Annotated in this window: 53 protein-coding genes and 2 tRNA genes (2 of these 55 running past the window's edge); 24 read left to right on the top strand and 31 right to left on the bottom strand. The window is 71.7% G+C overall.

The window, feature by feature from the left end; translation table 11 throughout:
• Positions 1-1044, top strand: the 3' portion of a protein-coding gene (locus EUA06_RS06590) for an elongation factor G (protein ID WP_129474211.1). The gene continues 921 nt to the left of window position 1, outside the view; only the last 1044 of its 1965 coding nucleotides appear in the window; its start codon lies off the left edge, out of view; it ends in the stop codon at positions 1042-1044.
• Positions 1045-1048: 4 nt separating this feature from the next.
• Here EUA06_RS06590 and EUA06_RS06585 read toward each other — a convergent pair.
• The 6 genes from EUA06_RS06585 to eno all read right to left on the bottom strand — a co-directional run bounded on the left by EUA06_RS06585 (position 1049) and on the right by eno (position 5436).
• Positions 1049-1122, bottom strand: a tRNA-Leu gene (locus tag EUA06_RS06585).
• A 7-nt stretch (positions 1123-1129) separates the two neighbouring features.
• The gene (locus EUA06_RS06580; protein ID WP_207208228.1) at positions 1130-1945 is read right to left on the bottom strand and encodes a uracil-DNA glycosylase; all 816 of its coding nucleotides are present in this window, start codon (positions 1943-1945) and stop codon (positions 1130-1132) included.
• Positions 1942-2871 (bottom strand): Ppx/GppA phosphatase family protein, encoded by a 930-nt coding sequence (locus tag EUA06_RS06575; RefSeq protein WP_129474210.1) that lies wholly within the window; start codon positions 2869-2871, stop codon positions 1942-1944. The genes EUA06_RS06580 and EUA06_RS06575 overlap by 4 nt, the downstream gene beginning before the upstream one ends.
• Before the next feature lie 129 nt (positions 2872-3000).
• Positions 3001-3513 carry a DUF501 domain-containing protein gene (locus EUA06_RS06570; RefSeq protein WP_129474209.1) on the bottom strand — a complete coding sequence of 171 codons (513 nt, stop codon included), beginning with the start codon at positions 3511-3513 and terminating at the stop codon, positions 3001-3003.
• Positions 3510-4139, bottom strand: coding sequence for an FtsB family cell division protein (locus EUA06_RS06565; protein ID WP_129474208.1), 630 nt, complete (start codon positions 4137-4139; stop codon positions 3510-3512). Before EUA06_RS06565 ends, EUA06_RS06570 begins: the two co-directional genes overlap by 4 nt.
• Before the next feature lie 19 nt (positions 4140-4158).
• Positions 4159-5436, bottom strand: coding sequence for a phosphopyruvate hydratase (eno, locus tag EUA06_RS06560; RefSeq protein ID WP_129474207.1), 1278 nt, complete (start codon positions 5434-5436; stop codon positions 4159-4161).
• A 139-nt stretch (positions 5437-5575) separates the two neighbouring features.
• On the opposite strand from eno, the gene EUA06_RS06555 reads away from it, so the two are divergent.
• Both EUA06_RS06555 and EUA06_RS06550 read left to right on the top strand, forming a co-directional pair.
• Positions 5576-6982, top strand: a complete 1407-nt coding sequence (locus tag EUA06_RS06555) for a hypothetical protein (protein ID WP_129474206.1) — start codon at positions 5576-5578, stop codon at positions 6980-6982.
• Between the two features lie 11 nt (positions 6983-6993).
• Positions 6994-7419, top strand: coding sequence for a helix-turn-helix domain-containing protein (locus EUA06_RS06550; protein WP_129474205.1), 426 nt, complete (start codon positions 6994-6996; stop codon positions 7417-7419).
• Positions 7420-7481: 62 nt separating this feature from the next.
• Here EUA06_RS06550 and EUA06_RS06545 read toward each other — a convergent pair whose 3' ends face one another.
• From EUA06_RS06545 to mfd, 3 genes are read right to left on the bottom strand one after another with little or no spacing between them, the layout of a single operon-like run.
• Positions 7482-7868 (bottom strand): MazG nucleotide pyrophosphohydrolase domain-containing protein, encoded by a 387-nt coding sequence (locus EUA06_RS06545; RefSeq protein WP_129474204.1) that lies wholly within the window; start codon positions 7866-7868, stop codon positions 7482-7484.
• A 9-nt stretch (positions 7869-7877) separates the two neighbouring features.
• Positions 7878-8561, bottom strand: a complete 684-nt coding sequence (locus EUA06_RS06540; RefSeq protein ID WP_129474203.1) for a hypothetical protein — start codon at positions 8559-8561, stop codon at positions 7878-7880.
• A complete protein-coding gene (gene mfd, locus EUA06_RS06535; RefSeq protein WP_129474202.1) occupies positions 8558-12157 on the bottom strand; it encodes a transcription-repair coupling factor in 3600 nt (1199 codons plus the stop codon). Before mfd ends, EUA06_RS06540 begins: the two co-directional genes overlap by 4 nt.
• A gap of 143 nt (positions 12158-12300) precedes the next feature.
• On the opposite strand from mfd, the gene EUA06_RS06530 reads away from it, so the two are divergent.
• Positions 12301-12966: a hypothetical protein gene (locus tag EUA06_RS06530; RefSeq protein ID WP_129474201.1), complete on the top strand. Its 666-nt coding sequence runs from the start codon at positions 12301-12303 to the stop codon at positions 12964-12966.
• Positions 12967-13072: 106 nt separating this feature from the next.
• Positions 13073-14044, top strand: a complete 972-nt coding sequence (locus EUA06_RS06525) for a lytic transglycosylase domain-containing protein (protein ID WP_129474200.1) — start codon at positions 13073-13075, stop codon at positions 14042-14044.
• Here the strand turns inward: EUA06_RS06525 and EUA06_RS06520 are convergent.
• The 3 genes from EUA06_RS06520 to EUA06_RS06510 are packed head-to-tail and all read right to left on the bottom strand — an operon-like array spanning position 14041 to position 16013.
• A complete protein-coding gene (locus tag EUA06_RS06520) occupies positions 14041-14460 on the bottom strand; it encodes a VOC family protein (protein WP_129474199.1) in 420 nt (139 codons plus the stop codon). The genes EUA06_RS06525 and EUA06_RS06520 overlap by 4 nt on opposite strands.
• Before the next feature lie 49 nt (positions 14461-14509).
• Positions 14510-15280: a 3'(2'),5'-bisphosphate nucleotidase CysQ gene (locus EUA06_RS06515; RefSeq protein ID WP_129474198.1), complete on the bottom strand. Its 771-nt coding sequence runs from the start codon at positions 15278-15280 to the stop codon at positions 14510-14512.
• Positions 15281-15290: 10 nt separating this feature from the next.
• Positions 15291-16013, bottom strand: a complete 723-nt coding sequence (locus tag EUA06_RS06510) for a helix-turn-helix transcriptional regulator (protein ID WP_129474197.1) — start codon at positions 16011-16013, stop codon at positions 15291-15293.
• Positions 16014-16389: 376 nt separating this feature from the next.
• Between EUA06_RS06510 and EUA06_RS06505 the strand changes: the two genes are divergently transcribed.
• The 5 genes from EUA06_RS06505 (at position 16390) to EUA06_RS06485 (ending at position 24182) form a co-directional block, all read left to right on the top strand.
• Positions 16390-17817, top strand: a complete 1428-nt coding sequence (locus EUA06_RS06505) for a sensor histidine kinase (RefSeq protein WP_165354282.1) — start codon at positions 16390-16392, stop codon at positions 17815-17817.
• Positions 17792-18478 carry a response regulator transcription factor gene (locus EUA06_RS06500; protein WP_129474195.1) on the top strand — a complete coding sequence of 229 codons (687 nt, stop codon included), beginning with the start codon at positions 17792-17794 and terminating at the stop codon, positions 18476-18478. The genes EUA06_RS06505 and EUA06_RS06500 overlap by 26 nt, the downstream gene beginning before the upstream one ends.
• Before the next feature lie 13 nt (positions 18479-18491).
• On the top strand, positions 18492-20303 hold the full coding sequence (locus tag EUA06_RS06495; RefSeq protein WP_129474194.1) for an asparagine synthetase B family protein: 1812 nt from the start codon (positions 18492-18494) through the stop codon (positions 20301-20303).
• Between the two features lie 371 nt (positions 20304-20674).
• On the top strand, positions 20675-22168 hold the full coding sequence (locus EUA06_RS06490; protein WP_129474193.1) for an exopolysaccharide biosynthesis polyprenyl glycosylphosphotransferase: 1494 nt from the start codon (positions 20675-20677) through the stop codon (positions 22166-22168).
• 82 nt (positions 22169-22250) lie between these two features.
• The gene (locus EUA06_RS06485; RefSeq protein ID WP_129474192.1) at positions 22251-24182 is read left to right on the top strand and encodes an ABC transporter ATP-binding protein; all 1932 of its coding nucleotides are present in this window, start codon (positions 22251-22253) and stop codon (positions 24180-24182) included.
• Here EUA06_RS06485 and EUA06_RS06480 read toward each other — a convergent pair.
• The 6 genes from EUA06_RS06480 to EUA06_RS06455 form a co-directional block, all read right to left on the bottom strand.
• Entirely contained in the window at positions 24131-25153 is a 1023-nt protein-coding gene (locus EUA06_RS06480) for a phosphoenolpyruvate carboxykinase (ATP) (protein ID WP_129474191.1), read from the bottom strand. The genes EUA06_RS06485 and EUA06_RS06480 overlap by 52 nt on opposite strands.
• On the bottom strand, positions 25150-25587 hold the full coding sequence (locus EUA06_RS06475) for a lasso peptide biosynthesis B2 protein (protein WP_129474190.1): 438 nt from the start codon (positions 25585-25587) through the stop codon (positions 25150-25152). The genes EUA06_RS06480 and EUA06_RS06475 overlap by 4 nt, the downstream gene beginning before the upstream one ends.
• Entirely contained in the window at positions 25584-26654 is a 1071-nt protein-coding gene (locus EUA06_RS06470; protein ID WP_129474189.1) for an asparagine synthase-related protein, read from the bottom strand. The genes EUA06_RS06475 and EUA06_RS06470 overlap by 4 nt, the downstream gene beginning before the upstream one ends.
• 154 nt (positions 26655-26808) lie before the next feature.
• Positions 26809-26973, bottom strand: coding sequence for a lasso RiPP family leader peptide-containing protein (locus EUA06_RS06465; RefSeq protein WP_129474188.1), 165 nt, complete (start codon positions 26971-26973; stop codon positions 26809-26811).
• Between the two features lie 112 nt (positions 26974-27085).
• A complete protein-coding gene (locus tag EUA06_RS06460) occupies positions 27086-27337 on the bottom strand; it encodes a PqqD family protein (RefSeq protein WP_129474187.1) in 252 nt (83 codons plus the stop codon).
• Positions 27334-28929 carry a class I adenylate-forming enzyme family protein gene (locus EUA06_RS06455; protein WP_129474186.1) on the bottom strand — a complete coding sequence of 532 codons (1596 nt, stop codon included), beginning with the start codon at positions 28927-28929 and terminating at the stop codon, positions 27334-27336. Before EUA06_RS06455 ends, EUA06_RS06460 begins: the two co-directional genes overlap by 4 nt.
• 200 nt (positions 28930-29129) lie before the next feature.
• Here EUA06_RS06455 and EUA06_RS06450 point away from each other — a divergent pair, with 200 nt between their 5' ends.
• A complete protein-coding gene (locus EUA06_RS06450; protein WP_129474185.1) occupies positions 29130-29975 on the top strand; it encodes a glycosyltransferase in 846 nt (281 codons plus the stop codon).
• Here EUA06_RS06450 and EUA06_RS06445 read toward each other — a convergent pair.
• The 5 genes from EUA06_RS06445 to EUA06_RS06425 form a co-directional block, all read right to left on the bottom strand.
• Complete coding sequence (locus EUA06_RS06445; RefSeq protein ID WP_129474184.1) at positions 29897-31174, bottom strand: nucleotidyltransferase domain-containing protein; 1278 nt, start codon at positions 31172-31174, stop codon at positions 29897-29899. The genes EUA06_RS06450 and EUA06_RS06445 overlap by 79 nt on opposite strands.
• An 11-nt stretch (positions 31175-31185) precedes the next feature.
• Complete coding sequence (locus tag EUA06_RS06440; RefSeq protein WP_129474183.1) at positions 31186-32154, bottom strand: glycosyltransferase; 969 nt, start codon at positions 32152-32154, stop codon at positions 31186-31188.
• Positions 32155-32315: 161 nt separating this feature from the next.
• The gene (locus EUA06_RS06435) at positions 32316-33023 is read right to left on the bottom strand and encodes a hypothetical protein (protein ID WP_129474182.1); all 708 of its coding nucleotides are present in this window, start codon (positions 33021-33023) and stop codon (positions 32316-32318) included.
• Between the two features lie 72 nt (positions 33024-33095).
• Positions 33096-33686: an aminoacyl-tRNA hydrolase gene (gene pth, locus EUA06_RS06430; RefSeq protein ID WP_129474181.1), complete on the bottom strand. Its 591-nt coding sequence runs from the start codon at positions 33684-33686 to the stop codon at positions 33096-33098.
• Positions 33687-33824: 138 nt separating this feature from the next.
• Complete coding sequence (locus tag EUA06_RS06425; RefSeq protein WP_129474180.1) at positions 33825-34529, bottom strand: 50S ribosomal protein L25/general stress protein Ctc; 705 nt, start codon at positions 34527-34529, stop codon at positions 33825-33827.
• A gap of 237 nt (positions 34530-34766) precedes the next feature.
• Between EUA06_RS06425 and pepN the strand changes: the two genes are divergently transcribed.
• A complete protein-coding gene (gene pepN, locus EUA06_RS06420; RefSeq protein WP_242498024.1) occupies positions 34767-37178 on the top strand; it encodes an aminopeptidase N in 2412 nt (803 codons plus the stop codon).
• A gap of 166 nt (positions 37179-37344) precedes the next feature.
• On the opposite strand, the gene EUA06_RS06415 is transcribed toward pepN, so the two are convergent.
• Together EUA06_RS06415 and glmU are read right to left on the bottom strand one after the other, a co-directional pair.
• Positions 37345-38316, bottom strand: coding sequence for a ribose-phosphate diphosphokinase (locus tag EUA06_RS06415; protein WP_129474409.1), 972 nt, complete (start codon positions 38314-38316; stop codon positions 37345-37347).
• Between the two features lie 109 nt (positions 38317-38425).
• Complete coding sequence (gene glmU, locus EUA06_RS06410; protein ID WP_129474178.1) at positions 38426-39862, bottom strand: bifunctional UDP-N-acetylglucosamine diphosphorylase/glucosamine-1-phosphate N-acetyltransferase GlmU; 1437 nt, start codon at positions 39860-39862, stop codon at positions 38426-38428.
• A gap of 64 nt (positions 39863-39926) precedes the next feature.
• Here glmU and EUA06_RS06405 point away from each other — a divergent pair, with 64 nt between their 5' ends.
• From EUA06_RS06405 to EUA06_RS06390, 4 genes are all read left to right on the top strand, one after another.
• Positions 39927-40565 (top strand): TetR/AcrR family transcriptional regulator, encoded by a 639-nt coding sequence (locus tag EUA06_RS06405; RefSeq protein WP_165354281.1) that lies wholly within the window; start codon positions 39927-39929, stop codon positions 40563-40565.
• A gap of 76 nt (positions 40566-40641) precedes the next feature.
• Positions 40642-42135, top strand: a complete 1494-nt coding sequence (locus EUA06_RS06400; protein WP_129474176.1) for a flavin-containing monooxygenase — start codon at positions 40642-40644, stop codon at positions 42133-42135.
• A complete protein-coding gene (locus tag EUA06_RS06395) occupies positions 42132-42971 on the top strand; it encodes an SDR family NAD(P)-dependent oxidoreductase (protein WP_129474175.1) in 840 nt (279 codons plus the stop codon). The genes EUA06_RS06400 and EUA06_RS06395 overlap by 4 nt, the downstream gene beginning before the upstream one ends.
• Complete coding sequence (locus EUA06_RS06390) at positions 42968-43870, top strand: alpha/beta fold hydrolase (protein WP_129474174.1); 903 nt, start codon at positions 42968-42970, stop codon at positions 43868-43870. Before EUA06_RS06395 ends, EUA06_RS06390 begins: the two co-directional genes overlap by 4 nt.
• Here the strand turns inward: EUA06_RS06390 and EUA06_RS06385 are convergent.
• Both EUA06_RS06385 and EUA06_RS06380 read right to left on the bottom strand, forming a co-directional pair.
• On the bottom strand, positions 43854-44447 hold the full coding sequence (locus tag EUA06_RS06385; protein ID WP_129474173.1) for a uridine kinase family protein: 594 nt from the start codon (positions 44445-44447) through the stop codon (positions 43854-43856). The two genes, EUA06_RS06390 and EUA06_RS06385, sit on opposite strands and share 17 nt — an antisense overlap.
• Before the next feature lie 47 nt (positions 44448-44494).
• Positions 44495-44573 (bottom strand) — tRNA-Gln (locus EUA06_RS06380).
• A gap of 233 nt (positions 44574-44806) precedes the next feature.
• Between EUA06_RS06380 and EUA06_RS06375 the strand changes: the two genes are divergently transcribed.
• Genes EUA06_RS06375 through EUA06_RS06350 form a run of 6 tightly spaced genes read left to right on the top strand, consistent with a single transcriptional unit; the run spans position 44807 to position 49986 of the window.
• The gene (locus tag EUA06_RS06375; protein ID WP_129474172.1) at positions 44807-45766 is read left to right on the top strand and encodes an ABC transporter ATP-binding protein; all 960 of its coding nucleotides are present in this window, start codon (positions 44807-44809) and stop codon (positions 45764-45766) included.
• On the top strand, positions 45759-46652 hold the full coding sequence (locus tag EUA06_RS06370; RefSeq protein WP_129474171.1) for an ABC transporter permease: 894 nt from the start codon (positions 45759-45761) through the stop codon (positions 46650-46652). Before EUA06_RS06375 ends, EUA06_RS06370 begins: the two co-directional genes overlap by 8 nt.
• Complete coding sequence (locus EUA06_RS06365; RefSeq protein WP_129474170.1) at positions 46649-47560, top strand: ABC transporter ATP-binding protein; 912 nt, start codon at positions 46649-46651, stop codon at positions 47558-47560. Before EUA06_RS06370 ends, EUA06_RS06365 begins: the two co-directional genes overlap by 4 nt.
• Positions 47561-47565: 5 nt before the next feature.
• Positions 47566-48258, top strand: coding sequence for an ABC transporter permease (locus EUA06_RS06360; RefSeq protein ID WP_165354280.1), 693 nt, complete (start codon positions 47566-47568; stop codon positions 48256-48258).
• Positions 48259-48283: 25 nt separating this feature from the next.
• Positions 48284-49405: an ATP-dependent DNA ligase gene (locus tag EUA06_RS06355; RefSeq protein ID WP_129474168.1), complete on the top strand. Its 1122-nt coding sequence runs from the start codon at positions 48284-48286 to the stop codon at positions 49403-49405.
• The gene (locus EUA06_RS06350) at positions 49402-49986 is read left to right on the top strand and encodes a hypothetical protein (protein ID WP_129474167.1); all 585 of its coding nucleotides are present in this window, start codon (positions 49402-49404) and stop codon (positions 49984-49986) included. Before EUA06_RS06355 ends, EUA06_RS06350 begins: the two co-directional genes overlap by 4 nt.
• A gap of 159 nt (positions 49987-50145) precedes the next feature.
• Here EUA06_RS06350 and EUA06_RS06345 read toward each other — a convergent pair whose 3' ends face one another.
• On the bottom strand, positions 50146-51231 hold the full coding sequence (locus tag EUA06_RS06345; RefSeq protein ID WP_129474166.1) for a sulfotransferase family protein: 1086 nt from the start codon (positions 51229-51231) through the stop codon (positions 50146-50148).
• Positions 51232-51336: 105 nt separating this feature from the next.
• On the opposite strand from EUA06_RS06345, the gene EUA06_RS06340 reads away from it, so the two are divergent.
• Positions 51337-54069: a stealth conserved region 3 domain-containing protein gene (locus EUA06_RS06340; protein ID WP_129474165.1), complete on the top strand. Its 2733-nt coding sequence runs from the start codon at positions 51337-51339 to the stop codon at positions 54067-54069.
• A gap of 8 nt (positions 54070-54077) precedes the next feature.
• Here EUA06_RS06340 and EUA06_RS06335 read toward each other — a convergent pair whose 3' ends face one another.
• Both EUA06_RS06335 and EUA06_RS06330 read right to left on the bottom strand, forming a co-directional pair.
• Positions 54078-55160 (bottom strand): DNA polymerase domain-containing protein, encoded by a 1083-nt coding sequence (locus EUA06_RS06335; protein ID WP_129474164.1) that lies wholly within the window; start codon positions 55158-55160, stop codon positions 54078-54080.
• Complete coding sequence (locus tag EUA06_RS06330) at positions 55160-55558, bottom strand: DUF6855 family protein (RefSeq protein WP_129474163.1); 399 nt, start codon at positions 55556-55558, stop codon at positions 55160-55162. The genes EUA06_RS06335 and EUA06_RS06330 overlap by 1 nt, the downstream gene beginning before the upstream one ends.
• Before the next feature lie 53 nt (positions 55559-55611).
• Here EUA06_RS06330 and msrB point away from each other — a divergent pair, with 53 nt between their 5' ends.
• Positions 55612-56007: a peptide-methionine (R)-S-oxide reductase MsrB gene (gene msrB / locus EUA06_RS06325; RefSeq protein WP_129474162.1), complete on the top strand. Its 396-nt coding sequence runs from the start codon at positions 55612-55614 to the stop codon at positions 56005-56007.
• A gap of 3 nt (positions 56008-56010) precedes the next feature.
• Here msrB and EUA06_RS06320 read toward each other — a convergent pair whose 3' ends face one another.
• Positions 56011-56284, bottom strand: the final stretch of a protein-coding gene (locus EUA06_RS06320) for a hypothetical protein (protein ID WP_129474161.1). Its footprint extends 575 nt past the window's final position; 274 of the gene's 849 nt are visible here — the last part of the coding sequence; the start codon falls outside the window, past its right edge; the stop codon is at positions 56011-56013.

Raw genomic sequence — 56284 nt, 5'->3', positions numbered from 1 at the left:
GGGAAGGTCTCCGGGATCGAGGTGTTCCGCGACGGGCGCTGGGTGCGCGCCACGGAGGCGCGCTCGGGCCAGGTAGCGCGGCTGCTCGGGCTCGGTGCGGTGCGCGTCGGCGACGGGTTCGGTGCGTCGGCCCGGGCGGAGGCGCACCACTTCCCGCCGCCGACGCTGGAGGCGTCGGTCGAGGCGTGCGACCCGGCGCAGCGACCGGCACTGCGGGTCGCGCTGGCCCAGCTCGCCGACCAGGACCCGCTGATCGCTGCCCGCACCGACGAGGACGGCCGGCCGACGGTGTCGCTCTACGGGCGGGTGCAGCAGGAGGTGATCGCCTCGACGCTGGCCGAGGAGCACGGCATCGAGGTCGAGTTCAGCGAGGCGAGCGTGCTGCACGTCGAGCGGCTGCGCCGGGTCGGCACGTCCGTGGAGCGGTTCAACACCCCGACCAATCCCTACTGGGCGACCATCGGGCTCCGGCTCAGCCCGGCCGCCCCCGGCAGCGGAGTGGTCTTCGACCTCGACGTGTCCCTGCGAGACCTGCCGCTCTTCCTCTTCAAGACCGTCGAGCACTTCACCTCGGTCATGGGCCAGCACGTCACGCGTGCCCTGTCGCGCGGGCCGTCGGGCTGGGAGGTCACCGACTGCCGGGTCACCCTCGTCGAGGCCGGCTACGCCTCGTGGGACGGCCCGCCCTCGCAGCGCGGGCCCCTGCCGACCGCCCTCGACTACCGCAAGCTCACGCCCGTCGTCGTACGCCAGGCGGTGGCGGCCGCTGCGACCCAGGTCTGCGAGCCGGTGCTCCGCGTGAGCCTCGAGGTGCCGACCCGCGACGCCCCGCATCTGCTGACGCTGCTCGGCCGCTGGGGCACGGAGCTCACCGGCCAGTCCTCGACCGGGGACCTGACCCGCATCGACGCACGGCTCGTGGCTTCCCGGCTCCACGACCTCCAGCACCAGCTGCCCGACCTCACCGGCGGCGAGGGCGTGCTGGAGTCGTCGTTCGACGGCTACCAGCCGGTGCGCGGGAGGGGGCCGACGAGGCGGGGCTGAGGCGTGCCCCGGCTGGGGTTCGAACCCAGACTGTGCGGTTTTTAAGACCGCTTCCTCTACCGGTTGGGATACCGGGGCGTGCCGCTCAGTCTGTCAGCGCGCGGGCCCGCTCGAAGACCGCGTCGGTCATCTCGCGGGTCAACCGGCCGGTGTAGGTGTTGTGCGGCGACGGGTGGTAGCAGCCGATGAGGGTGACGTCGCCGAGCCGCAGCTCGACACCGTGGCCGAACTTCGGCCGCGTCGCCGGGGCGGGCGCTCCGGCCGCGACCAGCGAACGGACGGCGCCGTCCCAGCCGAAGGCGCCGAGCGCGACGACGGCGCGGACGGTCGGCAGGAGCGCGAGCTCGGCGGCGATCCAGGGCGCGCAGGTGTCGCGCTCGGTGGGGGTCGGCTTGTTCCCCGGCGGTGCGCAGCGCACGGTCGCGACCATCCGGGCGTCGAGCAGCCGCTGGCCGTCGCCGGCGTGCTCGCTCGTCGGCTGGCTCGCCCACCCGGTGCGGTGCAGGCTCGCGAAGAGCCAGTCGGCGCTCGGGTCGCCCGTGAAGATGCGCCCCGTCCGGTTGCCGCCGTTGGCGGCCGGTGCGAGACCGACGATGAGCAGTGACGGCTCTGGGTCGCCCCAGCCGTTGATCGGCCGGCCCCAGTAGGGCTGGTCGGCGAACGACGCCCGCTTCACGGTCGCCACGTCCTCGCGCCAGGTCACCAGCCGCGGGCACGCCGAGCAGACGCTCACCCGGGCGTCGAGCTCGGCGAGCGCGTCGGTGCCTGCGAGACGGCGTACGTCGTCGGCGTCCCGCGCGACGGGCGTGTCCGGGGCGGCCGGGTCGTCCGGCCAGCCGGTGCCGGGCGCGACCGGGCTGGTGAAGGCGCCGCCGACGATCGGGTGCGGGAGCTCGGTCACGAGATGGCGGCGGCGATGCCGTGGAGGATGTCGGCCTCGGAGACCACGTGGTCGGGCACCGGCACGCGCGCCAGGATCCCGCTCCAGATCAGGGCTCCGGCACCGATCACGTCGGCGCGGCCGGGGTGCATGTAGGGCAGCGCCCGTCGCTCCTCGACCGTCATCGCGACCAGCCGGTCCACGAAGGCGGAGGTGTCCGCGTTGGAGAGGACCGCGCGGTCGAAGGAATCCCGGTCGTAGGTGGCCAGGTGGAGAACGCCGCAGGCGAGCGTCTTGATCGTGCCCGAGGTGCCGACGGCGGTCCGCGCCCGGTCGAGCGGGACGCCGCACGAGTCGAGGTGCTCGTCGATGTCGGCGACGCAGGCCGCGACCTCCTCGGCCGTCGGCGGGTCGCTGTGGAGGTGGCGCTCGTGGAGCCGGACCGACCCGATGTCCATCGAGATCGAGTGTCGGTCCTCGCCTTCGCCGAGCACCACCTCCGTCGAGCCGCCGCCGATGTCGACGACCAGGACCGGCTCGGGCGGCATCGGCGACTGGGCCGCGATCGCGCCGGCGAAGACGAGCGCGGCCTCCTCGTCGCCGGACAGCACCTCGGGCTCGACGCCGAGGCGACGGCGTACGCCCTCGGCGAAGACCGCGGCGTTGCTGGCGTCGCGGGTGGCGGAGGTGGCGCAGAAGCGGGTGCGCGCGGGGTCGACGCCGTGGTCGCGGATCGTCGCGCCGAGCTCGTCGATCGCGGCGAAGGTGCGCTCCAGCGCCTCGTCGGCGAGCCGCCCGGTCCGGTCGACGCCCTGGCCGAGCCGGACGACGCGCGAGTCGCGGAGCACCACGTCGAGGGTGCCGTCGTCGCGGCGGCGGCCGACCAGCACCTTGATGGAGTTGGTGCCGCAGTCGATCGCGGCGACGAGAGGTGCGTGGTCGGTCACAGAGCCATTGTGCCGACCGGGCACTTCCTCGCGCTCACGGGCGCCGACCGGGCACTTCCTCGCGGTGCCGCCGGCGCACAGCGCGAGGAATCGCCCGGTCAGCGGCGTCCAGCGCGAGGAACCGCCCGGTCAGCGCTCGACGGTGACGCAGGGGCCGGACTCCCACCACTCGCCGAGGGCGTCGAGCACCTCGTCGCCGAGCGGGTTCACGCCGCGGCCCATCGCGAGCGACTGGGCGGCGAGGACGTGGAGGCACTTGACGCGGCCGGGCATGCCGCCGGCGGAGATGCCGTCGATCTCGGGCACCTCGAGCCCGGCGCGCTCCCCCACCTCGGCACGGAAGGCGAGGTAGCGCTCGTGGGCGGCACGGTAGGCCGCGGCGAGCTCCTCGTCGGTGCCGAGCCGTGCCTCCATCTCCTTCATCACGTGCGAGCCCTCGAGCGTGCCGATGCGCGAGGCCGCGCGCGGGCAGGTGAGGTAGAAGGTCGTCGGGAACGGCGAGCCGTCGGGCAGCCGCGGCTCCGTCGTGACCACGTCGGGGTTGCCGCACGGGCAGCGGTGGCCGATCGAGTCGATGCCGCGGGGCTTGCGCTCGAGCTGGGCACGGATCGCCTCGACGTCGGTGGGATCGATGTCGCTCACTGCTTGCTGCCGTCGATCAGGTCGGCCGGCTCCTCGCCGGGCGGCGGCGGGTTGCCGGCGAGCTCCATCGACTCCCAGGCGGCGGTCCACCACGCCTTGGGCACGGTCTTGATCACGTCGGACGGGTCGTTGAGGGAGGCCTGCGCCTCCAGCGGCTTGCCGTCGACGCCGATCACCTCGAAGCCGGCCTCGCCGGGCATCAGGTAGCCGAACCGGGCGCGCGCCTGCGCCTTGACGTAGGCCGGGTCGTCCCACCGCTGCTTCTCGCGCTCGAGGTCGTTGATGCTGGCCTCGCGCTCCGCGATCTGCGACTTCAGGTCACCGATGTGGGCGCGCTGCTGGAGGTACGCGCGCAGCGACGACGCGTAGGACACCGTCAGCACGGCGAGCACCAGGACCAGCACGGCCGCGCGGCCGGTGAAGCGGGGTCGGCGTGCGGTCTGCCGCGCCGCGGGTCGCACCGGACGCTGGCTGCCGATGTCCGCGGCCGTCGCGACGGGCGTGCGCGTCGCCGTGGTGCGCGGCCGCGTCGAACGGTCGCCGGGGCGCGTGGTGCTGCCCTGCCTCGGTCCGCGTGATCCGTTGCCGCCGGGCCCACCGCGTGACGTACGACGCTGGGAAGGCATGCGGGACAGTCTGCCCCGATCAGCCGCCGAATCGCGGGAAGGCACCCCGACCGGCGTAGCGAGCCGCGTCACCGAGCTCGTCCTCGATGCGGAGGAGCTGGTTGTACTTCGCGACGCGGTCCGAGCGGGCCGGCGCGCCGGTCTTGATCTGGCCGCAGTTGGTGGCCACGGCGAGGTCGGCGATCGTGGTGTCCTCGGTCTCGCCGGAGCGGTGGCTCATCATGTTGCGGAAGCCGGCGCGGTGGGCGAGCTCGACGGCGTCGAGGGTCTCGGTGAGCGACCCGATCTGGTTGACCTTGACCAGCATGGCGTTGGCCTGGCCGCCGTCGATGCCGCGCTGGAGCCGCTCGACGTTGGTCACGAAGAGGTCGTCGCCGACGAGCTGGGTCTTGGTGCCGAGCGCGTCGGTCATCGCCTTCCAGCCGTCCCAGTCCTCCTCGTCGAGCGGGTCCTCGATGGACACGATCGGGTAGGAGTCGACGAGGTCGGCGTAGTAGGCGACCATCTGGTCGGTCGACTGCTTGGTGCCCTCGAAGACGTACTTCTTCTTGTCGAAGAACTCGCTCGCCGCGACGTCCATCGCGAGCGCGATGTCCTTGCCCAGCGCGAAGCCGGCGGACTTGACCGCCTCCGCGATGAGGTCGAGGGCGGCACGGTTGCTGTCGAGGTTCGGCGCGAAGCCGCCCTCGTCGCCGAGGCCGGTCGAGAGGCCCTTCTTCTTCAGCACCGACTTGAGCGCGTGGTAGACCTCGGCGCCGTGCTGCAGCGCCTCGCGGAAGGTGGCGGCGCCGATCGGCGCGATCATGAACTCCTGGACGTCGACGTTGGAGTCGGCATGGGACCCGCCGTTGACGATGTTCATCATCGGCACGGGCAGCAGGTGGGCGTTGGGGCCGCCGACGTAGCGGAAGAGCGGCAGGCCGGACGACTCGGCCGCGGCCTTGGCGGTGGCGAGCGAGACGCCGAGGATCGCGTTGGCGCCGAGCTTGGCCTTGTTGTGGGTGCCGTCGAGATCGAGCATCGCCTGGTCGACGAGGCGCTGGTCGTCGGCGTCGAGGCCGACGACGACACCGGAGATCTTGTCGACCACACCGGAGACCGCCTTCTGCACGCCCTTGCCGAGGTAGCGCTTCCCGCCGTCACGGAGCTCGACGGCCTCGAAGGCGCCGGTGGACGCGCCACTGGGCACGGCCGCGCGACCGAACGCGCCGTCCTCGAGGAGGACCTCCACCTCGACGGTGGGGTTGCCGCGCGAATCGAGGATCTCGCGGGCGCCGACTGCGGCGATGATCGACATGGAGTGCTCCTGTGGGATGCGTCTGGGGGACGCCCGCCAGCCTAGTCACGTCGCGGCCGCACGTCGCCGGGGTGTCCGCGAGGGGGTGGTGGCCCGCGCGCACGGTCCCTAGGGTGCACGGACCGGCGAAGGGGGATCCATGCAGTCTCGGTACGTCGCACGGTGGTGCGCAGCGCTCCTGCTGGTCGGGCCGGGAGTGGTGGCCGCCGCTCCCACGTCGGCGCAGCGAGACGACGGCTGGTCCCGGCCACGGGTGGTCGACCCGCGCGAGGGCACGACCTCCCAGCCGCCGTCGTATGCCAGCAACGGCAGGGGCCGGACGGTGCTCGCGTGGGTGTCCCACACCGTGGTGCAGCCGGCCGCGCAGCCCTACGAGGACCCGGTGGTCCGCGCCGACATCCGGGTGCGCCGCATCCGCGGCGACGGACGGCTGGGGCCGATCCGTACGGTCTACTCCTCCCTCGACGACGTGTCGACCGTCAAGATCGCGGTGGACGCGAAGGGCGACATGGTCGTCGGCTGGACCGAGTACCGCGTGGAGACCGCGGGCTACCGACCGTGGGTGCGGCGCGTGCCGCGACGCGGTGCGCTGCCGCCCGCCCAGCTGGTCTGGGGCGAGGGCTCCGAGACGGGGCTCAACAGCGTCGCGATGACCCCCGACGGCACCGCGGTCGCCGTGTGGCTGCAGCCGCGGCTCTACCCGGACAACGCCACCGCGCCCCAGCAGATGCTCCTGCGCCGGGTGCTCGATGACGGGACGCTCTCGGGCGCCACCGACCTCGGCCTGACCGGGATCGCAGCCGACGTGGTCGCCGGCGAGAAGTCGTTCTGGGTGTCCGGGAACGACGATCCGCTGCACGAGGGCGGCACGGAGGGCGACATCAGCGCCGTCCGGATCGACCGGCGCGGTCGGGTCACGGATCGCACGATCCTCGACACCGCGCAGCCCGGACTCGAGAGCTACTCCCCCACGCTGACCCTCGACGGCCGGCAGGACGCGCGCGTGCTGTGGGTCCGCTACGACAGCGTCAACGGTGGCAACGAGCTCGTCGCACGGGTCTGGAGGTCCGACGGGTCCGCCAGCCGCGAGACCGTGATCCGGGACGGCCACTACGGCTACACCTCGATCGCGACCAGCGCGCAGGGCGACTCCTTCGTCACCTGGATCTCGATGGACGACTACGAGTACGAGAGCTACGGACGTGCGTGGGACCGGCGCGGGCGCCTCGGCCGGGTGGAGGACTTCGGGCTCGTCGCCTGGGACAACGACTACGTGAAGTGGATCCACGGCCCCACCGCCTGGGTCGACGACGAGGGGCGCGGGATCGTGGCCTGGGGCCACCGGCCGGTCGACACCGGCACACCGGGCGACCCCGAGGGCCCGATCGTCACTCGCGTGCGCCGGATCCGGCCCGACGGCCGGACGACGCGGCTCCCCACCGTCGACCTCGGTCCACAGATCACCGGGTTCGTGACGCCGGAAGGGCTCACCATGCTCGGCTTCCAGCCGACCGACAACCGCGCGCGCCTCGTCGTACGCCGCTGACGGAGGCCGACGTGTCCACCGCCGCCGACCACTTCACCGCCTTCGTCGACCGCGCGAGCGCCGACGACGAGGCAGGCGCGCGGATCCGCCGGGCGATGGCGGGCGAGTCGGCGTCCCGGTTCCGGGACCGCCTCCTGCTCGAACGCGCGGCCTGGCTGGCGAAGGAGACCGACCTGCGGTTGCAGGACATCGCCGCCGACTGCGGCTTCCGGGGCTACGACGTCTTCGTCCGCGCCTTCCGCCGCGAGCTCGGCGCATCACCGTCCGAGTGGCGGGCCGAGCCGGGGACGTGGGAGATCGACGCACCGGGCGACGTCCACTTCCACCCGCCCGACGGGATCCTGCTGCCGGCCTGGGCGTCGTACGACGACCGGCCCTCTGTCGCGGCGGCGTACGTCAGTGCGTTCTCACCGGATCCCGAGTCGCTGATGCGGTAGTCCGCTGCGAAAAGCCGCTGGTCCGGGCCTCGGCAGCGGCTTTCTGCAGCGGACTATTCGGGCTAGGGGTGAGCCTTCTCGGCCGCCTTCGCGGCGTTGTAGAGCGCCATCACCTCGTCGACCGTGGTGGCGACGGCGTCGCCGAAGACGTGCGGGTTGCGACGCTCCATCTTGGCCCGTACGCCGCGCGCGACGTCGTCGAGCGTGAACTCGCCGGCCTCCTCGGCGATCACGGCGTGGATCACCACCTGGAGCAGCAGGTCGCCGAGCTCGTCGCACAGCGCGGCCGGGTCGCCCGACTCGATCGCCTCGACGACCTCCTCGGCCTCCTCGCGCACGTAGGGGATCAGCGAGGTGTGGGTCTGCTCGCGCTTCCACGCGCACTCACGCTGGAGCACTCGCATCTGGTCGGCGAAGGCCTCCAGCTGCGAGCCGTCCGAGCCCGTCATCGCCACGCGTCAGCCGCAGCGCTGGGTCGACGGCAGCGTCTCGGCGTAGGCGGGGTCCGGCTGCTCGGCCAGTCCCGACTTCGCGATCTCGCTGACGGCGACGGAGGTGTTGGTGTCGATGGGCGACAGCACGCCGTCCACGCTGGCCGCACCGAAGCGCGGGTCGATGTCGATGCCGTTGGCGTCGGGCCACTGGTTGAAGACGTCGAGCCCGGCTTGCGTGACCTGGTCGCTGGTCGGGTCGGCGATGCCCTGGTCCTCGAGGGTGATCGCGCCGATCTGGTCGACGATGTCCTGGGCGTAGGCGGGCGTCGAGGTGAGCTGGATGTAGTCGTCGCGCACCTCCTCGGGCAGCGTGGCGGCGGTGCCCTGACGCTGCGCGACGTCGTTCTGATAGCTCGAGCCCGCCGTCACGCCGTAGTCGTCGGCGACCTGGTCGGCCTGCGAGCGCAGCGTGAGGAGCTGGACGACGTACTGCCGCACGAAGCTCATCGGGACCGGCGACTCGAGCTGCTCCTCGACGGAGGTGCAGTAGTGCGCGGTGGCCGAGTCGATGTCGCGGACGGTGAGCTCCTCGTCGCCGACCTGGGCGGCGACCCCCGGCGCGGCGCTGCCGCACCCGGTGAGCAGCAGCCCGGCGACCCCCACGGTCAACCAGGTGGGCGCGGCCGTCATCAGGCGGGTCTTGCTCACGAGTCGCTCCTCGAGGTCTCTGCAGGGGTCGTTGCCGGTGGTGCGGGTTGCGCGACGATGTCGTCGATCACACCGCGGGCCCATTCAAGCAGGGCCACGCCGGCCACCGGACGCACGGGGAACCCGGTTCCCTGCGGTCGCGGCACGAGGATCGTACGCACGGGTGCCTTGACGACGCTGCGCGGATGCAGCCGCTGGAGTCGTACGACGCGCGAGTCGGGCAGGTCGACCGGCGCGAACCGGACGTACTTGCCGGCCACCGTCACCTCCTTGACGCCGACCTGGCGGCACCGGGCGCGGAAGAGCGCCACGAAGAGCAGCGACCGCACGACCTCGGGCGGCTCGCCGTAGCGGTCGACCAGCTCGGCGCGCACCTCGTCGACGTCGGCCTCGGAGCGCACCTCGGCGAGGCGCTTGTAGATCTCGAGCCGCAACCGCTCGCTGGGGATGTAGTCGTGCGGGAGGTGGGCGTCGACGGGCAGCTCGATGCGGACCTCCGCGAGCTCCTCCTCGTTGCCGCCCTTGAACTCGGCGACCGCCTCGCCGACCAGGCGGACGTAGAGGTCGAAGCCGACGTCGGCGATGTGGCCGGACTGCTCCCCGCCGAGGAGGTTGCCCGCCCCGCGGATCTCGAGGTCCTTCATCGCGATCGCCATGCCGCCGCCGAGGTCGGAGTGCTGGGCGAGGGTGGCGAGGCGCTCGTGGGCGGTCTCGGTGAGCGGCTTCTCGGCCGGGTAGAGGAAGTAGGCGTAGGCCCGCTCGCGCGAGCGGCCGACGCGACCACGCAGCTGGTGGAGCTGCGAGAGGCCGAGGGTGTCGGAGCGCTCGATGATCATCGTGTTGGCGTTGGACACGTCGAGGCCGCTCTCGACGATGGTCGTGCAGACCAGCACGTCGAAGCGCTTCTCCCAGAAGTCGAGCATGACCTGCTCGAGCGCGTGCTCGCCCATCTGGCCGTGGGCGGTGGCGACGCGTGCCTCGGGCACCAGCTCGCGGATCCGGGCGGCGGCCTTCTCGATCGACTGCACCCGGTTGTGGATGTAGAAGACCTGGCCCTCGCGGAGCAGCTCGCGGCGCACGGCCGCGACGACCTGCCGGTCCTCGTAGGCACCGACGTAGGTCAGCACCGGGTGCCGCTCCTCAGGCGGCGTGGTGATCGTCGACATCTCGCGGATGCCGGTGACCGCCATCTCGAGCGTGCGCGGGATCGGCGTCGCACTCATCGACAGCACGTCGACGGAGGTGCGCATCCGCTTCATCTGCTCCTTGTGCTCGACACCGAAGCGCTGCTCCTCGTCGACGATGATCAGGCCGAGGTCCTTGACCAAGATGTCGGGATTGAGCAGGCGGTGGGTGCCGACCACGATGTCGACCGACCCGTCGGCGAGGCCGGCGATGACCTCCTTGGCCTCCTTGTCGGTCTGGAACCGCGAGAGCCCCTTGATGACCACCGGGAAGCCGGTCATCCGCTCGGAGAACGTCGACATGTGCTGGGTGACGAGCAGGGTCGTCGGCACGAGCACGGCGACCTGCTTGCCGTCCTGCACGGCCTTGAAGGCCGCCCGCACCGCGATCTCGGTCTTGCCGTAGCCGACGTCGCCGCAGACCAGGCGGTCCATCGGGACGACCTGGCGCATGTCGGCCTTGACCTCGTCGACGGTGGTCAGCTGGTCGACGGTCTCGTTGAACGGGAAGGCGTCCTCGAGTTCGCGCTGCCACGGGGTGTCCGGGCCGTAGGCGAAGCCCTTCGTCGCCTGCCTCGCGGCGTAGAGCTTGATCAGCTCGGCCGCGATCTCGCGGACCGCGCGGCGGGCCTTGTTCTTGCGCTTGGTCCAGTCACCGCCGCCGAGCCGGTCGAGGCTGGGGTTCTCGCCGCCGACGTAGCGGGTCACCTGGTCGAGGGTGTCGGCCGGGACGTAGAGCATGTCGTTGGGTCCGCCGCGCTTGCTGGCGCCGTACTCCAGGACGAGGTACTCGCGGACCGCGCCGCCGATCTCGCGCTGCTTCATCTCGACGAACCGGCCCACGCCGTGCTGCTCGTGCACGACGTAGTCGCCGGCCTTGAGCTCGAGCGGATCGATCTGCTTCTTGCGGCGCGTCGGCATCCGGCGCATGTCGCGGGTGGAGGTCTTCTGCCCCGAGAGGTCGTCGCCGGTGACGACCGCGACCTTGGCCTCGTCGTCGACCAGTCCGTGCACGAGGCTGCCGCAGGTGACCGTGACGACCCCCGTGCCGGCGGTGCCGCCGTCCTCGACCAGCCGGGCGGCGATGTCGTGCTCACCGAGCAGCTCGACGAAGCGCTGCGCGGGTCCGTGGCCGGCGTGCACGACGATCACGTCGAGGCTCCGGTCCACCCAGTCGCGGATGTCGGCGACGGCCTGCTCGAGGTCCCCGCGGTAGGCCTCGGCCGGGTTGATCGACAGGGTCAGCGACTCGTCGTCGACCTCGTCGAGGCCGAAGGGGCTCACCGCCCACCACGCCTGGCCGAGGCCGAGCGTGTGCAGCCGGACGTCGGCGATCTCGCGGTAGGACGCGGCGCCGAGGTCGATCGGCGAGGTGCCGCCACCGGCGGCCGCGGCCCACGACGCGCCGAGGAACTCCTCGCTCGTCGCGACGAGGTCGTGCGCGCGGCTGCGGGCGCGCTCGGGGTCGAGCACCAGCACGGTGGTGTCGGCAGGCATCAGGTCGACGAGCAGCTCCATCTCGTCGACGAGGACCGGCGCGAGCGACTCCATGCCCTCGACCGCGATGCCGGCAGCCATCTTGTCGGTGAGCTCGAGCAGCTGCGGGTGCGCCCGGCCGAGCTCCGCCGCGCGACGGCGTACGTCCTCGGTGAGCAGCAGCTCCCGGCACGGCGGCGCCCACAGGCGCTGCACCGTCTCGAGCGTGCGCTGGTCGGCGACCGCGAAGGCACGGATCTCCTCGACGTCGTCACCCCAGAACTCCACGCGCAGCGGGTGCTCCTCGGTGGGCGGGAAGACGTCGACGATGCCGCCGCGAACCGCGAACTCGCCGCGCCGCTCGACCATGTCGACGCGGGTGTACGCCGCCTCGGCGAGGCCACGGACGACGTCCTCCAGCGGGCGAGCGTCCCCCGGCGCCAGCTCGACCGGCTCGATGTCGGCCAGTCCCGGGACCTGCGGCTGGAGCAGGCTGCGGATGGGTGCGACGACCACCTTGAGGGGGCCGTTGGTCGCGTCGGTGCCGGGGTGGCGCAGCCGACGGAGCACCGCGAGGCGACGGCCGACGGTGTCGCTGCGGGGGCTGAGCCGCTCGTGCGGCAGCGTCTCCCAGCTCGGGTAGTAGGCCACGGTGTCGGGGTCGACGAGGTCGGCGAGCTCCTCGACCAGGTCCTCGGCCTCGCGCGAGGTGGCGGTGACCGCGAGGACGGTGCGCCCGCGCGCGACCAGGCCATGCACCACGAACGGCCGGACGGCACCCGGACCGGTCAGGTCGAGGGCGTTGCGCACCGCGGCGTCGGCCAGCGCCCCGGCGAGCGTGGGAGCTGCGGCGACGCGCTCGGCTACGGCGAGGAGCGGCGTGGGCGACACAGGGGTTCCTTCGGGGGTCGGACGACGGGTGGGGGCGACAGGCATGCACAAAGGCCCCCGTCCGGCCGGACGGGGGGAGGTGATAAGTCTACGGGGGCGTGGGTTTGTCCCACGCGTCACGGGGTAGCACCCTGATCACAGCTGACTTCACCTGATTCTGACTTCTTCTCGAGAGGAACAACGGGGACATGCGCATCACTCGGATCGTGACCTGGACGGTCACCGCAGGACTGGTCGGCCTCACGCCGATCGCCATCGCCGCACCCAGCCAGGCGGCAGCCACCTACACCACTTCGGTCGTCGCCGCGCCCACCGAGACGCGGATCATCTACGGCGACACCCTGTCCGTCGACGTCGACGTCGACTCGCAGACAGGTTCTGCCCCGTCCGGCGGCACCACCACGCTCCTCGCGCAGGAGGCAGGCTCCGCCTCGTTCGTCCCGGTCGCCACCACTGAGGGCGCCTACGCGTACTTCACGGACGTCAAGCCCCAGGCCGGCACGACCTACAAGGTCGCCTACAGCGGCGCGACCTCGTTCAACGGTGACGTCTACCAGCCGAGCGAGTCGGCCACCTTCACCGTGCAGGTCGCCCGCAAGATCACCTACCCGAGCTCGGGCTTCGTGCTCAAGGGCAAGGTCACCCCCGACTACGGCAAGAAGAAGATCGTCATCAAGGTCTCGAAGAAGCAGAACAAGGGCTACAAGAAGTTCAAGACCATCAAGACGACCTCGGCCGGCAAGTACAAGATCACCCTGCCGCGCCGCGGCGGCACCTGGTACTGGAGCTTCGTCGTCAAGGGCGACGACAAGTACCTCGCCAACGGCTTCGTCTGGAAGACCTTCATTGGCTGACCTGACGCGCAGACCGCACGACGACCCCCGGCAGACCCTGCCGGGGGTCGTCCGCGTCTCCCCTCCTGCCTCCCCCCATTCCGCCGGTCCGTGTGAGGGTGGAGGCATGACCCGCAGGCTGCTCCCGACGCTGGTCTGCGCGTGCGCGCTCGCGGTGTCCGCCTGCGGTGGTCCGACCGGTCCGGCCCAGGACCCGGCCGACGATCCCCGGCCCGCCGCCACGAGCGGGCGGTCGGCGGCCGCGCCCGACGACGTACCCGACGCGCTGGCACCCGCGCTGGCCGGCACGCCGGCTCGCCCCACCACCGCGGCGGAGGCTGCGGAGACGGTGGGCGCCGCCCAGCGGGTGATCCGCGCCGACGACCCCGGTGCCGACCTCCTGGCCGCCGCAGGGCACACCGCCCAGCTCGCCGTCCGCGAGGTCGCCCTCCGCCCGGCGTGGCTGCCGAGGGTCCTCGACCTGCTCGGTCCCGGCAACCGGGCCTGGCTGAGGGCCAACGTCGCGGCGCGGCGCGAGCTCAGGTCGATGCACCCGAGCTCCAGCACCGACCTCGCTGACGAGCTGCCGGCGTGGCGGATCGTACCGCCTGCGTCGGAGCGCGTGCTGCTGCGCAGCTATCGCGAGGCGGAGCGCCGGTTCGGCGTCGACTGGGAGTACCTCGCCGCGATCAACATGGTCGAGACCGCGTTCGGCCGGATCAGGGGCACGTCCGTGGCCGGCGCGCAGGGCCCGATGCAGTTCATCCCCACCACGTGGGACATCTACGGCGCCGGCGGCGACATCGACGACGCGCACGACTCGATCCTCGCTGCGGGCCGGCTGCTGCGGGCCAACGGCTTCGCCCGCGACAGGGGCGCGGCGCTGTGGCGCTACAACAACTCGTGGGCCTACGTCCGCGCCATCACGCTCCACGCCCGCGCGATGCAGCGCGACCCGCGCCAGCTCGGCGGCTACCTCGCCTGGCAGGTCTACTACCTGACCGAGGTGGGGAGCGTGTGGCTGCCGGAGGGGTACGCCGAGCGGCGACCCGTGCCCGTGAAGGCGTACGTCGCCGCCCACCCGGAGCGGCTGCCCTAGTCAGTCGCGTCGGAAGGCGACGGGCCGGCGTCGACCTCGGCCTGCGAGCGCAGGATGCAGAACTGGTTGCCCTCGGGGTCGGCGAGGACGACCCAGCCCGTGCCCGGGCCGTACTGTCCGCGCTGGTCGGCGACCTCGGTCGCGCCGAGGCCGCGCACCCGCTCGACCTCAGCGTCCCGGCTGCCCTCGCGGGGGCGCAGGTCGAAGTGGATCCGCTTGGCCGGCAGCTCGGTGTCGGGGACCTCGAGGAAGAGGATGGTGTGCCCGGTCTCGGCGTCGTGGATCTCGCACTCCTCGTGCCCGGGCTCGTTGGGGTCACCCTCGCGGTCGACATAGCCCAGCAGGGACTTCCACCACTCGGAGAGCTCGTAGGCGTTGTGGCAGTCGACGGTCGTGTGCGAGACGAAGGAGGTCATGCGCCCACCGTCGCAATGCCGATCGGGGGCCGCAAGCGGATATGAGGCCTCAGTCGGTGCCGTGGCGGCGGACGAACTCGATGATCTGCTCGGCCAGCTCGGGCCGGCACACGATCAGGTCGGGCAGCGAGGTGTCGTCCTCGTTGTAGACGATCGGTGAGCCGTCGACGCGGCTGCAGTGGAGGCCGGCCGCCCGGGCGACGGCGACCGGGGCGGCGTTGTCCCACTGGTACTGCCCGCCGGCGTGGACGTAGGCGTCGGCGACGTCGCGCACGACGCTCATCACCTTCACGCCGGCGCTGCCCATCGGCACCAGCTCGGCGTCGAGCTCCGCCGCGAGGGCCTCGACGAAGGCGGGCGGACGGCTGCGGGACACCGCGATGCGCGGGCGCTCGGAGGTGCGCGGCGGCACGACCAGCGGCCGGCCGGTGCTGAAGGTCTCCCCCAGCGCGGGCTGGGCGACGGCTCCGGCGGCGAGCTCCCCGTCCTCCCACAGCGCGACGTGGACGGCCCAGTCGTCACGCGGCGGCTCGGAGAACTCGCGGGTGCCGTCGAGGGGGTCGATGATCCACACGCGGCGCGCGGTCAGCCGCGACTTGTCGTCGGCGGCCTCCTCCGAGAGCACCGAGTCGTCGGGACGGTGCTGGGTCAGCACCCGGTCGAGCTCGGCCTGCGCGGCGGCGTCGCCGGCGTCCTTGAGGGCCTTGCCCTCGAGACCGTCGGCCTCCGCCCCGGCGCGTACGTCGAGCAGCACGGCACCGGCCCGCTCGGCCGCCCAGACAGCGAAGGCGTGGTCGTCGAGGGTGGTGGGATCGATCATGGACGGCACCCTATCGACGCGTGCCGAGCCCCGAGTCGCCAGGAGGAGCAGCCCGTGGGCGTGGCACGCCGGACACCGGATCACCCAGCTGGTGCAGCATCGCCACCGCGGCGATCTGGGTCCTGGCGCCGAGCTTGGAGCGCAGCACGCGCACGTGGCTGCGCACGGTGCCGTCTGTCACCTCCATGATCCTGGCGACCTCCTTGACCCGGTGGCCGGAGGCCAGCAGCTCGAGCACGGCGCGCTGCTGAGGCGACAGGCTGTCGATCAGCGACCTGGCCGTGCGGCGTCGCTCGAGGGCCTGGTGCCATGACGCGCGGAGCTCACGTCGGTCTGCCGGATCGAGAGCGGTCCCTCCCGAGCGGATGTGCTGCACGACGTCGGCCAGCTCGGGCAACGACTGGACCCAGGTGATGTCGAGCAGGTCGTCGTCTGCCGCACCACCCCACTGCACGGCGCCGCTGCGGGAGGTGACGATGAGGACGTGCGTCTGCCCGCTCGCCACCACGCGGGCGAGGTCGTCGACCGCTCGTCCCCTGTCGAGTCCGTCCAGGATCACCACGAGCAGGCACCTCTCGGCGGGCCTGGTCCCCGACAGCGACGCGGACTCGTCCATGACCGACTCCCACGACCGCGCCTCCGCGGCGGTGCCGGTCGACCTGAGGGCAGCCGCGACCGCCTGCGCCACCAACAGGTGTGGCGAGAGCACACGGGTGGGGCCAGCAACGACCATCACACCTCCCTGTAATGCCGACAGCGCCACACTGGTCTCTGTGGCGAGGGTTCTGTCCTCATCCCGTCCGAAGTGCACCGGAATTGGGGAAAGCCAGCGGCGCTGGGGGCCATGCCCGACCTGTCAAGTTGCTCGGTTCTGGCGCGGCAGTTGACGCCGCCTTGACGTTCGCTGCCAGCGCGCTGGACAAAGCGGACCAGACCGGGTTTGCCCGATATTGGGTACGCCCCCACAATCGATGGACACCCCCACTTTGACGGTTCCATTCTCTTGAGCGGGAACCGGATCGAGCCAGTCGCTTCGATGTCAGTGCGGGGGGGATATGCGCAATCAGGCGCATGGGGATGAGGGACGCCCCAGTGGAGGGACGCTCGGCGTGGGCGTCCTGGTCTTCGCCGTTCTGGCGTGGACCAGCTGGGGCGGGGTGCCGTCGATCGACGCACGTGCGCCGGATGCGCGCACGCTGGCCGATGGTGTCGTCAGCGGCGTCTTCATCACGGGCGCCGTGCTGGCGGCCGTCATGGGCTGGCGGCGACACGCCCAGGCGCGGGCGGGACGGGTCGTCGCCGTCGGAGCACTGATCGCAGCCCAGGCGCTGCTGGTCGCGCTGCCGGCCATCGCCAACCCACCACCTCGCTTCGACATCGAGTTCGCGACCCTCCTGGGGATCTGCACAACGGTGCTGGTGGGCGTGCTGGGCGCCATGACCGGACTGCGCGCCCACCGCGCGGTGGCCGACGACGTGTTCGCCGTCGGTCTCGGGATGGGCTTCCTCGCAGCTGGGCACCTTCTGCTCCTCATCCCCCAGGGCGCCACGATCGCAGGCCCCATGCAGACGCTCCTGGGTCTCTTCCTCGTCACGCACGTGATGGTCGCGGTCGTGGTCGTCGCCCACGGCGTGCTGCCGATCCCGATGGCACAGCTGGTCGCGGCGACCGTCGTCGTCGTTGCGGCCGGGATGCTCGTGATCATGGGTGGCCGCCAAGGGACGGCGTGGGACACTGTCGCGTCCCTGGGCCTGGCCGCGGTGGGTGCGGCGTGGCTCGCCACTGCATGGGAGTGCCTGCACCGAGGCGTCGACCGGGCCGCCAGCCGGCGGCAGCGCGAGATGGACCTCGCACTGCAGGCCACCACCCGCTACCAGCGCGAGCAGCTGCACGAGCTGCGGAGCACGGTCGCGGGCCTGGTCAACGGGTCGGAGCTCCTCGAGCACGCGGAGATCGCGATCGACGCGCGGCTGCGCGTGTGGGAGTCCGTACGGCGAGAGCTCGCCCGGATGCAGCGCCTGCTCTCGGACGAGGCCCAGCCCGTCGCACCCATCGACCTCGACGAGGCACTCGTGGTGATCCTCGAGCTGCAGCGACTCAAGGGCCGCGACGTCGAGCTCCTCACCACGGGCGACACGGTCGAGGCGCAGGCGCGGTACGACTCGCTCGCGGAGGTCCTCAACATCCTGCTCGACAACGCCGCTGCGCACGGCGGAACGGACAGCAGCGTGGTCGAGGTCGTCCGCAGCAACGAGGGGACCGTCGACATCACGGTCACCGACCACGGCAACGGCATCCCCGCCCAGGAGCGGGAGCGCATCTTCGACTGGGGTGAGCGCGGTCCGGGCTCCGAGGGCGAGGGGATCGGGCTCAACCTCGCGCAGCGCCTCCTGGCCGAGGACGGCGGATCCCTGCGACTCACCGAGACGAACGGCCGGGGTTCGTCCTTCGTCATCTCCCTGCCCGTGCCCCGGCGCTCCATCGAGAACGACCTGGCGGACGAGGACGGTCATGGCTCCTGGCGCCGCTCGGGCTGATCACCGCGTCCTCATCGTCGACGACCACCTGCTGTTCGCCGAGTCCCTCGAGCTCGCGCTGTCGGTGGAGGGGTACGACGTACGCCGGCTGGAGCTGCCGAGCGAAGGCGGGTCGATGGCCACGCTGCGCTCGCTGGCGCTGCGCGCCAACCCCCGCACCGTGCTCCTCGACCTCGATCTCGGGAGGTTCGGCGACGGGATGAACCTGATCGGCCCGCTCGCGCGAGCCAACATCAACGTGGTCGTCCTGACCGCGTCGGAGGATGTCGGGCGATGGGGCGGCTGCATGCGACTCGGAGCCCGCAAGGTGCTGCCCAAGAGCGGTGCCCTCCGGCAGGCGCTGGCGACGGTGAGACGCCTCCACGTGGGTCTCCCGGTCACGACCCGCGACGAGCTCGAGAGCCTGCTCTCCGAGTGGTCGCACCATCGGCAGGCCGAGGACGACCTGCGGCGTCGCCTCGACCTGCTGACCCCGCGCGAGCGCCAGGTGCTCGGTTCGCTCATCGAGGGACGGACGGTGCGGGCGATCTCCGAGCGGAGCGTGGTCTCGGAAGCCACGGTCCGCACCCAGGTCAAGTCGATCCTGGCCAAGCTCGAGGTCTCCTCGCAGCTGGCGGCTGTCGGTCTGGCCAACCAGGTCGGGTGGCGGCACGGCGCATGACCGGACCAGCGGGGTGAGCGGCATCGGCGGGGTCCACGCCTTTGCCCGGGGAGCCGCAGCGTGCTGGGACCTCGTGGGGATGTCGGACTCGCTGAGCCGCCGTGGTCACGGCTCCTCGTCCCGGGCCGGCAGGGGCACCGGCCCGACCCACACGCTCCTGGCCCTCGACACGGACCGGCGCGCTCCACAACCGATCCACTCCCTCGACCAGCGGTGGGTGGTCGCCCTCGACGGAGAGGTCGACAACCACGCGAGCCTGCGGGCCCAGCTCGACTACCCCTTCCGCACCCGGAGCGATGCGGAGGTCGTCGTGGCGGGCCTCGCCCTGGAGGGGATCAGCTTCGTGCAGCGCCTGCACGGGCGATTCTCCATCGTCGCCCACGACCTGCGCGCGGGCACGACGCACCTGGTCCGTGACCGCCTCGGCATCCTGCCCCTCTACTACCGCCACGTCCCGGGTGGAGTCGCGTTCGGCTCGGACGTCAAGTCGATCCTCGCGCTGGGTCCGGCTCCCGAGGTGGACGAACGGAGCCTGGATGCCTACCTCGGCACGGGTGTGGTCACCGGCCCCGACACCCTCTTCCGGGGGATCAAGAAGGTCAGGCCCGGCCACCGCGTCTCCCTCATGCCGCAGGGGCACCTCGAGGAGGTCCGCTACTGGACCCTCCCCGAGGGCGACCCCGACGGGGCGTGGTCGATCGGCGATGCGATCGAGGCGGTCGGTGACGGCGTCCGCGAAGCCGTCCGCGCCGCTCTCGTCGGGCATGAGGCGGTGGGTGTGCTCCTGTCCGGGACGCTGGCGGGCAGCATCGTCGCGGCGGAGGTGCAGCAGCTGGGTGACGTCCCCGTGCACACCTACCACGTCGGCCTCGCCGAGCAGCCGGGCAACGATGCCGCGTGGGCGCGCCACGTCAGCCACCTGCTGGGCGCTGAGCACCACGCGGTGACAGTGCGAGCACTCGACTTCGAAGACCACTGGGCACAGGCCACGTGGCACCGGGAGGCTCCGCTCACGCACCCGGCGGACGTGGCCGTGCTCCAGCTCGCGCGCGCAGCATGCGAACAGGTGCAGGTCGTGCTGTCCGACGACGGCAGCGACGAGCTCTTCGGCACGCACCCCCGGCACCGGATGGCACGTCGGCTGGCCGAGCGGTCCGCGGTGCTGCCCGCCCCGCTCCTGTCGCTCATGGCCGGGCCGGCAGAACGCCGGATGAGCTCTGTCTTCACCTCGGCGGAGCGACGTCGGCTGCTCGGCACCGATCCGCCGGGTGAACGACGTCTGCCACCCACCCTCGGCGCTGGCCCCGCCGACCGTCAGCTGCGCCACGACGTGCAGCACTGGCTGCCAGACCACCTCCTCGAACGCCGAGACGCCCTTTCGGTGGCAGCTCCCGTCGTGTGGCGTCCCGCGCTTCTCGATCACCACCTGGTCGAGCTGGCGTTCCGACTGCCGAACGCTCTCAGGTCCGGTCCGGGGATGCCGCTGCGGTTGCTCAGGGAGGTGGCCCGACCGCTCCTGCCCGACGAGGTCGTCGACCGCAGGCCTGCCAGGTCGGAGGTCCCGTGGGACTCCTGGTTCCGCCGCGGCCTGCGTCAGACGTCACGGGACCGGCTGAGCGACAGCGGCTCGTGGGTGAGCACCGTGCTCGATCACACCACGGTGCTCGAGCTCCTGACCCGGCACGACAGGGTCGGTCACGACGACACCCGGCTGTGGACGCTGCTCGCCCTCGAGATGTGGCACGAGTGCTTCTTCAGCACGCCGCCGACGCTGCCGCGGCCTCGCCGCTCGGCTGAGTCGGCCGCGCACGTGCCACGTCCCTGACCGCACCCGCCGTGCCCGGACGAGCTGCGGCGGTCGAGGTGGGGGATCCTCGACCGCCGCCACTGGTTCGCGTCGCCCCGAGTGGCACGGAGTGGGGGTCCCCGCCACCGTCGTTGTCAGAGGCCTCCCAAGGAAACTTGCGAGTCCGCCGAACCAGCGACTTGCTACTCCACGAGCGTAGGACGGGAGCTCGCCGTCGCCCATCCCACCGAGTGGGTAATCTCCGAGGCTGCCCTGAGATCTCACCTCGCCCCGGCCTGCACGGCTTTCGCTGATTTGCGGCATGCCCCTGCCCGACGCCGTTCCTAGGCTCACACCCACGAGGGCAGCCCGGGTGCCCGTGGGGCACGCTGGGGAGGGGACACACTCGCATGACGCAGATCATCGTCGGTGGGATCGAGCAGCAAACGGTGCCGTCGGTCCCGCGCGTCCCGCGCCCGCGTCAACGGCTCCAGGCCCCACCGGCACAGGCCGCACCGGCGGCGGGCCGGCCCGTCCCAGCCGTCACCGTCGTCCCTCCCGTGTTGTCGCCGCGACGAGGCACCAGCACGCTCGCCACGGCGCTCGACGCGGCTCTTGCACTCGCCCTCGCCGGCGCTGCGGCGGCCCTCGGTCAGCTGAGCGTCCTCGTCGCCGCCGCAGCCGCCGCGACCTGGCCGGTGCTCCTGTGGACCACCGGCCACTACCGTCGCCCCGGACTGGGTGAGAGCCGGCTGACGCAGCCGTTGCGAGTCCTGGGCACCGGCCTTCGCGCCGTCGTGCTCGCGCTCGCGCTGTCCTCCCTGCTCGTGTCCGTCGACACCGTCGACACCGTCGGCCTCGTCACGCTGCTGACGGTCTTCAGCGTCGCCAGCGCGGTCATCTCCATGACGGGTGTCGGCCGGTCCCGACCGCGCGTCGTGCTCGCTGGACGACCACGCGACGTCCGCGAGGCACTGGCCGAGCTGCGCAGGACCAGCGGCCACGAGGTCGTCGCCGCCTGCCTGACCCGCTCGTCCAAGGTGTCGATCGGCGACCTGCCGACGCACCTCGGCTTCGAGGCCACCTCGGCGGTCGCCGCCCATCACCGCGCGGACGCGCTCGTCGTCCTCCCGGGAGCCCGTCTCACGCATGCGCAGGTGCGTCGCCTGCACTGGTCCCTCGCCGGCGTGGGGACCGACCTCTACCTCGGCACCGGGCTCCTCGACGTGGAGCCGCAGCGCACGCGGGTGGTCTCCGCCGCAGGTGTCGACATGCTGCACGTGACCTCGCCGGTGCTGCACGGGCCGCGTCGCCTCCTCAAGGACGTCGTCGAGCGCTCGCTCGCCCTCGTCGTGCTCGTGGCGCTCCTTCCGCTCCTGGCCTTCCTGTGCCTCGCGATCAGGCGCGAGAGTGTCGGCCCCGCGCTGTTCCGGCAGGAGCGCATCGGACGCCACAACGTCCCGTTCACCATGTTCAAGCTGCGCTCGATGGGAGTGGAGGCCGAGGACGAGCGATCCCGGCTCACCGCGTACGACGAGGGCAACGGCGTCCTGTTCAAGATCCAGCTCGACCCACGGATCACCCCGCTGGGGCAGTGGCTGCGCCGATACTCGCTCGATGAGCTTCCCCAGCTGTGGAACGTCGTGCGCGGTGACATGTCGCTGGTCGGGCCGCGCCCCGCGCTGCCCTGCGAGGTGGCGCGCTACGACGTCGACCCGCAGCGACGCCTCGTCGTGAAGCCCGGGGTGACCGGGCTGTGGCAGGTGTCCGGACGCTCCGACCTCAGCTGGGACGAGTCGGTCCGGCTCGACCTGAGGTACGTCGACAACTGGTCGCTGCGGTTGGACCTCTCGATCCTGGCTCGCACGCTGCAGGCCGTCGTGGGGCACCGCGGTGCCTACTGACGATCGCACCCCGTCATGCGTGCCTGACGTAGGCCGACAGTGGATCGGGTCGTGCCCCGGGTGAGCCGCGGGGGCGCGTGACGTGCCGCCCGCACCGCTGGACCCTGTCGCGCTGCGGGTGGCGGCTCGGTCACAGACCAAGTCGCTCGGCCGTCTCGCGTTCCTCATCCGGTCGAGCGTGTCGCTGGCGTGGAGTGCCGGCCCCCGCCCACTGACGGCCCTCGTCCTCCTCCAGGTGGTGTCGGCGGTCGCCCTGGGCCTGCAGGTGGTGGCCGTGCAGCGGCTGCTCTCCGCGGTGCTCGCACCGGGCGATGCCGACCTCGCCGCCACGGCGGGTCCGGTGATCGTGCTCGCCGGACTGACCGCCCTCGGTGCCGTGACGGGTGCGGTGCAGACGCAGCTGCTGCGCGTGCTCGGCGAGATGGTCGTCCGGACGATGTGGACCCGTGTCCTGCGAGTCGCCACTGGGGTCGACCTGCGGCACTTCGAGTCGCCGGAGTTCTACGACCACCTCAGCCGCGTCCAGGGCAACGCGGTGGCCCGTCCCTACCAGGTGACCCAGGGCGTGCTGTCGGCGGCCGGCGCCGTCGTGGCCGGCCTCGGGCTGGCGGTCGCCCTGGCGAGCTTCTCCCCCGCCCTCCTGGCCCTCGCCCTGCTGGGCGGCATCCCACTGCTGCTGACGAGTCGGCGCGAGTCCCGCCTCGAGTTCGACTTCTCGGTCGCGCAGGCCACGGCCATCCGCCGGCGTGCGTACCTCGTGCTGCTGCAGACCGGACGCGACGAGGCGAAGGAGGTGCGCGCCTTCGGCCTCGGGACGTGGCTGTCCGCCGAGTTCGAGGCCCTCTACGAGCACTACCTCGGGGACCTGCGTCGGCATGCGGTCCGGCGGGGCCTCCTCAGCCTGGTGGGACAGCTCGGCGCGGCGATCGTGCTGGGCGGGACGCTGTTCTTCCTCGTCTGGCTCATCTCGAGGGGAGCCATCGACGTGCCGGACGCCGGCGCGGCGGTCCTCGCCATCCGGATGCTGGCGACGCAGGTGCAGTCGTTGCTGCGCAGCGTGCAGCTGATCTTCGAGTCCGGATTGTTCCTCGACGACCTCGACTCGTTCCTCGAGCTGGGCATGCCTGCGCTGGAGCAGTCGCACGGTTCGGACGCACCCGCCTCGTTCGACACCATCCGCGTCGACGACGTGCACTTCAGCTATCCCGGGGCGTCGGTCGAAGCACTGCGTGGCGTGGACCTCGAGCTGCGCGCGGGCGAGATCGTCGCGCTGGTGGGTGAGAACGGTTCGGGGAAGTCGACCTTGGCGAAGCTGCTCGCCGGGCTCTACCAGCCCGATGGCGGACGGATCTCCTGGGACGACACGGATATCTCCCGTTTCCACCCCGCCAGCCTCCGCGAGCAGGTGAGCGTGACGTTCCAGGACTTCGTCCGCTACGCCCTGAGCGGCACGGACAACATCGCCGTGGGCAGGATCGATCGACCCGCCACGCCTGCGCAGGTGCGGGCGGCGGCGCGGGCCACCGGGGCCGAGGGTGTGCTCGACGCGCTCCCGCACGGTTTCGACACGCTCCTGTCCCGGCTCTTCGCGGGCGGGATCGACCTGTCGGGCGGCGAGTGGCAGCGCGTCGCCCTCGCGCGGTCCTTCTTCCGGGACGCCCCGCTCGTCATCCTCGACGAGCCCAGCGCCTCCCTCGACCCACGAGCCGAGCACGCGCTGTTCGCGACGTTGCGCGACGTGCTCGCCGGGCGCACGGCGCTGTTCATCTCGCACCGGTACGCCACGGTCAGGGGCGCCGACCGGATCATCGTCCTGGACGCCGGGGCGGTGGTCGAGGAGGGGACGCACGACGAGCTGATCGAGGCAGGTGGGCACTACGCCGACCTTTACCGTCTCCAGTCGCACACCGACATCGCCGGAGCGCCGCTGGCGGCCGTTGCCGCCACCGCCGGCGGTGCCGGTCAGGTCGGCCGGACCGGTGTCGCCGCGGCCTCCCACCGATCATCCAGCTGAGCGTCGAGCGACTCGAGCATCCGCGAGGACAGGTCCGTCGGGAACGGTGGCCCCCACGGGACGTCGGCGACGAACACCGGGACCCGTCCGCCGAGGTCGACCATCTGGTCGAACTGTGCCGCGAGCATGCGCTCGTCACGGAGACCCAGGATCCGCGGGAAGCCGAGCATGCTCATCGCAGCCGCCGCGGGCCTCAGACGCGTCAGCGTCAGCTCCGGGCTGTTGCGACGCGGCCGGGGAATCACCATCGCCGCCAGGGGCACACCTTCCTCGGTGGCTGCCGGCACGCTCACCGCACGCCGGTCGTCAGCCGTGAGGCGATCCGACACACCCTCGGCGAACTCGCCCGAGAGACCGGCTGCCGCCGCTCGCAGACGGACCTCGGTGGCTCCGAGGGCACACGCATCGAGACCGTCCGCACGGCGGCCCAGCCGCAGCACGTCGTCAGTGATCAGCAGCCCACTGTCCCGGCACATGAGGGTGGCGAGCGTGGTCTTGCCCATGCCCGAGGACCCGATGAAGGCCACCGCTCGTCCGCCCACGTCGACCGCGCTCGCGTGCAGCACCGTCTCCCCCCGCAGCATCAGCAGGTAGGCGAGGACGGTTCCACCCACGATGACGGCTCCCATGGCTTCGGGGACCCCGTCGACCATGTGCAGGGTGACGTGCTCGGCGCGGCTGTCGACCACGACGTCACAGGTCGACCCGAACCGCAGCAGGTGACTGCCGTCCGCGCGGCTCACGAAGCTCGCGGTCAGGCCGGAGTCCGTGGACCACTGGGCGGTCAGGTGTCCAGCAGGGGTCCGGGTCGTGGAGGGCACCGTGGCACCGAGGTCGACGCGTACGTCGGCGCCGTCCGCGGCCCTGGGCCGACGAGCGTGCAGGTCGACCCGGGTCAGGAGGTCCAGTCCGTGCAGCCGGCACCCCCAGCCGCCCTCCTCGCCGCCTCCCGGGTCGTTCGGACCGCTCATGACCGGACGCTCTCGACGGGAGCGAAGTCGGCGGAGACCACGTCGAGGCTCACCCCGCCGACCTCGAGCCATGCGTGGGCCCTGACCTGGCCGTCGTGCTTCGCCACTCCGATGCGCAGGACAGGATCGAGACGACGTACGAGGCAGCCGCCGACCAGGGCGAGCCGCAAGCAGCTGTCGCCGAACGGCCAGTGCCGCAGGGCCCGGCGCGCACACCGGAGCCGTCGTCGGGCCCAGCGCGGGACGACGACCGGGGCTGCAGGTTCGACCTCCCGCTGCGCGCTGGTGTCCAGGGGGACACCGAGCAGCCGCGAGAGCCGCGGGAGCCGGAGCACGCGCAGTCCACCCTCGACGACCAGGGCCAGGGCGAGTGCGGCCGCGGTGAGCGCGAGGTCGACGGGATCCCGGCCACGGCTCCTGGCGAGGTCGCTCATAGTGCGGACCCGGTGTGCGCGGAGGTCGAGCTCAGCCAGGCCGCGTGCAGCAGCGGCGTGGACATGGCGGACGGCACCTCCGCGAGCCACTCGGTCGCGAGGATCCCCACGTCCACGAGCTCGGGGTCCACACCGGTGCCGTCCCAGGACCGGGCGAAGGCCCGCGTCTCCTCACCCATGAATGCACGGTTGAAGTAGGCCTTGGTCCGTCGCTCGAGGACTGCGTCCGGCAGCAGGGCACCGAACAGCTCCCGCATCGCCGCGGTGCGCGACACGAACCCCCACGTCCCCGCCGCCGCGGCCAACGAGCGGACGAAGGTCGCGTCGAGCAGGGGCTCGTGCAGGGACACCCCGTAGTCCGCCACCAGCCTGGTGTAGTTGTGCGTCGCCATGGCCGCCGCTCGGCGGGTGAGCAACCACTCGAGCGAACCGGCTGTGGTGAGCGGCTCGCTCGCGAGGTCGGCGGACAACAGCCGGTGATGTCGCAGTCGCGTCTCCGGCCTGAGCCACGGCTGCAACGCCTCCCGGTCGAACCGCACGCGCTCGCGCACCCGTCGGTAGGGCCGCGGCGCCAACGCGGAGCCTGCAGTACGGAGGTCGCGAGGCCTGAGGGAACGCGGATCCCGACGCCAGGTGCGGCTGACCCGGTAGCCCCGGCGGCGGCCGAGCACCTCGTCACCACCCTCGCCCGTGAGGAGCGAGCCCGAGCCACCGAGCCGGGCCAGGACAGCGGTCTTCACGTGCAGCGCCACGGGCCAGATGAGTCCACGACGGCGCAGGGACGCCTGCGCGTCGGCCCCGAGGAGGTCGTTGCCGTGGCCGAACTCGAGCCGCACCCACTCGTCGAGGCCCAGGTGGGCGACGACCAGGTGCTGCCACTCCGACTCGTCCGACTCGGGAATGCCCGGGTACAGCTCGGTGACCGGGACCGGGTCCGGCAGCCCGTGCCTGCGCGCGAGGTCGGTCGCGACCGCCAGGACGGCGGACGAGTCGCGGCCGCCGGAGAAGGCCACGAAGCAGGGTGCCCGGACGAGCGCCGGCAGGATCGCCGCCTCGAGGGCATGCATCGGATCCAGTGGCCCGGGATCCTGACTGACCGGGGCAGCCACACGTCCGTGGACCCAGCTCGCGACCACCTCGAAGTCGGTCGGTCGCCAGTAACCGCCGTGGGGCCGTGTCACCAGCCGTGAGACCTGCCGCGGCGCGGACAACGCGTCAGGCTCAGGAACCGAACCCGCCGCCACCGCCGCCACCGCCGCCGGGGTTGCCCGGTCGCGTCTCCGGTATCCAGCTCAGGTGGTCCATGTTGCGGTGAGGCACAGCACCTTGCGTGAGCTCGGTGACGGTGCCGATCCTGGTCAGGCTGGGTGCCTCGTACGACGTCATCTCTGCCCCGCTCGTCGTGCTCTCGATGTCAGGCCGGATGACCTACGAGCAATCTAGGTCCGCACTGCCCCGGCGGTCATACCCAAAAGTCAGGACGTCGCCGCGCGACCCGTCACACCACCAGGTCCTGCTCGACGAGCACCGCCACGAAGGTGTCGGTGTCTGCCGCCGCCTCCGTCGGGCTGATGCCGAACTCACGCGCGAGCTCTGAAACCAGTCCGTCACGATCTCGCTCGGTCCTCAGCAGCTGCAGCAGGAACGAGCCGGTGCGGTTGCTCGCGAAGTAGCTCGAGGTGGCCAGGTCGAGCAGCACCGTCTCGCCGTCGATCTCCCGCATCACCAGGTCGGTGTCACGCAGCTTCATGTCCACTCCTCACGTGATCGCCCGGTCGACGTTCGACCACGACGTCCTCCGGCCTCGACGAGCTCCGGCTCCGGCTCCGGCTCCGGGGTGCGTACGTCGTCCCGCGCGAGCTCGCGGAGCCGGGTCTTGACGACCTTCCCGTTCTGGTTCAGCGGGAGCTGGTCGAGGAGCCGGACCTCCTGCGGGACGAGGTGCTTGGCCAGCCGGGCGCGCAGGTGCGCCTCGATCTCGTGCACCGCAAGCTGGTGATCGGGACGCAGCGTGGCGAAGAGCACGACCGCCTCCCCCGCCTCGGTGTCCGGTCGGCCCACCGCAGCTGCCCCGGCGACGGCGCTGAGCTCCAACGCAGCGTCCTCGACCTCGTGGCTGGACACCCGGTAGCCCCAGGACTTGATGAAGTCGTCGCCACGGTCGACGACGTAGAGGAAGCCGTCCTGGTCCATCCGCCCGAAGTCGCCCGTCCGGAGCTCACCGTCGACGTACTTCTCGGCAGTGCCCTCGACGTCCTGCCAGTAGCCCCGGGTGACGTTGGCGCCCCGGACGCGGATCTCGCCGACCGTCCCGGGCGGCAGCTCCACCCCGTCGTCGCCGGTGACGCGCAGGCGCACACCCGGGACGGCCTTGCCGACGGAACCGACCTTCGCTGCCAGCTGCTCGGGTGGCAGGAAGGCGAGCCGGGCAGTCGCCTCGGTCTGGCCGTACATGACGAACAGCCGCGCGTGCGGCTGCGCCTCCACGACGCGCTGGACATGGGCCACGGGCAGCCGCCCGCCCGCCTGCTGGAGGTGTCGCAGCGACGGCAGGGGTCGTGACTCGAACGAGCTGGCCCGCAGGAGCAGCTGGTAGGACGACGGCACCCCCGCGAAGCCGGTGCACTCCTCCTCGGCGATGGCCTCGACGATCGTCTCCGGGAACGCCTGGGTCTCACAGATGACCAGGCTCGCCCCGGTGGCGAGGTGGGTGTGGAGGAGGGACGCCCCGAAGCAGTAGGAGAACGGCAGCACGACGAGCATCCGGTCGTCCCGACGCAGTCCGAGGTAGTCGACGATCGACGCCGTGTTGGCCACCACGTTGGCGTGGCTGACCATGACGGCACGGGGTCGGCTCGTCGTACCCGAGGTGAAGACCAGCACGGCCGTGTCTGCGGCGCGACGTGCGGCAGGCAGCGGGCAGTCGGCTGTGCCGGACAGCAGGTCGCGCACACCTGCACTGGTCCCGACCCGGCTCGCGGCCTCCACGACCGTCCCGTAGCGCCGCGTCAGCCGCTCGTCGACGAGCAGCGTCACGCACCCGACGTGCGCCATCTTGTCGGCGACGTCCGCAGCAGTCAGCACGGGGGGGAGCGGCACCGCGGTGAGCCCGGAACGCAGGATGGCGAGGTAGCTCGCGACCCAGAAGAGCGAGTTGGCGCCCAGCAGCGCGACCCGGTCCCCGGGCTCGAGGTGCCAGGCCTGGAGCTGTTGCGTCTGGTGGGCCACTGCGCGCCGCAGGTCGGCGTACGTGTGACGACCGCCTGCGTCGACGATGACGATGTCGTCCGGAGCTCCTCGGGACAGCAGCAGCTCGCCCGCGTTCGCCGCCTGCGCCTCCATCTGCCCCCCTGCCCAGCGTCGCTCGGACGCGAAGGTCCTCCGGCCAACGTAGAGGGGCCGGCGCCCCGCACTCATCACCGATTGCGGGTATGTGCCCGAGCACGTGCCCGGGGCCAGGACCCCGTCGGGAGAAGGTGTGCTCGGCCGGACAGGTGCCCCATCGGTGCGACGGCCGGGATCGATGTAGCGAGGACGGGTGGATGGGCAATCGCGTCGACGTCGTCATGGTCACCCACCGCAGCGCGGGGTACGTGCACCTGTCGCTGCCCCGCGTGCTGGAGACCCTCGGTCCGGACGACCGGGTCTGGTTGTGGCACAACGGCGACGACGAGGCGACGCTCGAGGCGATCCGCCCCTACCGCGCGGACGAGCGGATCGCGCAGTTCCACCACAGTCGCGACAACGTCCGCCTGCGCCCGCCGACGAACTGGCTCTGGGACGGCTCCGACGCGCGCTTCGTCGCCAAGGTCGACGACGACTGCCTCGTGTCGCCCGGCTGGTTGGACCTCTTCGTCGCCGCCCACGACGACAACCCCGGATTCGGTGTGGTCGGGAGCTGGCGCCACCCGGACGAGGAGTTCCGGCCGGACGTCGCGGCCGCGAAGATCCAGGAGTTCAACGGGGGGCACTCGCTGATGCGCAACCACTGGGTGCAGGGCAGCGGGTACGTCATGCCACGTGCGGTCGTCACCGCCCACGGGCTGCTGGGTCCGCAGGAGTCGTTCAGCAGCTACTGCGTCCGGCTGGCCCGCGCGGGAAGGGTCAACGGCTACTACTTCCCGTTCGTGCGCGAGGAGCACATGGACGACCCCCGGTCCGCGCACACCCTCATCCACGACGACCGCGCCCTGCTCGACCGGATGCCCCTCTCCGCCGCGGCCAACGGCGTCACCACGGTCGAGCAGTGGACGGCGCAGCTCGAGCGGAGTGCCCTGCTCCTGCAGACCGCGCCGCTCGACCTGCGCACCTACTCGGGATGGCGCCGCAGGGCGAGGTCGCTCCGTCGACGCGTCCGCACCGCCACCGGACGTCCACGCCGCTGGTGATCCCCGGGGGTCCCCTCGGTCGTCCCCGTCGAGGCGATCCCGACCCGCTGGTGCTCCGCCTCGACCGCGCTGAGGAAGTGCTCGAGCGACGCCTCGTCCGAGCGTCGCCGGAGCGCGATGCCCGGAGGTACTCGCCGCACCCGTTCCAGGGCGGCCCTGGCGGCACTCCGGCTCAGCACGCGCACGGTCCCCGTCGTGGTCGTCCGGACGGCGCGCGCCACCAGCCTCGCCACACCGGCGTTCCGCCGGGCGCCAGGCACCGGAGCCACCCGGTCGGTGAGCGCCAGGAGTGCGCGGACGGGCCACGGAATCCCCAGCCGTGTGTCGAGGTCGACAGGGAGATCCGTGCGAAGCACCCGCCGCGCACGGCGCGTCACGAGGCAGACCTGGCTCGTCGCCCCCCACTGCCGGGCTCGCGCCACGACCTCGTCCCAGTCGCTGACGAGGCGACTGAGGCCGTCCACGTCGACCAGGTAGACGAGCTTGTTGGCTCCTGACTGGGCGGCGTGCAGGCACGCGTGCACGAACGTGTCACAGGGGTCGAGGGTCCACACCGTCGTCGGGCCGAGGGTAACGGGAACGCGTCGTTCGAGCAGCGCGGCCGTCGGGACCTCGAAGAGCCGCCGACGTGACGGCATGTTGGTGATCGACCAGTGCAGGTCCACGAGCGCACCCGGAGGACTCACCCAGTGCATCTCGCCGGGGGGGTCCTCCGCGGCCAGCATGTCCTCGAAGTCGACGAGCAGCCAGCCGGCCAGGTGGAGCCGGCGGCACACCTCGCGCAGCGAGTCCGGCGCCACCAGCACGTCGACGTCGTTGTAGCTGCGCAGCCCGGCCACGGGATGGGCGACCTCGGAGAAGACGGGTCCCTTGATGATGGCCCACTCGATGTCGGCCAGCTCGTGCGCCAGCTGCTCGATGACCCCGCATGCCTGCAGGTGCGTGGCCATGGCGCACAGGCGATCTGCCTCCAGCGCCGCGAGGCCGGGGTGGGCGGAGCGGCCGAGGACCGACAGGGCGAGGGGCGCGACGCGGTGGAACCGGGCGGCTTCCACCAGCGTCTGGGTGGCGGCGGGATCGAGGGCCAGCGGGCGCACCACCCCGGTGCAGACGTCGACCAACGTCCTGGACACGGCGCGCGCCGCGACCCGCGGCGCCGGGACGGCGTACGAACCTGTCGGCGCGGAGCTGCGGGTCATCAGCGAGATCTCTACGCCCCGACCCTGTCGCGTGGCGCACGCGGCCTGGGCACGAGGTCCAGCACTGTTGGTTGGGGCATCTTGGACACGCCGTGCGCCGCAGCGTGCTGGAGGTCCGCGGTCTTGAGGCTGTCGGCGTCCCGGGGCACACACAGGTCTCGCAGGCCCAGGTCCAGAGCGATGGTCAGCTGGTGGTCGTCGACGTGCTCGCCGTGCATCGCTCGCCGGGGCACGAGGATCGGGAACTTGCCGCTCTCCAGGGCCATCAGCGCGATGCCGGTCCCGGCGTGGGCCACCACGACGTCCGCCTCGGCGATGGCGGAGGCCATCTCCGCCGACCGCACCGTTGCGCGCCCGTCGATGCCGAGCCCGTCGACATCGGTGGACCCGGTCTGCCAGAGCACCTCGGTGTCCGGTGGCACCAGCGGAGCGAGCCTGGCGAGGAGGCGGCGGAAGCCGTACCCCTCCTGGGTGCCGACACTGACCACCATCTTCCTGATCGGGCGCGGGGACCGCTCGAACGACTCGTACAGGTCCCAGGGCGAGGCGAGGTACCGCCAGCGCCGGTTGTCCAGGGCGGCGGACTGGCTGAACGTGCGTACTCCGGGCATCAGGGCCAGCACGCGCCCGGACAGGGACGGAGCGTCGAACCTGGTCGCCGACTCGATGTAGACGGTCCTGATGTTGCGCATCCTGGCCTGCGGCAGCACGGCCAGTGCCAGGGCGGCTCCGGTGCTGATGACCAACGAGACGTCGTGCTGGTCGAAGAGGACTCGGCAGTGGGCTGCGTTGCGCATGACTGCTCCCACGTCGCGGGGAGGGCACGGCTCGGTCCAGTGCACGACCTCGTGCGCAAGGAGCGACTCCGTCTGCGGAGTCCTCGGAGTCACCCACACCACATCCCTGACCGCCAGGCGCGGCCGCAGGGTGTGCAGCTGGGTGATGTGGCCGCCGTCGTTGGCGACGAGGAGCACCGTCATGCGGATCGCCGTGTGCCGACCGAGCAAGGCGTGGCAGTGCGGACGGCCATCTCGAAGTCCCCCCAGTCAGGAGCCGGTCGGTCGGCCGGCACCTCAGATCTTGTGGAGCCAGGACCCGGGAGGCCCCATGGCACGGACCCTTTCGCCAATATTGGTGACCATCAGCGGGGCCGTGCCATGGAGAACTCGATCTGGTTCGAGCGAAGACCTCGGAGGGTGATGAAGAGGTGGTCCAGCTCGAGGACCGACCACTCCCGGTCGATGGCAGAACCGGAGGCAGTGGTGTGCAGCGTCCGGTAGAGGTCGACGGGCCGCCTGCGCAGCTCCGTCTCGAGCGTCCCCTCGAGGACGTGCTGGAGGTAGTCGTGCTGGACCGGCGGTGGGGAACCGCTCCGGTACGAGATGGACAGCTGGTTGTCGGCCGCGAGGTTCGCGAAGGTCCGCCAGTCGAGCGCGAGCAGGTGGTCGACCCTCCGACCGGACCACGACTCGACCGCGGCCACGGTCTCGCTCGCCGAGCCGGAGGCGAACGAGGCGGCGACCTCGGCGAGGACCGGCAACGTCAGGACGCGCACGGCAGAGCCGTCCGGGTCGATCTCCACCAGCATCACGGCCTCGACCGACTGCACCCCCGTCAGCCAGGCGACGTCACCGGCGTCGTCAGGACGCGTGCCGAGCATCAGGATCGTCTCGCCCGGGGCGCTGGCCGGACGGTGGCCCAGCCCGTCGAAGGCACCGTGGATCCGGTCGACCCGGCCCAGCAGGCTGGCGTTGACCGCGACCGCCGAGAGCACCACGGACAACGCGACGAGGACCACGACGCGGCACGCGCGTCGCACGTAGCGGCGTACGGACGCCGTCGGCTGCATCGCACACCTCCCGCGGACACGACGACGCTAGGGCGGTGGGACGAGGCCCCTCATGCCCCAAACCGGGGATGCTCAGGAGTTGAAGCGCTGCTGGGTCTTCTCGAGCCCGTCGGTGACGAGCGACTCGACCGCGTCGGCGGCGTCGCCGACCTGGAACGGCAGCTCCTTGCGCTCGACGGTGGAGTAGTTCGACAGCACGAAGTCGGCGACGTCCTGGCGTCCCGGCGGCCGGCCGATGCCGGCGCGCACCCGGTAGAAGTCACCAGTGCCGAGCGAGGACCGCATCGACTTGAGGCCGTTGTGGCCGTTGTCGCCGCCGCCGAACTTGATCCGGAGCGTGCCGAACGCGATGTCGAGCTCGTCGTGGATGGCGACGATGCGGTCGGGCGCGACCTTGTAGAAGGTGGCGAGCGCCTTCACCGGGCCGCCGGCCTCGTTCATGTAGCCGCGACCGCGGGCCAGCACGACGCGGGGACCGCCGATCGACAGTCGGCCCTCGACGACGTCGGCGCGACCGGTCTTGTGCGACCTGAAGGGCGATCCCATCCTCGACGCGAGCTCGTCGGTGACCAGGTAGCCGATGTTGTGGCGGTGACCGGCATAGCCCGGGCCCGGGTTGCCGAGGCCGACGACCAGCCAGACGTCGAAGGGCGCGTCACTCATGTCCTCATCCTTTCATCGCCGAGCGGGCGGTTCGTCGCGCAGAAATGCGCTGACCGGGCGATTCCTCGCGGTGCAGCGCGAGGAATCGCCCGGTCGGTGCGTCTGAGGGCGAGGAATCGCCCGGTCAGCGTGCGGGGATCACTCGGAGTCGGAGTCGCCCGACGCGTCGCCGGACTCCTGCGCAGCGTCCTCGGCCTTGGCCTCGTCCTGCGCCTCGGGGATCTCCTCGTCGGACGGGTCGTGCTCGATGCCGAGGTCGGCCTCGGCCTCCTCCAGCTCGGCCTCGAGGGCCTCGGCGGACATCTGCTCGGTCACGTTGACGATGAGCAGGTCCTCGTCGGCGAGCAGCGTGGTGCCCGACGGGAGGTCGAGGTCCTTGGCGAGGATCTGGGTGCCGGCGGTGGCGCCCTCGACCGAGACCTCGAAGAACTCGGGGATGTGGGTGGCCTCGGCCTCGACGGAGACGACCGTGTTCTCGTTGACGACCAGCGTCTCGGGGGCGGCGTCGCCGGTGACGTGGATCGGGACGTCGACGGTGACCTTCTCGCCGCGGCGGACGGCGACGAAGTCGAGGTGCTCGATGACGCGGCGGATCGGGTCGACCTGGACGTCCTTGGTCAGCGCGAGCTGCTCGGAGCCGTCGACCTCGAGCGAGAGGAGCGCGTTGGCGCCACCGTGCTTGAGGGCCATCATCGTCTGGTGGCCGGGCAGGATCACGTGGATCGGGTCGTTGCCGTGGCCGTAGATGACGGCGGGGATCTTGTTGTCGCGACGGATCCGGCGGGCGGCGCCCTTGCCGAACTCGGTGCGGGCCTCGGCGGCGATCTTCTCGGGGGCAGACATGTGCTTCTCCGTACGTGTAGGGGTCGGGGGCCTCGGGCCGGAGACGACGAACGCCGCGCTCCGGATCGTGAGCGCGGCGCAGTGGAACTGACCGGCCCAGTCGATCACGGAGTCCCAGTGGTTCGTGCGGGCTCCCTCGCCGAGGCAACCCGTGAACTCTAGACCCGGCCGGGAGGCTGGGTCGAATCCCCGGTGACCACACCATGACCGCCCCCCTAGGGTGACCGGGTGCCCCTGATGCTCCCCGAGGCGCGCGAGCGCGCCGTCCTGCTGACCGACGTCCACACCGTGGTCCACCTCGACCTCACCTCGACCGAGGACTTCGGGGTCGAGGCGACGATCTCGTTCCGCTGCACGCAGCCGGGCGCCTCGTCGTTCCTCGAGCTCAACGGCGGGCGCGACGTGACCATGAACGGCGAGCCCGCGCCGTACGCCGACGGGCGGATCGCGCTGACCGACCTGGCCGAGATCAACGAGGTCCGCATCACCGCCCGGATGCCCTACGTCCACGACGGCGACGGGATGACCGAGACGATCGACCCCGCCGACGGCGAGCGCTACGTCTGCGCGCACACGTCGATGGACATCACCCAGAAGGTCATCCCCTGCTTCGACCAGCCCGACATCAAGTCGACCTTCGCGCTCTCGGTGACGGCGCCGTCGCACTGGACCGTGCTGGCCAACGGCGCGCTGGAGGACCGCTCGTCCGGGGAGCGCGGTGACACCTGGCGGTTCACGACCACCCCACCCTTCTCGTCGTACCTCTTCACCCTCGTCGGCGGCCCCTGGGTCTCGGTGACGTGGGACGAGCCCTACGCGCCGGCACCCGGCGGCACCCTGCCCTTCGGCTGGCACGCCCGCGCGTCGCAGGAGCGCGAGCTGCGCCGCGACGCCGACGAGCTCAAGCGGATCACCAGCACGTGCTTCCAGCACTACACCTCGATCTTCGAGCCGGAGTACCCCTACGCCGACTTCCAGCAGGTCTTCGCGCCCGGGCTCAACTGGGGCGCGATGGAGTTCCCCGGTTGCGTGGTCTACCGCGACGAGGCGCTCAAGCAGGGCACGCCGACCGAGCTCGAGCGCGAGTGGGTCGCCTCGACGATCGCCCACGAGATGGCGCACATGTGGTTCGGCGACCTGGTGACCATGAAGTGGTGGGAGGACTCGTGGCTCAACGAGTCGTTCGCCGACTTCATGGGCTACGAGGTCTCCGGCGTCGCCGCGGGATACACCGACGTCTGGACCTCGGCCGCCATCACCCGCAAGACGACGGGCTACCGCGCCGACCGTCGTCGCTCGACGCACCCGATCGCCGAGGACACCGACAAGATCGTCGACGTCGACACCGCGTTCGCCAACTTCGACATGATCACCTACGCCAAGGGCAACGCGGCGCTCGCGCAGCTCGGCCACTGGCTCGGGGAGGAGGACTTCCTCGCCGGGGTCAACAAGCACCTCACGACCCACGCGTTCGGCAACGCCGACCTCGCCGACTTCCTCGACTCGCTCGACTCCGAGAGCGAGCACGACGTGCGGGCGTGGGCGGAGGCGTGGCTGCGCTCGACGGGCTTCGACACCCTCGTGGTCACGCGCGACGGCGACGTGCCGGTCCTCACCCGCGAGGGCTCGCGGCCGCACCGCCTCACCGTGTCGGCGTACGACGACTCGATGCAGCTCGTGGGCTCGCGCGACGTGCAGCTCGGCGACGAGCCGGTGCGGCTCGAGGAGTTCGCCGGGCGGATCGTGGTGCCCAACTCCGGCGACGAGACCTTCGCGGTGATCCGCCCCGACGAGCAGTCGTGGAGCGCGATCACCGCCGGCCTGTCCTCGGTCGAGCCGCAGCTCACCCGGGCGGTGCTGTGGTGGACCGCCGTCGACCTCACCGAGTCGCGGGTGATCGGCGTCGACGAGCTCATCGCGCTCGCCGACCAGCACCTCCGACCGGAGACGCACCCGCTGGTCTTCGAGGGCGTGATGCGCAACCTCCAGACCATCACCCGTCGCTACGCCTCACCCGAGGAGGCCTCCGGCCACCTCGCGGTGATCGCCGACATCGCCCGCGAGGCGACCGACGGTGGCAACCCGGCGCTCGCCCCCGGTGCGTCGCGGGTCTTCGCCCGGCTCACCGCGGACCGGCAGCGACTGGTCGCCTGGCTCGGCCAGGACGACGTCGACCCGAGCGTGCGCTGGGCCGCCGTCCAGCGCCTCGCCGAGCTCGGCGACGACTCGCACATCGACCCCGAGGCCGAGCGCGACAAGTCGGTCTCCGGCCACCACGCCGCGCTGACGGCGCGGGCGCTGGTGCCGACCGAGGCTGCCAAGGCCGAGGCCTGGGCGCGGCTGATGAGCGGCAACCTCAGCAGTCACGAGTTCGACGCCGTCGGCGACGGGTTCTGGGGCTGGGAGCAGGCCGAGCTGGTCCACCCCTACCTCGCGCGCTACGTCACCGACGGCCTCGACCTGGCCAAGCGCTCGGGCCAGGCGATGGCCGACAGCATCGGCGACGCCTTCCCGCGGCTGCCACTCACCGAGGACGTACGCCGTGAGCTCCGCACCGTCGTCGCGGCCGCGCTCGAGGGCGGCGACGTGCCGACGGTGCTGGCGCGGGCGTGGAACGACGCGCTCGACGACCTCGACCGGACGCTGTGACGCACCCCTAGGTGGTCGAGTAGCCCGCGAGCGCCAGCGAGCGGGCGTATCGAGACCAACATCCACACGCGGATCTCGATACGCCCGTCACCGCTTCGCAGGCTCAGCGGTGGGGCTACTCGATCTCCTGCCTCGGAAGGCAGCCGGCTCGTCCCTCGCCGTCTACCTAGGCATGACCGTCGAACATGGAGGTGACGCTGCCGTCCTCGAAGACCTCCCGGATCGCCCGGCTGAGCAGCGGGGCGATCGAGAGGGTCGTCAGCTTGTCGAACTGCTTCTCCGCCGGGATCGGGAGCGTGTTGGTGACCACGACCTCCATCGCGGTGGAGTTCTTCAGGCGGTCGATCGCGGGGTCGGAGAGGATCGGGTGGGTCGCGGCGATGATCACGCCGGCGGCGCCCTCGGCCATGCAGGCCTCTGCGGCCTTCACGATCGTGCCGCCGGTGTCGATCATGTCGTCGGTGAGGATGCAGATCTTGCCGGCGACCTCACCCACCACGCGGTTGGCGACGACCTCGTTGGCCACGTCGATGCGGCGGGTCTTGTGGATGAACGCCAGCGGCGCGCCGCCGAGGCGGGCCGACCAGCGCTCGGCGACCTTGATCCGGCCGGCGTCCGGGGAGACCACGGCGAGCTGCTGGTCGCCGTACTTGGCCTTGACGTAGTCGGTGAGGATCGGCAGCGCCATCAGGTGGTCGACCGGGCCGTCGAAGAAGCCCTGGATCTGGTCGGCGTGGAGGTCGACGGTGATCAGCCGGTCGGCGCCGGCGGTCTTGAAGAGGTCGGCCATCAGCCGTGCCGAGATCGGCTCGCGGCCGCGGTGCTTCTTGTCCTGGCGGGCATAGCCGTAGAACGGCATGACCACGGTGATCCGCTTGGCCGAGGCCCGCTTGAGGGCGTCGACCATGATCAGGTGCTCCATGATCCACTCGTTGATCGGAGCCGTGTGGCTCTGGATCACGAAGGCGTCGCACCCTCGCACGGACTCCTCGTAGCGGACGTAGAGCTCGCCGTTGGCGAAGGCCCGCGCGTTCGTCGGCACGAGGCCGCACTCGAGGAGCTCGGCCACCTCCTCCGCGAGCTCGGGATAGGCCCGTCCGCTGAAGACCATCATGTTCTTCTCGGTGGTCTTCTTCATTCCGGTCACGGCGACGCGACTCCTCGTGCTGGTGCCTGGGGGTGGACGGCTCGTTCGGAGGTGCTGGACAGGATTCTCGCCCACGCGGCGGCCATCCGCGAGCCCGGGGTCACCCCTCGGTCGTCTCCTGCTGTTCACGCGCCCGACGCGCGGCGTCCGCCTGCGTCGTGCCGGCCCGCTTCGACTCGGTCCAGCCCTCGAGGTTGCGCTGAGGGGCACTGCTGACGGCGAGTGCGCCCGGCGGCACGTTGCGGCGTACGACGGTGCCGCCCGCGGTGCCCGCGCCGTCCCCGATCGTGACCGGCGCGACGAAGGTGTTGTGGGACCCCGTCTTGGCGTGGCGCCCGATGGTCGTGCGGTGCTTGGCCACGCCGTCGTAGTTGGCGAAGATCGTCCCGGCGCCGATGTTGGTGCCCTCGCCGATCTCCGCGTCACCGACGTAGGACAGGTGCGGGACCTTGGCCCCGTCGCCGATCTGGGCGTTCTTGGTCTCCACGAACGTGCCGATCTTGCCGGCTGCGCCGAGCTGCGTGCCGGGGCGGAGGTAGGCGAACGGCCCGACGGTGGCGCGGTCGCCGATGACGGCGAGCTCGCCGTGGGTGCGTACGACCCGCGCACCGGCGCCGATCTCGCAGTCCTTCAGCGTGGTGTCGGGGCCGACGACAGCGTCCTCGCGCACGACGGTCGCGCCGAGGAGCTGGGTGCCGGGGAGGATGGTCGCATCGGGCTCGATCACCACGTCGGCCTCGATCCACGTCGTGGCGGGGTCCATGACGGTGACGCCGTCCTTCATCCATCGCGTCACGATGCGGCGGTTGAGCTCCCTGCCGAGCTCGGCGAGCTGGGCGCGGTCGTTGGCGCCCTCGGTCTGCGCGACGTCGTCGATGAGGTGCGCGCCGACGGTGAGCCCGTCCTCGCGCGCGAGGTGGACGGCGTCGGTGAGGTAGTACTCGCCCTTGGCGTTGTCGTTGGTGATCCGCGGCAGCGCGGACACGAGGAACTCGGCGTCGAAGGCGAGGATCCCGGAGTTGATCTCGTCGATCGCCTGCTGCTCGGGCGTCGCCTCCTTCTCCTCCACGATCGCCTCGACGTCGCCCTCGGCGTTGCGGATGATCCGGCCGTAGCCGAACGGGTTCGGCACCCGGCCGCTCAGGATGCTCACCGCTCGCTGCGCCGCCTCGTGCTCGGTCGCGAACGCCAGCAGCGACTCGCCCTCCAGCAGCGGGGTGTCGCCGGCCGCGACGATCACGGTGCCGGTGGTGGTGCCCACCGCCTCCATCGCGATGCGGACGGCGTGGCCGGTGCCCTCCTGCTTCTCCTGCACCGCCAGCACCGCCGTCGGCAGCAGCTCGGTGATGTGCGGCCCGACCTGCTCGCGCTGGTGGCCGACCACCGCGACCACGGCGGTGGGCTCGACGGCCTGGACGGCCCGCAGCACGTGGCCGATCATGGAGCGGCCTGCGATCGGGTGGAGCACCTTCATCGTCTTCGACTTCATGCGGGTGCCGCCGCCGGCAGCGAGGACGATCACGGTGAGGTTCTCCATGGGTCGCAGTGTGTCACTGCCGGCGCCCGACCAAACCTGCGCGCCCCTGTGGTCGAATGGCGGCGTGAGCGGGCGCAGCTACGGCGGGGAGTCGGCGACCGACCGCCTCGCCCGTCGGCGCCGGCAGCTGCTCGACGCGGGGCTGGAGCTCTTCGGGACCACCGGCTACCGCGCGACGACCGTGCGCCAGCTCTGCCGCGAGGCGAAGGTCAGCGACCGCTACTTCTACGAGCAGTTCGACTCCACCGAGGACCTCCTGCTCGCGGTGTACGACGAGTGCACCGCCCGCCTCGAGGAGGCTGCCGTGGCCGCCCTCGGTGACCCGGGCGACGCCGTGCAGGACCTGGCCCGCCGCGGCCTCGACGCCTTCCTCTCCGTCGTGGAGTCGGACCCGCGCCTGGCCCGGGTGGTGTGGTTCGAGGTGCTCGGCGTCAGTGCCCGCGTGGAGACGGCGTACCTCGCCCGGATGCAGTCGTTCGGCCACCTGATGGTCGCGGTCGTCGCCGGGCGGGCCGAGGCCGCGGACGTCCCCGAGGTCACCCGCGAGCTGATGGCCACCACGGCCGTGGGGGCGGTCAGCTACACCGTGATGACCTGGGCCAACGCCGACTTCTCCCCCGCCCGCGACGAGGTCGCGGAGACGCTGGCCCGGTTCCTGGCCGGAGCAACGACGGCCGTGCTGGAGTCGCCCCGGTCGGGGTGACCTGCGTCACGCACCGATGCGGAATCGACTGTCCTCACTCTAATGTGATGACAACAGATTCCAGATCGGAGGAACGATGGAGACCACGACCGTGCTCATCATCGGCAGCGGCTTCGGCGGCCAGGTGACGGCGATCAACCTGCTGCGCCGCGGCATCACCGACTTCCGCATCCTCGAGCGCCGCGACTTCATGGGCGGCACCTGGTGCCAGAACTCCTATCCCGGCGCCGCCGTCGACGTCCCGTCGCCGCTCTACTCGATCGCCTCCGAGCCCTACCCCTGGACCCGGATGTACGCCGAGCAGGCCGAGCTCCGCGACTACACCGAGCACGTCATCGACCGTCACCGGCTCCGCGAGCGCACCGTGCTCGGCGCCGAGGTCACGGGCGCGGAGTGGGACGGCGAGGCCTGGACCGTGCGGACCGGCGACGGCGGGACGCACCGTGGCCGCTTCCTGGTCAACGCCTCCGGCCCGCTCAGCACCCCCGTCGTCCCGCCCTTCGCCGGCCTCGACGACTACGCCGGCCACGCCTTCCACACCAACGCCTGGGACCACGACGTCGACCTGGCCGGCAAGCGCGTCGCCGTCATCGGCTCGGGCGCCAGCGCCGCGCAGGTGATCCCCGCGATCCAGCCCGAGGTGGGCGAGCTGCACGTCTTCCAGCGCAGCCCCCACTGGGTGCTCCCCCGCCCCGACCGGGTCTTCACCCGGCTCCAGCGGCGCGCACTGCGCCTGCGGCCCCTGCAGCGGGCCCTGCGCACCGCGATCTACTGGAAGCTCGAGACCCGGGTCATCGGCTTCAAGCACAACCGCTGGCTGCTCAAGCGGATCGCCCAGCGCAAGGCCCTCGACCACCTCACGACACAGGTGCCCGACCCCGACCTGCGCGCGAAGCTCACCCCCGACTACACGATCGGCTGCAAGCGGATCATCCTGTCCGACACGCTCTATCCCGCCCTGGGATCGCCAAACACGACGCTCCACGACCGTCACGACGGCATCGACCACTTCGACGCGACCGGCATCGTCACCGCCAGCGGGGAGCACCTCGACCTCGACGTCGTCGTCTTCTCCACCGGCTACGACGCCACGGACGGCGTCATCGCGTACGACGTCCGCGGACGCGACGGCGTCGCACTGGCGGACGTCTGGGACGAGTTCCCCCGCGCCTACCTCGGCACGACCGTCCCCGGGTTCCCCAACTTCTTCGTCGTCACGGGCCCCAACACCGGCATCGGCCACACCAGCGCGATCTTCGTGATCGAGGCGCAGATGGAGTACCTGATGCGGGCGATCGGAGCCGTGTTCGACACGGACGCGGCCAGCATCGAGGTGCGCGCCGACGCCGAGGCGACGTACACCGACTGGGTCCACCGCGAGATGGAGAGGACCGTCTGGCACTACGGCGGGTGCACGTCCTGGTACCGGTCCCGCTCGGGACGCGTCGTCGCGATGTTCCCCGGCTTCTCCTTCTCCTTCCGCCGGCTCGCCCGGCGCTTCCGGCCCGAGCACCACGTGCTCGAGCCACTCCCCACCACCTCACCCGTCCCCGAGAGGATCTCCGCATGAAGCACCTCGACGACAAGGTTGCCGCCGTCACCGGCGCCGGCTCCGGCATCGGCCGCGCGCTGGCCCTGCACCTCGCCGACCGCGGCTGCCGGCTCGCGCTCTCCGACGTCGACACCGCCGGACTGGCCGAGACGGAGCGCCTCCTCGAGGGTCGCGCCCGCGCCGTCACCACGGCCGCCGTCGACGTCGCGGACGAGGCCGCGGTGCTGGCCTGGGCCGACGCCGTCGTGGCCGACCACGGCCGCGCCAACCTGGTGTTCAACAACGCCGGTGTGGCGATGTCCGGCACGGTCGCCTCGCACTCGACCGACGACTACCGCTGGATCATGGGCATCAACTTCTGGGGCGTCGTGCACGGCACCAAGGCCTTCCTCCCCCACCTCGAGGCGTCGGGCGAGGGGCACGTCGTCAACATCTCCAGCGTCTTCGGGCTCACCGCGCAGCCGTTGATGAGCGGCTACAACGCCAGCAAGTACGCCGTCCGCGGCTTCACCGAGTCGCTGCGCCAGGACCTCGAGCTCACGCGGTCGTGCGTCAGCGCCACGTGCGTGCACCCCGGCGGCATCAAGACCAACATCGCCCGTTCGGCGCGGTTGGACCCGAGCGTCGCCACGGCCACCGGCAAGCCCGCGGAGGTCGCCAACCGGGAGTTCGAGAAGTCCTTCATCACCACCCCCGCCAAGGCCGCCGAGGTCATCGTCGGTGCGGTGCAGAAGAACAAGAGGCGCGTGCTGGTCGGGCCGGACGCCCGGGTCTTCGACGCGATGGTCCGCGTCGCGCCGACGGGCTACCAGCGGCTCATCACCGGCGTGGTCCGGTCGCGGGGCGGCAAGTGAACCGGCGTACGGCGCTGGGCGCGCGTGTCCTCGCCGGGGCGACGCGGGCCGAGGCGAGGGCCTACGGCCTGCGCGAGAGCCGCGTCGACGCCGGCGACACCACGCTGGCCGTCCTCGAGGGTGGTCCGGCGGACGCGCCCCCGGTGGTGCTGCTGCACGGCTTCACCGCCGACCGCGTCGTGTGGATGCGCTTCGCCCGGCACCTCGTGCGCGACCACCGCGTCGTCATCCCCGAGCTCGCCGGTCACGGCGCGTCCGGCTTCGCCCGTGGCACCGGCTTCTCGGCGCCTGCGCAGGCCGCCCGCGTGGCCGCCGTGATGGAGCGCCTCGGGATCGACGACGCCCACGTCGCGGGCAACTCGATGGGCGGCTTCGTCGCCGCGACCCTCGCGCTGGACCACCCCGAGCGCGTCCGCTCCCTGCTGCTCAGCGATGCCATCGGCGTCGCGTCCCCCGAGCCGAGCGAGGCCGAGGTGCAGATCCGGTCCGGGCGCAACCCGTTCTTCCTCGACGACGTGGCCGACTTCCCGGCGTTCTACGCGATGACGATGGCCAGGCCGCCGTTCGCGCCCCGTCTCGTGCGCGACGCCATCGCGGCCGACTACGTCGCGCGACGTGGCGACTACGAGGAGATCTTCACCGACGTCTTCGACGTCGCGACCCTCGACGACCGGCTCGGCGAGATCGACGTGCCGACGCTGGTGATGTGGGGCGAGCAGGACCGGCTCGTGCACCCCAGCACGGCCCGCACGTGGGCCGACGGCATCGCCGGCGCACGCACCGTCACCTATCCCGAGGCCGGGCACATGCCGATGCTGGAGCTGCCGGCCCGCACGGCCGCGGACTACCGGGCGTTCCTCGCCCGGGTCGGCGCCTCGACCGTCATCGCGGAGCGCTGATCACCAGGTCGACCCGCTCCTGCGGGCGCTCCAGCCGCTCGTAGTCATGGCCCTCGGGGATCCACTTGGTGCCCCAGAGCGCGATCTCGGCGGCGTCGTCGCCCTGCAGGAGGTTGCGCGCGACGGCCCGGCTCCCGGCCTCGTCCGGGTCCATGTCGACCCACACCATCAGGTCGAACCAGTCACGCGTGCGGTCGCTGAACAGCCGGATGCCCTCGACGACGAGCGCCGCCGGCATCGGGTGGTCCTCGACGCCGGTCTCCCCCGACCACCAGCGGTACTCGTAGCGCAGCCGGTCGTGCCCCTCGCGGGCCGACCGGACCACCTGCTCGAGCAGCGCCCAGTCGTACTGCTCCCACAGTCCCGCCTCCGGCCCGCGCGTCTCGGCGTAGAACGCGTCCGTCGCCACGACCTGGTCGTCGACGATGCCGAGGTCGTCGGCGAGCCGGAGTGCCATCGTCGACTTGCCCGCCCCGCCGTGCCCGCTGATCCCGACCACCGGCACGCGGTCCCCGGACGCGCCGATCAGGGCGCGTGTCCGCGCCATCAGGTCGTCGTACGTCGCCTCGGTGCTCATGGCGCCATCGTGCTGGGTGGCGCGTCGCGGTGCCAGCCGATGACCAGCTCCCCGGGATGGAGTCGAACCATCGTCGCTAGTCCTGATTCAAAGTCAGGCGGGCCCTGCCGGCAGACCAACCGGGGATTGTGGAGACAAGCCTAGGGCCCGCCTCGGGCGGGACTGCCATCTGGCCGGCAGACCAACCGGGGATTGTGAGCACAAGCCTAGGGCCATCACCGGACGTCATACGGAAGGGGCAACCGCTTGCTCCGTCCGTATGACGTCCCGAAACCCGGCTGAACCTTCACAGGACCTGCACACCGGATCGGGGGCATCCCTGATGCCCCGGGTCGTAGGAGGCCGCTAGCGTGAGGAACGTGACGGGGGAACAGCACGGGCCAGGGCCGGTCATCACGACCGCGGGCCTCACCAAGCACTACGGCGCGGTCCACGCGCTGACCGACCTGACGGTCGAGGTCGGAGCCGGCGTGACCGGACTCGTGGGCGCCAACGGCGCCGGCAAGTCGACGCTGATCAAGATCCTCCTCGGCCTGCTCGAGCCGACCGGTGGGCACGCCAGCGTCCTCGGGCACGACATCGAGCACGGGGGGCAGGAGATCCGCAGGCTCGTCGGCTACATGCCCGAGCACGACTGCCTGCCGCCCGACGTCAGCGCCAGCGACTTCACCGTCCACATGGCCCGGATGTCCGGCCTCGGCGCGTCCGCCGCTCGCGAGCGGTCCGCCGACGTGCTCCGCCACGTCGGGCTCGACGAGGAGCGCTACCGGCCGATGGGCGGCTACTCCACCGGCATGAAGCAGCGCGCCAAGCTCGCCCAGGCGCTCGCCCACGACCCGCAGCTGGTCTTCCTCGACGAGCCGACCAACGGCCTCGACCCGGCGGCGCGCAACGACATGCTCCGGCTCGTGGAGCGCATCGGCAGCGAGTTCGGCATCGCCGTCCTCGTCACCTCCCACCTGCTCGGCGAGCTCGAGCAGGTCAGCGACCACGTGATCGTGCTCGACGGCGGCCACCTGCTGCGCTCGAGCGCCACCGGCGACTTCCTCCAGCGGACCGGCAGCCTGCTCGTCGAGGTCGTCGGGACCGAGACCGAGCGCGACCGGCTCGGCGAGGCCCTCGCCCTGCGCGGGCTGACCTGCCGCCCGCGCGGCCCGATGGTGGCCATCGACCCGCCCCCGCCCGAGCTGGCCGCCGAGGGCGTCGCCCACGACCTCATCCGTGACGTCGCCGCCGAGCTCGGCCTGGGCCTCATGCGGCTCCAGCCCGACCGCCGGCACCTCGAGGACGTCTTCCTGGACGGAGGGGCCCATGTCTGAGCACTCACAGCCCGGCAGTCGCCCCGGCGTGATCCACGACCTGGGCTACCGCCACTACGACGGGGTACGCGACGGCACGGCGACCATCGCCCGCACCCTCTTCGTCACCGGCCTGCGCCACGCCTACGGGCTGGGTCGCTCGGGCAAGTCCAAGGTGATGCCCTTCCTGCTGCTCGGCATGTCGGTCATGCCGGCCCTCATCGTGGTCGGGGTCGTGGTGCTCACCGGCGGCAGCTCGCTGCCGGTCTCCTACGCCGACTACACCAACCAGACCCAGCTGCTGGTGAGCCTCTTCGCAGCCGCGCAGGCGCCGGTGCTGTTCTCCCGCGACCTGCGGCACCGCTCGATCGTGCTCTACTTCGCCCGCCCGCTCGCGGCGCCCGTCTTCGCGCTCGTGCGGTGGCTGTCGCTCACCGTCGCGGTGTGGCTCTTCATGTCGGTCCCGACGCTGCTGCTCTACCTCGGGGCGCTGCTCTCCGGCCTGGACAAGAGCGACCAGACGAGCGCGCTCCTCAAGGCGGTCGTCCTCCAGGTCCTCCTCGCGATGCTGATCGCCGGCATCGCCGGGCTGATCTCGTCCGTCTCGCTGCGTCGCGGCTTCGCAGTCGTCGGCTCCGTGATGGCGCTGATCGTCCTGACGGGGGTGATCACCGCGGTGCAGGCGATCTCCGCCGAGGAGGACGCCGATGCGGTGGCCACCGCGGTCGGGCTGTTCTCGCCGTGGTCGCTCTACAACGGTCTCGCCGACGCGTGGGACGCAGGCGTCGAGACGTTCGTGCCCGTCGACGGCGCCTGGCCGCTGGCGTACGCCCTGGTGGCACTGCTGCTCGTGGCCGGCTGCCTCCTGGGCCTGGTCGCCCGCTTCCGGAAGGTGGGCTCGCGATGAGCAACCTGGTCCTCGACTCCGCCTCGCGCTGGTTCGGCAACGTCGTCGCGGTCAACGACGTCTCGCTCAACATCGGCCCCGGCGTCACCGGCCTGCTCGGCCCCAACGGTGCCGGCAAGACAACGCTGATGGCGATGATGGCGGGCTTCCTCGCCCCGTCCGCCGGGCACGTGACGCTCGACGGCAAGCCGGTGTGGCGCAACACCGAGATCTACCACCAGATCGGCCTGGTGCCCGAGCGCGAGCTCAGCTTCGGCTACCTCACCGGACGCCAGTTCGTCCGCGCCAACGCCGACCTGCACCGGCTGCCCGACGCGGCCGAGGCGACCGAGCGGATCCTCGCGGAGGTCGACATGGTCGAGCCGGCCGCGCGCCGCCTCGACACCTACTCCAAGGGCATGCGGCAGCGCGTGAAGATCGCCGCTGCGCTCGTCCACCAGCCGTCCGTGCTGCTGCTCGACGAGCCGTTCAACGGCGTCGACCCGCGCCAGCGGATGCACCTGATGGACCTGCTGCGCCGCCTCGGCGACGACGGCCGCACGGTGCTCTTCAGCTCCCACATCCTCGAGGAGGTCGAGCGGCTCGCCCGCCACATCGAGGTCGTGGTCTCCGGGCGGCACGCCGCCTCCGGCGACTTCGGCGCGATCCGCCGGCTGATGACCGACCGGCCGGTGCAGTACGCCGTGCAGTCCAGCGACAACCGCGCCCTCGGCGCCGTCCTGATGGCGCAGGACTCGGTGCGGGCCGTCAGCCTGCGCGGCGACCACCTCGACGTCCAGGTCGACGACCTGGGCAGGTTCGCGGTCGACCTCCCCGGCCTGGCCAAGCAGCACGACGTGACCCTCTTCGAGCTCTCCCCCAGCGACGAGTCGCTGGAGAGCGTCTTCGCCTACCTGGTGGCCCGATGATGAACGTGACGATCGCCAAGCTCGCCCTCCAGGCCCTCCTGGGGCGCCGGCGCTTCTACCTGCTGCTCGCCTTCCCGGTGCTCCTGATCGGCCTCGTCACGCTCATCACCGTGCTGACCGACGGTGACGCCGCGTGGGAGATCGTCCCGGGCCTGGGCTACACGCTCGTCCTGCCGCTGGTCGCGATCCTCGCGGCCTCCTCGGTGCTCGGCCCCGAGGTCGACGACGGGTCGATCGTCTACCTGCTGTCGAAGCCGGTCAGCCGCTACGGCATCGCGATCAGCAAGTGGCTGGTGGCGCTGGGCGCGACGCTGGTGGCCGGCTCGCTCCCGATCTTCGTCGCCGCGCTCATCACCGGCGACACCACCCGCGCGGTCGCGCTCTTCGTGGGCGCCGTCGTGGCCGGTACGACGTACTCCGCACTCTTCCTCGCGATATCGGCGGTCACCCGCCACGCGGTCATCGCGTCGCTGATGTTCGTGCTGATCTGGGAGAGCCTGCTCGGCAACCTGTTCACCGGCATCGCCTGGTTGAGCATCAGCCAGTGGGGCATCCGGATCGGCCATGCGCTCTCCGACGAGCTGCCCGACCCGGCGAACCTGCCGTGGGCGATCGGCGCCAGCCTCGTCGTGACGCTGGCCGGCGTGTGGTTCGCGGGCGACCGGCTGCGGTCGTTCTCGCTGCGCGGCGAGGACTGAGCCCAGCAGGACTAGGATTTGGGGCGTGGACCTCCCCGTGATGCCGCCCGTGCAGCCGATGCTCGCCAAGAGCGTCAGCGGGGTGCCGGACCCGGCGAAGCACGGCGGCCTGAGCTTCGAGCCCAAGTGGGACGGCTTCCGCTGCCTGGTCTTCAAGGACGGCGACGAGGTCGAGCTGGCGAGCCGCAACACCAAGCCGCTGACCCGCTACTTCCCCGAGGTCGTCGCGGCCTGCCGCGAGCAGCTGCCCGACCGCATCGTGCTCGACGGCGAGATCTTCGTCGGCCTCCAGGGCGCCGAGGGTTGGCGACTGGAGTTCGAGACGCTGCAGGAGCGCATCCACCCCGCTGCCAGCCGTGTCGACAAGCTGTCGGTCGAGACGCCCGCCGGCTTCGTGGCCTTCGACCTGCTGGCGCTCGGCGACGAGTCCTTCATGGACCGTCCGCTCTCGGAGCGACGTGCCGCGCTCGTCGAGGCGCTCGGTCATCTCGACGGCAGCGGACCGTGCTTCCTGACCCGCACCACCGAGGACGCGGCGGAGGCCGAGCGGTGGTTCGAGGAGTTCGAGGGCGCGGGGCTCGACGGAGTCGTCGCCAAGCCGCTCGGGTCGGCGTACGAACCCAACAAGCGCACCATGCTCAAGATCAAGCACGAGCGCACCGCCGACGTCGTCCTCGCGGGCTATCGCGAGCACAAGACGTCCACGCCCGAGGAGCCGCTGATCGGCTCGCTGCTGCTCGGGTTGTACGACGACGACGGCGAGCTCCAGCACATCGGCGTCTCGGCCAGCTTCACCGCCGCACGGCGGGCCGAGCTCTGGCAGGAGCTGCAGCCGCTGGTCTGCGACATCGCCGATCACCCGTGGGGCCGGTGGAACGAGTTCCTCACCGCCAACCCCGACCGCATCCCCGGCACCCAGAGCCGGTGGAGCGCGGGCAAGGACCTCGGGTTCACCGCGCTGCGCCCGGAGCGGGTGCTCGAGGTGAAGTACGACCACATGGAGGGCCGGCGGTTCCGCCACACCGCGCATTTCAAGAGGTGGCGCACCGACCGCGACCCCGAGAGCTGCGGATACGGTCAGCTCGACGAGCCGGCCGGCTACGACCTCACCCGCATCCTCAGCACCGACCCCGGAGGCGCATCATGAGCGAGACCCACACCCCGACCGACGAGTCCATCCACGACGGGCACGGCACCTACGACGTCGTCCTGCTCGTCGAGCAGGCCCTCTCCCCCGCCGACGCGGCCCAGGTCCGCTCGCTCCACTCGGAGATCGAGGACCAGGTCGTCTACCACGTGCTCCTCCCCCTCGAGGACGCCGCGGCCCGCATCGAGGCCTCGATGGGGACCCTCGGCGCCGGCGACCTGATGGCGGCACCGGCGCTCGCGATGAACGACGTCGACATCGAGGCCCTGCGCAAGGAGTGCGAGGACACCTCGAACGCCGAGCTCAAGCAGACGCTCGCCGCGATCGCGGGCGCCGGCGGGAAGGCGACCGGCAAGGTCACCTCGGAGCCCCCGGTCGACGCCCTCGCTGCCCTCGTCACCGCGGTCGACGCGCGCGAGGCGATCATCCTCACCCGCCCGCACGTCGTGGCCGAGTTCTTCCACGTCGACTGGACCTCGCGCGCCCGCCGCAAGCTCGGCGTACCCGTCCTCCACCTCATCGAGCACGAGAACTTCGACGAGCAGGCCTCCGGTCAGGGCGAGGGCGTCAGCGGCGTCTGACCTGGCGGGTAGCTGCCCGCCCCCGCCGAGGTAGTCCAGTGACTTCCGGTTGTCCGATCGATGTAGTCCAGTGACGATTGGCTGTCCGAGGGGCGCGCCGACGACCAACGCTCACTGGACTACCCCGGCCCGCGGCGACCGGTCGCTCACAGAGGACGGTCAGCGGCGGGTGACGCGGCGTACGACGGCGCGGCGCAGGATCGCGGCCGCCTCGCGGCCGCCGACGGCGGGTGCCTGCGGCGCACCACTCCGGCGAGCGGCGGCGAGGTCGTGGCGCAGCTGCTGGACGGTGCCGCGTTGGGCGTCGCGGGCCTCGCGCCCGGCGAGCGTCGACTCCGCCCGGGTGTGGTCGAAGGTGAGTGCCACCGCATCGGCGTAGCGCGCGGTGTAGTCGGCGTGGATCGCGTCGAGGCGCCGTTGGGTCTCCTCGTCGTGCGGGCTGGTGGTGAGCACACCGAGCAGCTGCCACACCTCCTCGGCCATCTCCTTGAGCCACCCCGGGGTCGCCACGTCGTCCCACGTGAGCTGCGACTTGCGCATCGACGGCTCGATGAAGTCGTCGACCGCGTGGTGGTCGCGCGAGGAGAGGTCGGTGTCGAAGGCCAGGTCGAGCTGCTCCTGCACCGGCCGGAGGGCCGCGCGCCAGTCGCCGAGGAGGTCGGTGTAGCGGACGAACGAGCGCTTCCGACCGCGGCCGGCCCGCTCGGTGAGCAGCGCGGCGTGCACCCAGCCGGCGACGTTGGACGTCTCCTTGGTGAGCCGCAGCTCCTCGGACTGGCTGGAGAGGTAGGCGATGTCGCGCGAGCCGACGACCTCGGCCGGGTGCCGCAGCGCGGTGAGCCAGCGCAGGTCGACGTCGAGCTCGGCGCTGACCGTCTCCCAGGCCTGGGCGAACCAGAAGGCGTGCGGGTCCTTGACGACGATCTGGTCACCCACGAACTCAGGTGCAGTCAGCTGACCGGACAACCACTCGCGCAGCTCGGCCTGCGGCTCGCCCGACGCGAGGTAGGTGGCGACGAGGTCGACGGCGGCCGGCCTGCTGTCGATGTTGAAGAGTGCGAGCTCCTTGAGGTGGCGCTTGTGGAAGTCGATGACCCACTGGGGCTCGTAGAACCCGCGCGGGTTGGTCTCCGACGCCTCGACCTCGGGCTGCGGCACGTGCAGGCCGAGCCGCTTGAGGGTGCCCGCCAGCGAGCTGGTGCCGCTGCGACCGGAACCGGAGACCAGGACCAGAGGGGTGGGCATGCGGGTCACCCTATCGGCCTGAGTCAGTCCCCCTAGGATCGTGGCGGACGGCTTCCACGAGAGAGAACTGAGGCGCACGTGGCTCTGGGCGACAGGGTGAAGTCAGTGGTGCGGCGCGCACGCCGCGACGGCCCCCTCGACATCGTCTTCGTCCTCTTCAACGCCGACGGGATGGGCGGCACCGCCCGCTCCGGCATCGAGCAGGCCAACGCGCTGCTCGCCCTGGGCGAGGGGCACCGGGTCCGCATCCTCAGCGTCTGGCGCAGCGGCGACGCGACCCACTACCCGCTGGCCGACGGGCTCGAGGTTACCTACCTCGTCGACGTACGACGTGAGCGGGCGACCGCGGTCGCCGGCCGGCATCCCGACGAGCTGGCCCGAGAACTGGCCCAGCGTGAGTCGGTGATCGTGCCTCGCAGCTGGGACGCCCTCTACAACGGCCTGACCGACGCCACGATGCGCGACGCGCTCGGCTCGATCGAGGCCGACGTGCTCGTCACCACGACGCCCGAGCTGCTGGCCGTCGTCGCCCAGCTCGCGCCCGCCGACGTGGCTCTCGTGCACCAGGAGCACCGCGCGTCCTCGGCCCGGGTCAACGACCTCGGCGCCCTGCTCGAGTTCGCCCCGCGCGCCGACATCGTGGTGTCGCTGACGGAGTCGATGTCGCGGTGGCTGGCGGGCCGGCTCGGCGGCGCCGCCCCCGAGCTGCTGGTGATTCCCAACCCGCTGCCCGGCACGCCGCAGGCGCGGTCGCCGCTCGACCAGAAGACCTTCGTGACCGCGGGACGGCTGGCGCCCGAGAAGCAGTTCGAGCACCTCGTCGACGCGTTCTGGCGCATCCACGAGGAGATCCCCGGCTGGACGCTGACCATCTGGGGCGACGGCCCGCGGGCCGACAACCTCGCCGCCCAGGTGCGCAAGCTCGGCCTCGAGGACCGCGTGCTGCTGCCCGGCTCGACGCAGGACCTCGCCGCCGAGTGGGCGAAGGCCAGCGTTGCCGTGCTCGCCTCGCGAGGCGAGGGCTACCCGCTCGTGCTGCAGGAGGCGATGTCGGCGGGCGTGCCACCGGTGTCGTACGACTGTCCCTCCGGCCCGCGCGAGATGATCACCCACGACGCCGACGGCCTGCTCGTGCCGCCCGCCTCGAAGGCCGCGATGGCCGCGGCGATGCTGCGGATCGCCACCGACGACGCCCTGCGCGAGCGCCTCGGCGCCGCTGCGCTCACCCGCTCCGAGCGCTGGGGCGGCCAGCGGCTCGCCCGGCAGTGGGTCGGCACGTTCCGGCACGCGGTCGAGCGACGCGCCGACCCGCTGGCGCCCCGCCGTGTGTTGCACGGCCTGCGACCGGGGCCGCTGGGCGACCTTCCCGAGACCTCGTCCGCGGCGGGCATCACCCCCGCCGAGGCGCGTACGACGACCCTGCGGGTGCTCACCTCTGCCGCTGCGGCGACCGGCAAGGACGGTTGGTTCGTGATGCCGGCGCGCGGCCTGGACCCGCACCCGGTGGTCGTCGTGCCGTCCTCGCACCGCGGCGACTTCCTCGCTGCCCTGGCACAGGCGTCCGTCCCCGACTGGCTGTCGGTCCGCGACCCGGCCGAGCGCGGGTGGCACGAGCGGCGCGGCACGGTCGCGGTGATGACCGACGAGCTGTCGCGCACCCGCACCGCCTCGCTCTTCCTCGAGCCGTGGCCGATGCGCGGCGGGCACGACGGCGTGCTCGGCGAGGGCGTCGAGGTCGGCGTGCAGTTCTGGGAGGAGTCGCCCGAGGGCGACCTGCTCGCGCCCGGCCTCAACCGGTTCGGCGACCGCGTCCCGACCGGCACCCCGCGCACGACCATCTCCATCGAGGGCGTCGACGTGCCGACGATCGAGGTGATGGCCCTGCCGACCGTCGACGACGTCCGCTTCGACGTCGACGTCGTCTACACCTGGGTCGACGGCGACGACGAGGAATGGCTGGCCGCCCGCGACCGGCGGATCGTCGAGACCGGCGGCACACCGGACGAGCGCGCGGGCGGCGCGCAGCGCTACACGAGCCGCGACGAGCTCCGGTACTCGATGCGCAGCCTCCACCTCTTCGCCCCGTGGGTGCGCCGGATCCACCTCGTCACCGCCGGCCAGGTGCCCTGGTGGCTCGACACGTCGCACGACCGCATCCGGGTCGTCGACCACCGCGACATCCTCCCGGCCTCGGCGTTGCCGACCTTCAGCTCGCACGCCATCGAGACCCGGCTGCACGCCGTCCCCGACCTGGCCGACCACTTCGTCTACGTCAACGACGACGTCTTCCTCGGCCGGCCGCGACGCCCGGAGCACTTCTTCGCCCCCGGCGGGCAGTACGCCGCCTTCGTCGCGGACCACCGCGCCGTCGGCCTGCCCGGCACGGACGACCGGCCCTACCTGACCGCCGCGCAGAACAACCGCCGGGTGCTCACCGACGCCTTCGGGGTCGCGCTGACGCAGACGATGATGCACAGCCCGCACCCGCAGCGGCGTACGACCCTCGAGGAGATCGCGGCCCGCTTCCCCGACGAGGTGCATCGCACGACCGAGGCGCCGTTCCGCTCGGACACCGACCTGTCGCTCCTGTCGTCCTTCGCGCAGAACTACGGCCTCATCACCGGCCAGGCCTTCCGCGCGGGCGCCCACCACGGCTACGTCGACCTCGGCCACCAGCAGCTGCCCGCCCAGCTCAAGCAGATGCTCAAGCGCGACCGCGACTTCTTCTGCGTCGCCGACAACATGCTCTCGGCCTTCGACGACGGCCGCGCCGACGCCCTGCTGCACGAGTTCCTCGAGGCGTACTTCCCGATCGCGGCCCCGTGGGAGCTCGGCTGAGCGGTGTCTCAGTCGGGGATCCGGTTGCCGTCCTCGTCCCAGTGGGACTCGACCTTCTTCGACGGCTGCACGCGGGGCGGCTCGCCGGGCATCTTCGGGTGGTCAGGCGGGAAGTTGAGCTCGACGGGGTGCTCGTCCCAGAGGTCGAGGAGCGGCTGCAGCGAGTGGTGCACGTCGTCGATCGCGGCCCACGGGTCGCCGTCGGAGGCGAGCCGCTCGGGCACGGTGAAGAGGTTGAGGCCGGCGGGCGAGTCGAGAGAAGCCAGCTCGTCCCACGACAGCGGGGTCGAGACCGGCGCACCGGCGATCGGGCGCAGGGAGTACGCCGACGCGATCGTGCGGTCGCGGGTGTTCTGGTTGAAGTCCACGAAGATCCGCTCCCCGCGCTCCTCCTTCCACCACGCCGTCGTCACGCCGTCGTCGCGCTTCTCGAGCTCACGACCGAAGGCGATGGCCGCGTGGCGGACCGCGGCGAAGTCCCACTCCGGCGAGATCCGCACGTAGACGTGGATGCCGCGGTTGCCCGACGTCTTCGCGAAGCCGGTCATGCCGAGGTCGCCCAGCAGCTCGCGAGCCACGCCCGCGACCCGTACGGCATCACCGAAGGTCGTGCCCGGCTGCGGGTCGAGGTCGATCCGGAGCTCGTCGGGGTGGTCCACGTCGTTGCGCCGGACCGGCCAGGGGTGGAAGGTCAGCGTGCCCATGTGGGCGCACCACACCGGCACCGCGATCTCGGTCGGGCAGATCTCATCGGCCGTGCGGCCGGACGGGAACGTGATCGTCGCGGTCTCGAGGTAGTCGGGAGCCCCCTTGGGGACGCGCTTCTGGTAGAACGCGTCGGCGTTGCGGTCCTGCGGCCCGGTCGCCAGCTTCATCCCCGGACGTACGCCAGACGTCCACCGCTCCAACGCCGTCGGCCGGTCGCGCAGCGCGCGCATCAGGCCGTCCTCGACGCTCGCGAAGTACTCCGCGACCATCAGCTTGGTGACCTCGCCGGTCATCTCCGTGGCCTCGTAGATCACGCGGTCGGGCGAGGACACGCGGACCTCCCGGTCGCCGGCCTGCACCATCACCGTCTTCGCCGCCGCCATCAGATCGCGCGGACCCGGTTGTTGCGGGCGTTGTGCTCGAGCTCGACCAGGCCCAGCTCCTCGAGCAGCGGCGGGAGGTGCATCCCGAACCTGCCGCGGTAGCCGTTGCGCTGGCCGTACCACCCACCCACCGGGTTGTCCTGCGACCGGCCCCACGCCTCCACGGTGCCCTCCGCCGCGTCCTTCTTCTCGTCCGCGGCGCCGAGCGGCATCCAGTCGCCGTGCTCGCGCAGCATCGCGTGGAGGTCGTCGATCGCGGAGGCCAGATAGGTGAGCTTCGTCGTCCCGACCTGGCAGACCAGCAGGCCCGCGTCGTCGTCGCGGTGCATCGTGTACGTCGACGAGCCGGGCGCCGTCGTCAGCTGCCAGGGGTCGTCGGGGGTTCCGCTTCCGCTCATGGTGCGAACCTAGCCCTTGGCTCCGACCTTTCGCCGCTCCGTAAACTGGAGGCATGGCCTACGACGTGCAGAAGACCGACGAGCAGTGGCGCGAGGAGCTCACCGCGGAGGAGTACGCCGTCCTCCGGCAGGCGGGCACGGAGCGTGCGTTCACCGGGGAGTACACCGACACCGAGACCGAGGGCACGTACTCGTGCAAGGCGTGCGGGTCGGAGCTGTTCACCAGCGACACCAAGTTCCACTCCGGCTGCGGCTGGCCGAGCTTCTACCAGCCGATGACCGACACGATCGAGTACATCGAGGACAACTCCGGCGGCATGAAGCGCGTCGAGGTCCGCTGCGCGACGTGCGGCTCCCACCTCGGTCACGTCTTCCCCGACGGCTTCGGCACGCCCACCGGCGACCGCTACTGCATCAACTCGATCAGCATCACGCTCAAGGAGACGTGAGCCTCACTCGGCGGGCTCGAGCGCGGAGCTGACACGCACGAGGCCGTCTCCGTAGGTCTCGTCGGCCCAGTCCTGGATGGAGCCGTCGTCGTAGACCACCTGCGCGTCGAGGGAGTCGGGTGAGGTGGACCCGCTGGTCAGCAGCTGGTCGCCGAGCGCTGCCTGCAGCTCCTGGTTGACGGCGTTGAGGTCCGCGTCGGTCTTCTCCACGGTGGTCACGCAGAGCAGCCCGCCCCACGTCTTGCGGAGCTCGGCCTCGGCAGCCTCCGGGTCCTCG

This window comes from Nocardioides glacieisoli (genome assembly GCF_004137245.1).
Taxonomy (GTDB): Bacteria; Actinomycetota; Actinomycetes; order Propionibacteriales; family Nocardioidaceae; genus Nocardioides; species Nocardioides glacieisoli.
This window is presented reverse-complemented; position numbering and strand designations above follow the sequence as displayed.

Bases quoted from the DNA above. Each gene is read 5' to 3' on its own strand.
- EUA06_RS06515 (WP_129474198.1), bottom strand. From the start codon at position 15,280: ATGATCGATCCCACCACCCTCGACGACCACGCCTTCGCTGTCTGGGCG.
- pepN (WP_242498024.1), top strand. From the start codon at position 34,767: ATGCTCCCCGAGGCGCGCGAGCGCGCCGTCCTGCTGACCGACGTCCAC.
- EUA06_RS06435 (WP_129474182.1), bottom strand. From the start codon at position 33,023: ATGCAGCCGACGGCGTCCGTACGCCGCTACGTGCGACGCGCGTGCCGC.
- EUA06_RS06450 (WP_129474185.1), top strand. From the start codon at position 29,130: ATGGGCAATCGCGTCGACGTCGTCATGGTCACCCACCGCAGCGCGGGG.
- EUA06_RS06365 (WP_129474170.1), top strand. From the start codon at position 46,649: ATGAGCAACCTGGTCCTCGACTCCGCCTCGCGCTGGTTCGGCAACGTC.
- EUA06_RS06475 (WP_129474190.1), bottom strand. From the start codon at position 25,587: ATGAGCGACCTCGCCAGGAGCCGTGGCCGGGATCCCGTCGACCTCGCG.
- EUA06_RS06520 (WP_129474199.1), bottom strand. From the start codon at position 14,460: ATGACCTCCTTCGTCTCGCACACGACCGTCGACTGCCACAACGCCTAC.
- EUA06_RS06525 (WP_129474200.1), top strand. From the start codon at position 13,073: ATGACCCGCAGGCTGCTCCCGACGCTGGTCTGCGCGTGCGCGCTCGCG.
- EUA06_RS06480 (WP_129474191.1), bottom strand. From the start codon at position 25,153: ATGAGCGGTCCGAACGACCCGGGAGGCGGCGAGGAGGGCGGCTGGGGG.
- EUA06_RS06555 (WP_129474206.1), top strand. From the start codon at position 5,576: ATGCAGTCTCGGTACGTCGCACGGTGGTGCGCAGCGCTCCTGCTGGTC.
- EUA06_RS06385 (WP_129474173.1), bottom strand. From the start codon at position 44,447: ATGAGCACCGAGGCGACGTACGACGACCTGATGGCGCGGACACGCGCC.
- EUA06_RS06510 (WP_129474197.1), bottom strand. From the start codon at position 16,013: ATGGTCGTTGCTGGCCCCACCCGTGTGCTCTCGCCACACCTGTTGGTG.
- EUA06_RS06425 (WP_129474180.1), bottom strand. From the start codon at position 34,529: ATGTCTGCCCCCGAGAAGATCGCCGCCGAGGCCCGCACCGAGTTCGGC.
- EUA06_RS06500 (WP_129474195.1), top strand. From the start codon at position 17,792: ATGGCTCCTGGCGCCGCTCGGGCTGATCACCGCGTCCTCATCGTCGAC.
- mfd (WP_129474202.1), bottom strand. From the start codon at position 12,157: ATGCCTGTCGCCCCCACCCGTCGTCCGACCCCCGAAGGAACCCCTGTG.
- EUA06_RS06545 (WP_129474204.1), bottom strand. From the start codon at position 7,868: ATGACGGGCTCGGACGGCTCGCAGCTGGAGGCCTTCGCCGACCAGATG.
- EUA06_RS06460 (WP_129474187.1), bottom strand. From the start codon at position 27,337: ATGAAGCTGCGTGACACCGACCTGGTGATGCGGGAGATCGACGGCGAG.
- EUA06_RS06400 (WP_129474176.1), top strand. From the start codon at position 40,642: ATGGAGACCACGACCGTGCTCATCATCGGCAGCGGCTTCGGCGGCCAG.
- EUA06_RS06565 (WP_129474208.1), bottom strand. From the start codon at position 4,139: ATGCCTTCCCAGCGTCGTACGTCACGCGGTGGGCCCGGCGGCAACGGA.
- EUA06_RS06330 (WP_129474163.1), bottom strand. From the start codon at position 55,558: ATGAGCGGAAGCGGAACCCCCGACGACCCCTGGCAGCTGACGACGGCG.
- pth (WP_129474181.1), bottom strand. From the start codon at position 33,686: ATGAGTGACGCGCCCTTCGACGTCTGGCTGGTCGTCGGCCTCGGCAAC.
- EUA06_RS06490 (WP_129474193.1), top strand. From the start codon at position 20,675: ATGACGCAGATCATCGTCGGTGGGATCGAGCAGCAAACGGTGCCGTCG.
- EUA06_RS06335 (WP_129474164.1), bottom strand. From the start codon at position 55,160: ATGGCGGCGGCGAAGACGGTGATGGTGCAGGCCGGCGACCGGGAGGTC.
- EUA06_RS06455 (WP_129474186.1), bottom strand. From the start codon at position 28,929: ATGGAGGCGCAGGCGGCGAACGCGGGCGAGCTGCTGCTGTCCCGAGGA.
- EUA06_RS06440 (WP_129474183.1), bottom strand. From the start codon at position 32,154: ATGACGGTGCTCCTCGTCGCCAACGACGGCGGCCACATCACCCAGCTG.
- eno (WP_129474207.1), bottom strand. From the start codon at position 5,436: ATGTCGATCATCGCCGCAGTCGGCGCCCGCGAGATCCTCGATTCGCGC.
- EUA06_RS06370 (WP_129474171.1), top strand. From the start codon at position 45,759: ATGTCTGAGCACTCACAGCCCGGCAGTCGCCCCGGCGTGATCCACGAC.
- EUA06_RS06445 (WP_129474184.1), bottom strand. From the start codon at position 31,174: ATGACCCGCAGCTCCGCGCCGACAGGTTCGTACGCCGTCCCGGCGCCG.
- EUA06_RS06470 (WP_129474189.1), bottom strand. From the start codon at position 26,654: ATGCATGCCCTCGAGGCGGCGATCCTGCCGGCGCTCGTCCGGGCACCC.
- EUA06_RS06350 (WP_129474167.1), top strand. From the start codon at position 49,402: ATGAGCGAGACCCACACCCCGACCGACGAGTCCATCCACGACGGGCAC.
- EUA06_RS06415 (WP_129474409.1), bottom strand. From the start codon at position 38,316: ATGAAGAAGACCACCGAGAAGAACATGATGGTCTTCAGCGGACGGGCC.
- glmU (WP_129474178.1), bottom strand. From the start codon at position 39,862: ATGGAGAACCTCACCGTGATCGTCCTCGCTGCCGGCGGCGGCACCCGC.
- EUA06_RS06345 (WP_129474166.1), bottom strand. From the start codon at position 51,231: ATGCCCACCCCTCTGGTCCTGGTCTCCGGTTCCGGTCGCAGCGGCACC.
- EUA06_RS06395 (WP_129474175.1), top strand. From the start codon at position 42,132: ATGAAGCACCTCGACGACAAGGTTGCCGCCGTCACCGGCGCCGGCTCC.
- EUA06_RS06530 (WP_129474201.1), top strand. From the start codon at position 12,301: ATGCGCATCACTCGGATCGTGACCTGGACGGTCACCGCAGGACTGGTC.
- EUA06_RS06465 (WP_129474188.1), bottom strand. From the start codon at position 26,973: ATGACGTCGTACGAGGCACCCAGCCTGACCAGGATCGGCACCGTCACC.
- msrB (WP_129474162.1), top strand. From the start codon at position 55,612: ATGGCCTACGACGTGCAGAAGACCGACGAGCAGTGGCGCGAGGAGCTC.